A 57671-nucleotide genomic window follows, 5' to 3' on the forward strand; every position below is an offset into this window, starting at 1 on the left:
TGCGCTCGCAGCGCCAGTCGCGGCTGCTCGGCACCACGCTGGTGCGCTTCGGCATTCCCGACGGCCGCCCGGTCGGCGCCGTGCTGGCGCAGCTGGCCGCCGATGGCCGCACCCTGCGGCGCGAGCCAAACCATATCTATTCGCTGCAGCAGGCGGCCGGCATCGTCAACTATGCCTTCGAGCGCATTCAGCTCGACAACAAGCAAGCCAGTGGCGAAAACGTGCGCATCGCCGTCATCGACACCGGCATAGACGACACCAATCCGGCGCTTTCCGGCGTCATTGCTGATCAGTTCGACGCCATGCCCAACGTGCCGGTCGAAAAGCGTGACCACGGTACCTCGGTCGACGGGCTGATCGCCGGCGTCGGCGCGCTCGAAGGCATGGCGCCCGGCGCCAGGATCTATCACGCCCGCGCCTTCGAGGACGGCAGGTCGACCATGGATGTCATCCTGTCGGCGCTCGACTGGGCGGCGGACCAGAATGTCAGCATCATCAATATGAGTTTCGTCGGCCCCAAGAACGATCTGCTCGCCACCGCCTGCCGCAATGCGCGCGGGCTCGGCATCATCCTGGTCGCTGCTGCCGGCAACAACGGGCCGAAAGCGCCCTATGGCTACCCCGCCGCCTATGACGGCGTGATCGCGGTCACCGCCACCGACGCCAAGGACGGGCTGATGCAGCAGGCCAATCGCGGCGCTTATGTCTTCATCTCGGCGCCCGGCGTCGAGATGGTGGCGCCGAGCGGCGCCGGCTCTGACGTCGTCACCGGCACCTCGTTTGCCGCCGCGATCGTGTCCGGCGCTATCGCCAATTTGATCCACGCTTCACCCGAGCGCTCCGCCGACGACATCGAAAAGGCGCTGGCCGTCACCGCCAGGGATCTCGGTCCGAAGGGACGGGACAATGATTTCGGTTATGGGCTGCTGGATACGAAGGCGGCGGCGAACAAGTAAACCGGGCGAATTTCGCGCCACCCAATTCAGAGCGCCGGACCCAGCCGAACAGGGCTGCCATCATGGAAGCGCGACAGCCGGAAGCGGCTGAGGTCGTGCCCGGTCTGGTTTCCCTGGATCATGTCGGCAACGACCCGGCCTATGCCAGGCCCGATACCGAAGCCGTGACCGCTCATTCCCGTCGCGACGAAAAGACCGCCGACGGCCTGCACATGATCCACGATGGGGACGACGTCCGGCATGGCGTCGATCATGCCGCCCCAGCCTGCCTTCAGGCGAACTGTTTCGAGCTGTGGAAAAAGACGTCCGAAATTGCGTTCTATGGAACGCAGACCGGCTCGTTCAGGGGGCGGGTTCAGCACCCGCATTTTTTCGAAAGGACTGACGGAATCCGGCGCCCAATCGCGCGGCGTCGACCAGGCGTCAGGGTAGCCTGACGGGGCGAACGGAAAGTAGCGTGTCCCGAACGGATTGTCCCTGAGGGCGGGAAGGTAATTGGTGGCGTGCCGGAATGCGTCAGGCCCCAGGTAAAGCAAATGGCTGCCGCCCGCGGCGAGCGTATATCCGCCATCCTGCCTGCGCCGGAACGCGATGTGTTCGTCGGCGGCCGCACCTGCATAGACCTCAGGCATGGGCTCCGTTGCGGCTGCGGTTACTCTGACGCTGAGCTGGGGGATGGAGATGCCGTGTCTGCGCAAGAACAGAGATGACCAGGCGCCGCCGGCGACCAGCACGCTGGAGGCCTCGACATACCCCGCCTCGGTCCACACGCCCTTGATCTTGCCGCCTGAGATTTCGAGGGTTCGCGCCGCACAATTCTCGACGATTTTGACGCCTTTTCGCGCGGCGAGCCGGGCAAGTGCGGGCACCGCCAGCCAAGGCTCCGCCCGCATGTCGGAGGGCGTCGTCATCGCGCCCTTGAATTTGCGCGACATGCCTTTGATGAGTGCCGCGGTTTCGTCTGCATCCAGGAGACGGGTGTCGAGCGCATGCGTCGCAGCGATCTTCATGAATGCTTCGAAGCCGGCCATGTCCTTGTCGGTCTTCGCCAGGTAGGTCACACCTGTCTGGGTCAGGCCGATGTCCTCGCCGCATTCCTCAGCCAGTTGCCGCCACAGGCGAATAGCCTCTATGACGATGGGCAACTCGTCGGCGTCGCGTCCCTGCTTTCGGATCCAGCCCCAATTGCGGGACGACTGTTCGGCCGCAATGCGTCCTTTTTCCAGCAGCGTCACCGGGATGTTCCGCTGTGCCAGGAAAAGCGCCGTCGTCACACCGATGATGCCGCCACCGACAATGACCACCTCCGACGTTTTCGGCGGTGGGCCAGGATGCCGGATTGGATCCGTTTCGGAGAACGGGAATATGGGCAAGTGGCGCACCCTGAGGACTGGTTGATGGCTCTGGCTTACTGGTTGCCACCCACTCGAAGCCAAATCAAGGACAGGTCCAGGCAGACCGTTGTCCCAACGAAGTCAATCTATCTGCGGGCAACATCCACATGGGTGAACTTGCCAGCGGAGCAATTGGATTAATCCCTAAACCGGCGCGCCGGCGACCGAGCCTCTCACCACCAGGTCGACAGGCCAGACCTCGCCCCGCGCCCCTTCTTCCAAGCCGGAAATGCGCGCTGCCAGGCGTTCGGCGATGCGGGCGCCGGCGAGGCGGATCGACGAGCGCGTCGTCGACAGCGGCACGGAAAAATTCTCCGGCTTCAGCCATGGAAAGACGTCGTCATGGGCAATCAACGACAGGTCGCCGGGAATGGTCAGGCCAAGGTCGCGCACCGCGCGCACGACGCCGAGCGACATGATCAGGCTGGAGCAGGCGATCGCCGTCGGCCGCTCGCTCTGTTCGAGCAGGCGCCTGGCGGCGCGGTAGCCGTTCTCCTCGGTCATGGTGAGTGAACAGACATGGCGCTCGCCGAGCGTCAGGCCGCTCGCGGCCAGCGCCCTGCGCATGCCGCGCTCGCGGTGGATGGCGAAGGTCTCGCGGTCGTCGCCATTGATCAGCGCCAGCCGGCGGTGGCCGAGCTGAACCAGCAGCCGGGCGGCGTCGTGGAAGCCGCCCTCATTGTCGATGTCGGTGAAGGGGTAGTCGAAATCGAAGCCTTCGCTGCGGCCATGGACGATGAAGGGAATGCCGAGCGTGTTGACCAGCGCCACTCGCCGGTCGGCCGGGCGCGGCGAGGAGATGTAGACGGCGTCGACCTGGCGGTTGGCGACGATGCGGCGATAGGTGGTTTCCTGGTCGTCGGCATCGGCCGGCGACAGCACTAGGTCGAGCTCGTGCGAGCGGGCATAGTCGCCGAGACCCGACAGGAACTCGACGAAATGCGGGTCGATGTCGACGGAGGCGCCCGTCGGCAGCACATACCCGATCATGCCCGTCTTGCCGGTCGCCAGCCGGCGCGCGCTCGGGTTGGGCCGGTAGCCGTGGCGCTTGGCGGCATCCACCACACGCCGGCGGGTTTCCTCGTTGACCTCGGGATAGCCGTTGAGCGCACGGCTTACCGTTGTCTGCGACAGGGCCAGCATATGAGAGAGCTGCTTCAGGTTCACTGGGAGGCCTCCAAGCCTCAAAGCGCTTTTAATTTTGAAGCCACGCGGCGCCACAATGGGCGCGGCCGAGCTGGTCGACCATACGCACTGGTCCGGCCAGTTTGAAGCTTAATACGGTGCTGCACCGCCGTAAAACTGTGCTGCAGTGCACTTTACCAAGTCTTGCGGCCCGCAATTAAATCGATTAGCCCACCGCCCTCTTGACTTCCAGCCGATTCAATGGCGAGATCAAAAAGACCAAAGCGCTTTGGAAGACTCTTCGAAAGGTTGCGGTTCCTTTCTGAACGAGTCACAGTCCTGCAGCGTCGGCGGGCGGAATGGAGGTTCCGCCCGGGTGTATGTGTCCACACTGGGAGGAATACCGATGAAGAAGATGCTTCTGCTTGGCGCAGCGTTTGCCACACTCGCCTTGTCCCTGCCGGCGCAAGCCGAACTGAAGTTCAAGCCCGGGGAAGACAAGCGCTTCAACTGGGCCAATTACGAAGAGCTGAAGAAGGTCGATCTCAAGGGCGAGACGCTGACCATCTTCGGGCCCTGGCGCGGCGAGGACGAAGGCCTCATCCGCACTGTTCTCGAATATTTTCAGGAAGCCACCGGCGCCGAGATCAAATACTCCTCGTCGGAAAATTACGAACAGCAGATCGTCATCGATACCCAGGCCGGCAGCCCGCCCAATATCGCCGTACTGCCGCAGCCGGGCCTGATCCAGGATCTGGCGTCCAAGGGCCTTTTGACGCCGCTGGGCGACGACACCGCCAAATGGATCAAGGACAATTACGGCGCCGGCCAGTCATGGGTCGATCTCGGCACCTTCAAGGACAAGGACGGCAAGCCGGGCTTCTTCGCCTTCCCCTACAAGGCCGACGTGAAATCGCTGGTCTGGTATTCGCCCGACAATTTCGAGGAAGCCGGCTACAAGGTTCCCAAGACCCAGGAAGAGCTCGCCGACCTCGAGAAGAAGATCATCGCCGACGGCGGCACGCCGTGGTGCATCGGCCTCGGCTCAGGCGGCGCTACCGGCTGGCCGGCGACCGACTGGGTCGAAGACATCATGCTGCGCACCCAGACGCCCGACGTGTATGACAAGTGGGTAAAGAACGAGATCCCGTTCAACGATCCGGCGGTGGTCAACGCCATCGACATTTTCGGCAAGATCGCGACCGACGACAAGATGGTCGACGGTGGGGCCAAGGCGGTTGCCGCGACCGACTTCCGCGACAGCCCGAAGGGCCTCTTCTCGGTGCCGCCGAAATGCTACCTGCACCATCAGGCATCGTTCATCCCGACCTTCTTCCCGGAAGGCACAAAGGTTGGACAGGACGCCGACTTCTTCTACTTCCCGCCCTATGCATCCAAGCCCGAGCTGGGCACGCCTGTGCTCGGCGCCGGCACGCTGGCCATGATCACCAAGGATTCGAAGGGTGCACGCGCGTTCATCGAATTTCTGAAAATGCCGCTGGCACATGAAATCTGGATGGCCCAGGGCGGCTTCGTCACGCCGCTCAAGTCGGTCAACAAGGATGCCTATGCCAGCGACGCGCTGAAGAAGCAGGGCGATATCCTTGCCAATGCCTCGACCTTCCGCTTCGACGGTTCGGACCTGATGCCGGGCAAGATCGGCGCCGGCGCCTTCTGGACCGGCATGATCGATCTGGTCGGCGGCAAGTCGGCGCAGGATGTCGCCACCGACATCCAGAAGAGCTGGGACGCTATCAAGTAGTCAGCTGGCAAGCAGTCAGCTGGCAAGCAGTCAGCTGGCAAGTAACCACTGCCAAGTAATCAGCCGCTTTGGCGGCAAATTCAGGACTTCCTCCACAGACTGGATCCGGGCCGCTATGGCCCGGATCCGACCGGCGCCTTACGCCGGACCGATTTGCGTTCGTTCGTTTCAGAATAACTTAAATCGGCGCAGAGCCACATCGCCAGGGCTGTTCAAGGCCCGGCCGATCATGCGCAGGGAAGAGGGACCCATGGCTGCTCAGATCTTATCGGCCATTTTTGTCATCATCATCGGCGTCGGCGGCTGCGTCGCCTATTTCTGGGGCGCCAACAAGCTGGTCGACCTGATATTCCCGTCGCGCGGCGTGGCCGGGGCTGCGGCCATCGACAATCTGCGCCGGCAAGGACTGGTCCGTCCGTGGCTGTTCGTCGGCCCGGCGATGATCATCCTCACCGTCTACCTGATCTATCCGGTGGTGGCGACGCTCTGGCTGTCCTTCCTCGACCGCGGCGGCCAGCATTTTGTCGGCTTCGCCAACTATGAATGGGCGTTCGGCGACCGCGAGTTCCGCAACTCGATCCTGAATAACATCATCTGGCTGGCGGTGGTGCCCGCCGCCTGCACCTTTCTAGGGTTGATAATCGCCGTGCTCACGGACAAGATCTGGTGGGGCACAATCGCCAAGAGCCTGATCTTCCTGCCGCTGGCGATCTCCTTCGTCGGCGCCAGCGTGATCTGGAAATTCATCTACGAATATCGCGGCGAGGGCCAGACGCAGATCGGCCTGCTCAACGCCATCATCCAGTATTTCGGCGGCCAGCCGCAGGTCTGGATATCGCTGCCGTTCTGGAACAATTTCTTCCTGATGATCATCCTGATCTGGATCCAGACCGGCTTTGCCATGGTCATCCTGTCTTCGGCGTTGCGCGGCATCCCCGAAGAGACGCTTGAAGCCGCGGTCATCGACGGCGCCAATCCGTTCCAGATCTTCTGGAAGATCATGGTGCCGCAGATCTGGGGCACCATCGCCGTGGTCTGGACGACGATCACCATCCTGGTGCTGAAAGTGTTCGACATCGTGCTGACCATGACCAACGGCCAATGGAACAGCCAGGTGCTGGCCAATCTGATGTTCGATTGGATGTTCCGCGGCGGCGGCGATTTCGGCCGCGGCGCCACCATCGCCATCATCATCATGATCGCGGTCATCCCGATCATGGTCTGGAACATCCGCCAGGCGAACAAAGAGACGGGAGGACATTGAGATGGCCGTCGCGACCGGAAAGTCCTTTGCCAGCCGCTTCGGCGTCCACATCGCCGTGCTTGTCTTCGTCGCCGTCTGGACCGTGCCGACGCTCGGCATCCTGGTCTCGTCGCTGCGCGACAAGGACCAGATCATCGCCTCGGGCTGGTGGAACTCGTTCTCCAGCTCCAGCCAGACTGAAGCCGGCCGCCTGCCGCCGGCCTCGGCGCAGGTCGAGAAGGACGGCAAGTTCGTGCTTGCCGGCAATATCTTCGGCGACGGTGCTGCGCGCAACATCAGCGCCTTCGGCGTCAAGTCGGCGGCACCGACGCAATATCCGGCCGGCACCACTGCCGATCTCGGCGACGGCGTGACCTTGCAGCTCAATGCCGACGGAACGTTCGTCATGAGTTCGCCCAAGGCTTTCGAAGGCGACCGTGGCCAGCGCGTCTATTACGCCTCGTCGGCGCCACCGAAATTCACCACCGACAATTACAAGACCGTGCTGTTTTCGGAGGGCATCGGCCGCTCGTTCATAAACTCGCTGACCGTCACCATCCCGGCGACGGTCATCCCGATCCTGATCGCCGCCTTCGCCGCCTATGCATTGGCGTGGATGCGTTTTCCCGGCCGCGCCTTGCTGATCGCCACAATCATCGGCCTGCTGGTCGTGCCGCTGCAGATGTCCTTGATCCCGCTTTTGAAGATCTACAACGGCGTCGGCATCTTCTTCGGTGTGCCGTCGAAAACCTATCTCGGCATCTGGCTGGCGCATACCGGCTTCGGCCTGCCCTTCGCCATCTATCTCCTGCGCAGCTATATTGCCGGCCTGCCGCGCGAGATCATGGAATCGGCGCGCATAGATGGCGCCAGCGATTTCGAAATCTTCGTCAAGATCGTGCTGCCGCTGTCCTTCCCGGTGCTGGCGTCCTTTGCAATCTTCCAGTTCCTGTGGGTGTGGAACGATTTGTTGGTGGCAATGGTTTTCCTCGGTACCGAAGGGGACCAGATCGTGCTGACCGCGAAGCTCAACGCGCTGCTCGGCTCGCGCGGCGGCGACTGGGAAATCCTGACGACATCGGCCTTCGTCACCATTATCGTGCCGCTGATCGTGTTCTTCTCGCTGCAGCGCTATTTCGTCCGCGGGCTGCTGGCCGGCTCGGTCAAAGGAGGTTGAGACTTATGCAAGCCGCTTTGAAGGCGACCTCGAAGCCCGATCTCGCCGTCGATCGCGACTGGTGGCGGGGCGCGGTGATCTACCAGATCTATCCGCGCTCCTATCAGGACTCCAATGGCGACGGCATCGGCGACCTCAAGGGCATCATCCGCAGGCTGCCCTACATCGCCTCGCTCGGCGTCGACGCCATCTGGATTTCGCCCTTCTTCAAGTCGCCGATGAAGGATTTCGGCTACGACGTCTCGGACTATTGCGACGTCGACCCGATGTTCGGGACGCTCGCCGATTTCGACGCGCTGGTTGCGGAAGCCCATCACCTCGGCCTCAAGGTGATGATCGACGAGGTGCTGTCGCACACCGCCGACAACCATCCATGGTTCAAGGAGAGCCGCGCCAGCCGTAGCAATCCCAAGGCCGACTGGTATGTCTGGGCCGACGCCAGGCCGGACGGCACGCCGCCCAACAACTGGCTGTCGATCTTCGGCGGCTCGGCCTGGCAGTGGGACACCAGCCGCCAGCAATATTATCTGCATAATTTCCTGTCCGAGCAGCCGGACCTCAACTTCCACAATCTGGAAGTCCAGGACGCGCTGCTCGACGTCACCCGCTTCTGGCTGGAGCGCGGCGTCGACGGCTTCCGCCTCGACACCATCAATTTCTACTTCCACAGCCAGGGGCTGGAGAACAATCCGCCGCTGCCGCCCGAAGAGCGCAACGACCAGACAGCACCTGCGGTCAATCCCTACAACTACCAGGACCATATCTACGACAAGAGCCGGCCGGAAAACCTTGCCTTCCTCGAACGGTTCCGGGCGCTGCTCGACGAATATCCGGCGGCCGCCGCGGTCGGCGAAGTCGGCGATTCGCAGCGTGGGCTGGAAGTGGTCGCCGCCTACACCGCCGGCGGCAAACGCGTCCACATGTGCTATTCCTTCGATTTCCTGGCGCCGGAAAAGATCAGCGCCGCCAAGGTGCGCCAGGTGCTGGAAGCCTTCGGCAAGGTCGCCAGCGACGGCTGGTCGTGCTGGGCCTTTTCCAACCACGACGTGATGCGTCCGGCCTCGCGCTGGGCCGCCGACGAGGCCGACCCGGCCGCCTATCTGAAGGTTATCTCGGCGCTGCTGATGTCGCTGCGCGGTTCGGTCTGCCTCTATCAGGGAGAGGAGCTTGGGCTGGGCGAAGCCGAGTTGCAGTTCGAGGATCTGCAGGACCCCTACGGCATTCGCTTCTGGCCCGAATTCAAGGGCCGCGACGGCTGCCGCACGCCGATGGTGTGGGATGCAACCGCCAGCAATGCCGGCTTTTCGACGGCCAAGCCCTGGCTGCCGGTGCCGGGCAAGCACTTGTCGCAAGCGGTCAATGTTCAGCAGGGCGACGCGGCCTCGCTGCTCGAGCACTACCGGCGCTTTCTCGGTTTCCGCCGCCAGCATCCGGCCCTGGCCAAAGGCGACATCGAGTTCATCGAAAGCGAGGGCGACACCGTCGCCTTCACCCGCCGTGAGGGCAATGAGCAGATCGTCTGCGTCTTCAATCTGGCCAGCAAGCCGGCCGAGGTCGATCTCGGTGGTCAGGAGCTGCTGCCATTGGCCGGGCACGGTTTTTCGGGACAATCCGGCACAGGTTCCATCCGCCTCGGCGGCTACGGCGCCTGGTTCGGGCGCATCGACTGAGTTTTTGACGAAACTGGATTTTTTGAGGAAATCCAGGTTCTCTAGGGAAATCACTGGGAGGAAATTATGGCCGATGTCACGCTGAGACAGGTGAAGAAATCATACGGCAATCTGCACATTCTCCACGGCATCGACCTCGACATAAAGTCGGGCGAGTTCATCGTCTTCGTCGGCCCGTCGGGTTGCGGCAAGTCGACCTTGCTGCGGTCCATCGCCGGGCTTGAGGAGATCACCTCCGGCGAGCTGAAGATCGCCGGCGAGGTGGTGAACGACGTGCCGCCTTCCAAGCGCGGCATCGCCATGGTGTTCCAGTCCTATGCGCTCTATCCGCACATGACCGTCTACGACAACATGGCCTTCTCGATGAAGATCGGCAAGGAAAGCAAGGCCGAGATCGACAAGCGGGTGCGGCAGGCCGCCGAAATCCTGCAGCTGACCAAATATCTCGACCGCCTGCCCAAGGCGATGTCGGGCGGCCAGCGCCAGCGTGTCGCCATCGGTCGCGCCATCGTGCGCAATCCGAAAGTGTTCCTGTTCGACGAGCCGCTGTCGAATCTCGACGCGGCGCTGCGCGTCGCGACCCGCATCGAGATCGCCAAGCTCAAGGAATCGATGCCTGCCACGACCATGATCTACGTCACCCACGATCAGGTCGAAGCGATGACGCTCGCCGACCGCATCGTCGTGCTGAAGGATGGCCATATCGAGCAGGTCGGCACGCCGATGGACCTCTACAAGAGGCCCGGCAATCTGTTCGTTGCCCAGTTCATCGGCTCGCCGGCCATGAACATCCTGCCGGCGACAATCGACAGGACGGGCAACCCGACAATCGTCAGCCATGTCGGCGGCCGCAAGGCAACGGTGCCGATTGCAACGCCGGCGTCAGCAAAGGGTGCGGCAGTCAGCTTCGGCGTGCGGCCGGAGGATCTGTCGGCCGCCACCGGCGCGGAATATCTTTTCGAGGGCGTGGTGGACTATGTCGAGCAACTCGGCGAGGTGCAGCTTGTCTATGTCGATATCGGCCGCGCTGACCTGCCGTTGGTGACCAAGCTGCCCGGCAATGTCGAGGTCAAGCGCGGGGCAAAGCTGCGACTGACCGCGGATGCCGGGGACCTGCACATCTTCGACGCCGATGGGCACTCCTTCTCGCTCAAGCCGGTGGAAGTGAAGGCGGCTTGAGATAGCTGCGTCGTACAGGCATAAAAAAAGAGCGGCGGGCCAGGCCCGCCGCTCTTTTTTAAGCTTCGGCTGTTAGTTGTTGCCGAACCGATCCCTGTCGCTGCTCTGAGGAACGAACTTCTGTTGGTCGTTCGACGAGTTCAGCAGCTTGTAGACCGCCGAGTTGGTGCCGGTCGACGAAGTGCGGGTGGTGTCGACGGCAGCGGCCGGCTGGTTGGCGCCATTGGAGCCATAATTGTCGCTGCCGGCAAAGGCAGCGCTCGAAACAGCCAGAACGGCTGCGGTGGCAAGAATGATCTTCTTCATTTTAGTCTCCTGAATTTTTCTGATGCCGCCAGCTGCAGCGGATAAGCCCGCCACGTGCTGGAAACCGGCTTTTAGCGGCCGAAAAGGTTACGGTCGGCACCGTGGGCAGGCGCCTGCTCGGCTGGAGCCGACTTCTCAACCGAAGCCGTATGGCCACTATCGGTCGACGTAATCGCAGGCTGGTTGGCGCCGTTCGAACCGTAGTTGTCGCTGCCGGCGAAAGCGCTGCCGGAGATGGCCAAAACGGCGGCGGCAGCAAGGATGATCTTTTTCATTTCAATACTCCTGAATTTTTTGGGATCCCGAGAGCGACGGGTTAGCCGCCCTTCTTTGGTCGGGATCAGCGATTGCCGTAGAGGTCGCGGTCGGCGCCCTGAACGACAGGCTGCTTGTCAGCCTGCGCCGGCTTCTGAATGGAAGCCGTATACGAGCTGTCGACCGAGACGGCTGGCTGGTTCGCACCATTGGAACCGTAATTGTCGCTACCGGCGAAGGCGCTGCCGGTGATCGCCAAAACGGCTGCGGCAGTGAGGATGATCTTTTTCATTTTTAGGACTCCAGTTTGTCTGTCCGTCTAGCCGCGTGTCTTGGGAGGAATTCGCGTCGTTCGGACAGCCCCGATGTGGGAAAGCCATAGGCTGGTTTCCAATCACGAAGTTGTTCCGTGTGGACCACGGTCCTGCACCTTGAAATTGTGCCAGGAAGTTCCTCTATGGTCATTTATCGCATTGTTTTCACTTGCTTAAGTCGAACCGAGTGGTTCGCTCCGGTGTCGGTTTCCGGGCCGTCGTTCACACCGTCCTGCACGCATTGTCAACAGAAACGAACCGTTCGGTTCGATTAGAGATTGCTAATAGTAACTTTTCGATACCGTTGAGCCCTTTTTGCCCCCGATCGGAACTGGATCCGCAGCGATTCGAAACGGCGATGATAGCGCCGCAAGACAGGATCTCAGCCCTTCGGTGGTCGGCGGGGCGCATGCCGCGCGTGTCGCGCCGCATGGATATGATGTCGCTTTCATGCCGACGTCGCGATCGCTGCCGTGATTAGATGATCGCATCTCAGGTGCCGCTTCGTGACGACGCAGCGGAGAATTGGGAAGCCGGTCAGAATCCGGCGCTGCCCCCGCAACGGTGGTGGAGTTGAAGTCGCAACGGGAGACCACTGGGCAGCAGCCTGGGAAGGTGTCGCGATGGTCCGCAAGGACAACTCCAGAGCCCGGAAACCAGCCCGAGATGCATAGACTCGACTGATCGCGGTGGGCGGTCAAGAGGTGGATAGCGCATGTCCGGCGCCGCGCCGGCCTGCGTCCGATCCTTCCTCCATCACCACCAAGTTCAGTCCTTAAACCACGAGGACAGAACTATGGATACGCGCAACGACATGCTGAGGCTCCTGAACGGCCGCAAGCAAGGCTTTTCGCTGGAACAGCCCTTCTACACCGACCCGGACTATTTCAAGCTCGACATGGAGCTTATCTGGTATCGCGACTGGCTGTTCATCGGCCATGATTGCGAACTGCCGAAGCCCGGCAGCTATATCACCGTGCAGATCGGCGATTATCCGGTGGTGCTGGTCCGCGACCAGAAGGGCAACATCAACGCCTTTCACAATTCCTGCCGCCATCGCGGCAGCCGTGTCTGCAACACTGAGAAGGGCATGGCGGCAAAGCTTGTCTGCCCCTATCACCAGTGGACCTACGAGCTTGACGGCCGGCTGCTGTTTGCCCGCCAGATGGCCGACGGTTTCGACAAGAGCCAGTTCGGCCTGAAGCCCGTCGCCTGCGAGAGCGTCGGCGGCTACATCTTCATCTGCCTGGCAAAAGAACCTGCCGACTTTGCCCCGATGCGCGCCATGATAGAGCCCTACCTCAAGCCGCACCGGCTGAATGAAGCCAAGGTCGCCTTCGAGAGCACCATCATCGAGAAGGGCAACTGGAAGCTGGTCTGGGAAAACAACCGCGAATGCTATCACTGCGCCGGCAATCATCCAGAGCTGTGCAAGACATTCCCCGAAGCGCCGACGGTGACCGGCGTGCAGGGCGCCGACAGCGATCCGGAGATGCTGGCGCACTGGGCGAAATGCGAGGCGGCGGGCCTGCCGAGCAAGTTCCGCATCGATCCGGCCGGGCAATACCGCGCCACCCGCGCGCCGCTGCTGCGCGATGCCGTCAGCTACACGATGTCCGGAAAGCGCGCGGTGACGAAGAACCTGTCCGACACTGTTGCCGCCGACCGCATCGGCACCTTGATGCACTACCACTATCCGACGACCTGGAACCACATACTGATCGACCATGCGGTCACCTTCCGGGTGCTGCCGATCAGCGCCACCGAAACCGCGGTGACGACCAAGTGGCTGGTGCACAAGGATGCGGTCGAGGGGGTCGACTACAACCTTGAGGAGCTCACCCATGTCTGGACCGAGACCAACGACCAGGACCGCCGCATCGTCGAGGAAAACGCCTTTGGCATCCTGTCTCCGGCCTATGAGCCCGGCCCCTATTCGGAGCTGCACGAGGGCGGCGTGATCCAGTTCGTCGAATGGTACGCGGCCTTCATCGGCCCGCGCCTTGCCGAAGGCGGCCGGCCGGCGCTGCGCAGCGTCGCGTGAGCTGGAGCAGGCGAAGAGGGACCAGAGGATGAATGCGATGACGGATCTTGGGCTCTATCGCCATCTTGACCAGATGGCGCCGTGGAACGATAGGCTGCAGGCGCTGGAAGTGATCGGCGTCAGCGACGAGGCGCCTGACGTCAAGACCTTCACCTTCCGCTCCGACAACCAGACCTGGTTCCGCTACAAGCCGGGCCAGTTCTTGACGCTGGAACTGCCGACACCGGACGGGCCGCTGATGCGCACCTACACGCTGTCGTCATCGCCATCGCGGCCCTTTTCGATCGCGGTGACGATCAAGGCGCAGGCCGGCAGCATCGGCACGCGCTGGATGTTCGACCATCTGGCACCCGGCTCGCATGTCAAGGCCTATGGACCGGCGGGCGACTTCTCGTTGCACAGCCACCCGGCGGCCAAATACCTGTTCATTTCGGCTGGCTCCGGCGTGACGCCGATGATGTCGATGCTGCGCTGGCTGAACGACTGCGCGCCATGGACCGATGTCGGTTTCGTCAACTGCGCGCGGCGTGCCGAAGAGATCATCTTCCGCAAGGAACTCGAACTGCTCGGCGGCCATATGCCCGGCTTGTCGCTCGGCTTCATGATCGAGGAACGTTCCAGCCGCGAAGGCTGGTACGGCCATATGGGCCGCATCGATGCGATCCGGCTGCCCTTGCTGGCTCCGGATTTCCGCGAGCGCGAAATCTTCTGCTGCGGCCCCGATCCGTTCATGCGCGCCGTGCGCGGCATGCTGGATGCCGCCGGCTTCGACATGACGAAATACCATCAGGAGAGCTTTGCCGCGCCTGTGGTGGAGGAAATTCCGGCGCCGTTTGCCTCCCCGGTCGAGGACGGCATCGCTGCACCTGTCGAAGCCGTGACGCCGATCCGCTTCTCGCTTTCGGAGGTCGACGCCGGCTGCGTCGCCGGCCAGACCGTGCTGCAGACCGCGCGCAGCTCGGGCGTGCGGATTCCCGCCGCCTGCGAGTTCGGCCTGTGCGGCACCTGCAAGGTGAAGAAGGTCTCCGGCGAAGTCGAGATGAGCCACAATGGCGGCATCCTCGACCACGAGATCGATGACGGTTTCATCCTTGCCTGCTGCTCGAAACCGTTGTCGGCGCTCGAAATCGAGGCTTGAGCCGGTCGACTTCGCCGCAACGGTCGCCGACGCAGGCGTTGTGTTCGCGGGTCTTTGTCTTGCCAAGCATAGGCCGAGTGATTTAGACGCACTTAGGAAGGGCTGGGCAGACCGTGAAGCCGGCGCATCCCTTCAGGGCGCATGGGACGGGGGACAGAGCGATGCAACAGCGGGTCTACGCGGTCGCAAGCAAGGACATCGTTTTCGAATCATTCGATGGCGAAGCCGTCGTTCTCGATCTTTCGAGCGGCAAGTATTTCGGCTTTTCCGATTCCGGCAGCCGGGTCTGGCAGGCTTTGTCGTCCGGCGTCGCCACTGAAGCACTGGTCGGAGCTGCCGCGGGCGCCGCAAAAACAAGCCTGGCCGACCTCGAAAGCTTCGTTGCCCGACTGCTCGATTTCGGGTTGCTTGCGCCAGCCGAAACACCGGCACAACCGCTTTCGGGCGAGCTGTCGGCTGCGCTTGCTGCCAGCAATGAGCCGCTCAAGGTCGATGTCCATGACGACCTTGCCGATCTCATCATTGTCGACCCGATCCATGAGGTTGAGGAACCTCTCGGCTGGCCGGCGGTGAAACAGGCATAATCGTTTCCCTAAAGCGCGTCGCGTTTGAACGGACTCAGGCGACGCGGTTTAGATCTTTGATTTTATGCATGTCGTCGTCTCAAAACCGGGGCCACCCCGAGCGACATGCATCAGGCGACCCGGCGCAATTCTGGACGCTGAACAACCAACACATGCCTTTGATCACGCTGCAAACCCTGCCGGATTATGCCCGCCATGTGCTGGCGGCCGCGGAAAGCGCCGCCGCCTTCTATCCCGTTACCGCCAGCGTGCGGTTGCCGGGACTGGAGCTGAGTGTCCACCTCGACCATGGCACGCTGGCGGAAGCCATGAGCCATGCCTTCATACCGGCCCCGGAAAATCCGTCTGCATCTGACGGCTGCCGCATTTTCGTCGCCCACCCGGGCATCGATGGCGTCCTCGCCCCGGCCACCTGGAGCCGAGGCGATTACAACCATCATGCCTTTGCCAACCGGCTGGAAGAGGCCGGATTGCGCGGCAGCTACTATCATGACCTCGATTTCTGGCAGTTCCATGATCCGCAACGCCATGTCGGGGCGCAGCTGATGATGGCGGCCGAGGCCTTTCCGCCATGGGAACAGGCGGCGCCGCTGCGCGCCTTCCTGCATTGGGAATATGCGGCGCGCGGCATGCGGCTTACCCATGCCGGCACGCTGGGCATCGATGGCAAGGGCGTGTTGCTGGCGGGCTCCGGGGGAGCCGGAAAATCGGGAACGGTCGTCGCCGGCCTGCTCAATGGGCTCGATAGCGTCGGCGACGACTATGTGCTGATCGACCGGACCGGGGGGGTGACGGCCTATCCGCTGTTTGCCACGCTCAAGCAGGATCCGGAGGGCTTCAGGCGGCTGAAGCTGGAGGAGCGGCTAAAGTCGTACCAACCGCTGAACTGGCAAGGCAAGCATGCCTTTCACATCAACGAGATCGCGCCTCGACCAACTCCTGCAAGTCTGGACATTATTGCTTTGATAGTGCCCCATATCAGGGGAGGTGCGAGAAGCTCGGTCATGCCCATATCGCGCAAGGATGCCATGATCGCCCTGGCGCCGTCAGGAATCGTGCAGATGCCGGGCGAGCGGGAAGCGGGCTTTCGCTTTTTCAGCGAGCTTACCCGCGATCTGCCATGCTACCGGCTGTCGCTGGGGACGGAGCCGCGCGAGATCGCCGGCACGATTGCGGATTTCGTCCTTCGGGGCTCCGCATGAAGTTGAGCGTCATCGTGCCGGTCTGCAATCGGGAGATCTATGTCGTTTCGACGTTGCGGTCCCTGCTCAGGCAACGCGACGATGCCGATCTCGATATCATCGTTGTCGACGATGGCTCGACGGACAGCTCCGTTGAAGCAGTCCGCGCCATCATGCGGGAAGCGTCGTGCATCCGCCTGTTCCAGCAGGCAAACCAGGGCGTGGCCAACGCGCGCAACACAGGGCTGAGGCAGTTGCTGCCGCAAACCGAACTGGTGTCGTTCCTGGATTCGGACGACGTCTCGCCGGCTGGACGATTCAAGGCTGGCCTACCCCTGTTCGCGGCCGACCCTGCGCTCGAGCTGACCTACTCGCTGATGACGCGCGTCGATCTCATGGACGACGAAGCCCTGCAGCCGGCACGGGGCGGCGCAGGTCCCACCGTGCGCGGCGTCAGCCTTAGCGCCGGGATATTCCGCAGGGCACTCATCGACCGTACAGGTGCTTTCGACGAGGAGTTCCGGCAGGGCGAAGACGCCGACTATCTGCTGCGCATTTTCGAAACCAGCCCAAAGCACATTTTTCCCGACACCGTCGCGGTATACTACCGGCGCCACCCCGGCAATTTGACCAAGCAAAGGGATGTGGCGGTGCGCGAATACCTACGTGTAATTCAGAAATCCTTGCGGCGGCGCAAGGCCGATCCGTCGCGGCGCCCGGTCGAGGGGCTTTTCGAGATCAAGCGCCCGGCAGAGTGGTGAAAGAATGAATAGATCACAGCCTGGAATGCGTGCGTGAAGCTGAGCGTGATCATGCCGGTCTACAACCGCGAACGCCATGTCGGCTCGGCGCTGCGCTCGCTGCTGAGGCAGCGCGATGCCGCCGATCTCGACATCATCGTTATCGATGACGGTTCGACCGACAGTTCGGTGGCGGTCGTGCGCTCGCTGATCGCGGAGGCGCCGTGCATTCGCCTTTTCCAGCAGCAGAATGCCGGGGTGACGCGGGCACGCAACGCGGGCTTGCGGCAATTGCTGCCGCAGACCGGGCTGGTATCGTTTCTCGATTCCGACGACATTTCCCCGCCGGGCCGCTTCAAGGCCGATCTGACCTGTTTCGACGCAGACCCCACCCTCGAGCTCACCTATTCGCGCATGACGCTGGTCGACGACATAGATGACGATACGCTGGAGCCGACAGCCGACAGCCACTCGGTGACGGTTCGCGGCATTCACCTGTCGCCCGCTATCTTCGTCCGGCGGTTGGTCGAACGCATCGGCAGCTTCGACGAGGATTTCCACCAGGCCGAGGACACCGACTATCTGCTGCGCACTTTCGAAAGCGGGCCGAAATTCACGATGCCCGACACTGTTGCGCTCTATTACCGGCGCCATCCCGGCAACATGACCAGGCAGGCCGATGTTCCTTTTCGCGAATTCATGCGCGCCGTCTACAAGTCGATGAAACGGCGCGAGGCCGACCGCTCCTTGCACCCTGTCGACGGCATCTTCGATTTCAAGGAACTTGCGAATTGGCGTTTCCTGTGATGGCCAGCTACGGCGTCGTCATTCCGGCCTTCAACGCGACCGCCACCATCGCCGAGACGCTGCGATCGGTCGCGGCCCAGACGGTCCAGCCCGACGCCATAATCGTCGTCGATGACGGCTCGACCGACGATACGGTCGCGGTGGTCAATGCGCTGGGCATGCCGGTGCAGGTGTTGCGCCAGGACAATGCCGGACCAGGCAGCGCCACCACCAGGGGCATCGCCGCGCTGGCGACGCCCTTCGTCGCCACGCTCGATGCGGACGATCTGTGGCTGCCGACCAAGATCGAAAGGCAGCTGGAGCATTTCGAGCGGTTTCCCGCGACGGCAGGAGTCTTTGCCCACTGGCGGACGTTTCGCGATGACAAGCCCGATGTGCAACAGGACGTGGCCGTGGCGGGCTGGTCGCGCACGACGATGATGATCCGCCGGGAGGTAGCCGAGGCCGTCGGTCCGATCATCGACCCGCAAGGCGGTCGCGGCGACATGGTCGACTGGATCGCCCGTGTCCGCGAGGCGGGCTTTGCGCTTGCCATGCTCGACGATGTCCTGACCTTGCGCCGCATCCGGCCCGACAGCATGTCCTATGGACGCGACCCCGTGCGCGATCGCGGTTATCTCGAAGTCGTAAGGCTGGCCATGCAAAGGCGAGCAGCGAAAAAGGCGAGCGCCGACTGATGGCCAATGCCATGCGCCGTATCGGCCGTCGGTTTCCGGACTATGGTTGGTCATGGCCAACTGGCGGACTCGACCAGCTGCTGAAGGCCGCATTGCTGCCCGATGAAGAAGCGGCAGGGCGTTACGCGGCGCGCTGGCTCGACGAGAACGACATCGACCATGTTGCCTTCCGAGAGCATCGGCTGCTGGCCGCGATCTCCGATAGGTTCGGCCGCAAGCTCGCTGGGCATCCGGCCTATCCACGTCTTGTCGGCCTGCAAAAGATGCTGTGGACCAAATCGCGACTGGCTGCGCGCGAGGCCGAGCCGGCGCTACAGGCCATGATCGACGCCGGCTGCGCGGTGATGCTTATCAAAGGCGCCAGCCGCATCGCCGTCAACGCCTCGGCGCAGCGCGGCCGGGTGGCGCATGACATCGACATGCTGGTGCGCCCGCAGGACATGATTGCCGCCTTCGATGTGCTTAGCGAACGCAACTGGCAGATCGCCACCGGCGTCAGCCCGCAATATCTGCGCACCAGGCTGGCGTCCTTGCGTTCGATGAATTTCTTCAAGGGCAGTTTCGGCGACATCGACCTGCACCAGCTCGCTTATGACGGGTCGCAGCAAAGCGCGGAAGATGATCTGGCGATCTGGCAGCGGGCGCTGTCAGCCGATTTCAATGGAGTCCGCGTGCTTGTTCCCTCTCCGGCCGACCGCATGGCGCTTGCCATCGCACATGGCGGCCTCGATGCCCACGCCCACAGCGACTGGCTGGTCGACTGTGCGGTCGCCATCGAGAGTGGCGCAGTCGACTGGGGCGTGTTCGCCGACATCGTCGCCAAGCGGGGCCTCGCCGTCGCCGCGGCGGTGGCGCTCTCCTATCTCTGCCTGGAGATCGGCATTGCGGTGCCGGAGGCCGAACTTGCAAAGACGATTGAGTTGGCCGACCGCGCCGGCCTGTCGCGCTGGTCCTCGCTGCTGCAGGCCAAGCCGCGCACCGATTTCGGCGGCCTGGTTTGGCTGTCGCGCGGCTTTGCCAAGCAGTTGCGCCTCAAACGCAAGAAGGGCCGACTGCAGCATCCGACGCCTGCTGCCGTCTGGCGCGGCAGGCCGACATTGCGCAAGGCAAGAGCGACACCGGAACCGTTCGCGCTTTCTCAGGCCCTGCCCCGTCCGGACAGGACTGGAGCGATGATGCTGGACGTCACCGTCAGGATCGTCGTTCCGCCAGTCCGCCGCCGCATCGAGATGGAAATCAATGCCGGCGGCGGTCACGTCGCCCGCTTGCGTTCCATGGTGATCAGCCGCGCCGGCGGCGGACGTGTGCTGCGCTTTCGCGGCAAGGTAACGGTGGACGACACCGGCCGGCCTCTGGTGATCGAGGCACGGCCATCGCGCCAGTTCCGCAACTGGGACAATGAGGCCGAAGTCGCCGCCTATGGCGCGCTGCCGTTCCAATTGCTGTCGGCAAGGTTTTCACCCGCCTGAGAGCGGTTCGCTGTCTCCATGAAACGGTGAACCACTGTGGCCCTCTCAGACGCCATAGCGCTCGGTGCGGATGATTTCCGCTGGTATGCCGGCGTCGATCAGCGCCCGGGCAGCCGCCGAGACGAAGGTGTTCGACCCGCAGACGAAGGCGAGCGCCGGCGGCCGCGGCAGCCGCGTGAGCGCCTGCATGACCATTGCCGTGTCGATGCGCCTCGAATAGTCGGACGGGCGCCGTGCCGCCTCGCGCGTCAGCGTAAGCACCAGCTCGAACCCGTCGCGGCGGTCACCGAGACCGATCAGCTCGTCGCGGAAGATCACCTCGTCCCAGACCCGCACCGAAAACATCAGCGCCACCGGCACCGCCGATTTGCGCAAGGTCCGGTGACGCACCATCGCCATCAGCGGCACGACGCCGGAGCCGCCGCCGACCAGAAGCAGCGGCCCGCCATCCCCATCGGACCAGACGAAATGGCCGCCGAGCGGCCCGCGCAGTTCGATCTCGTCACCGACCGCGGCGATGTCGTGGAAGAAGGGCGAGACTTCACCGTCGTCGAGCTTCTCGATCGCCAGCTCGATCGTGGCGCCGCTCTCCGGCGCCGAGGCGATGGAATAGGAGCGGCGCGCTTGGTAGCCGTCAGGCGCAGTCAGCCTGACATCGACATGCTGTCCGGCGCGATAGGCGAATGGCCGTGATAGCGCGAAGAAGAAACTGGTGACGCGTGGCGTCCGCTTTTCGATCCGGGTGATTTTCGCCGTCTGCCAGGGAGATTGCGGCGCTTCGCTCATGGATCGCCGCTATAGCGCTGCTCGCGCCACGGGTCGCCATAGATGTGATAGCCGCGCAATTCCCAGAAGCCCGGCTCGTCGCGCTCGGTGAACTGCAGCCCGTTCAGCCATTTGGCCGATTTCCAGAAATAGAGATGCGGCACCAGGAGCCGCGCCGGGCCGCCATGGTCGGCAGTGATCGGCTTGCCTTCATAAAGGAGCGCCACCATCGCCTTCCCCGCGGTGAGATCCTTGGCCGGCACGTTGGTGGTGTAGCCGTCATAGCCATGCGCCAGCAGGAAGCCGGTCGGCGCTTCGATACCGGCATCGGCAAGGATGTCGTCGACCAGCACGCCTTGCCAGGCGGTATCGAACTTGGTCCAGGCGGTAACGCAATGGATGTCGCGCGTCATCTTGGTCAAGGGCAGCGCGTTGAACTCGGCCCAGTTCCACTTCTTGATCGGGCGTGGCCCGTGCTTGAGCGTGAACGACCAGTCCTCGGTGCGCACGCGCGGCGTCGGCCCCGCCGACAGCACCGGAAAGCCCTGTTCGAGATACTGACCGGGCGGAATGCGCGCATCGGTCTCCGTCGGAGGCTTTCGACCGGAGGAAAAACCGCGAGTGACCATTTGACTGTCCGTTTTTAGCAGGCCATTGCCGGCCTGCCGTAATGTTCTCGAAGATGTCGCGGCGGGCAACAGGAATTTCGGCGGCCGTGCGGCAGGCCTGTCGGTGGTCCGGCGAGCCTGCCATGATGTCTCAACCGGCGGCGAAGGATACGGCGACGAAGATTTGCGCGTCGCCGCGATCGATCAAAAGCAGCACCGACTTCCGGCCCGATCTGCCGGCCTCGGCGATCGCCTGGTTGGCTTGCCGCGCATTCCGCACCGGCGACTGGTCGACGGCGACGATGACGTCGCCCGGCTGCAGGCCCGCATTGGCGGCTGCCTTGTCCGGATTGACGCGCTCGACCACGGCGCCACGCTGGTTCCGATCACAATGTCGTCAGCGGCCTTCGGTGCGCCTGAGATAGGTTGTGGCGATCTCGCGCATCCGGTTGCCGTCGAAGCTCGGCCCATGGCCGCCATGGCCGAGACGGACAGGCAGATCGAGGAGCCGCTGCATGGTACGGCGATAATCAGGCCGGCAGGAATCCGGCAAGTCGTCGATCAGCATGGAATCGTAGATGGCGTCGCCGGCAAAGAACAACCCGTCCGTCTCTTCGAACAAAGCGATCGAATCCGGCGAATGTCCGGGCAGATGCAGGACGCGGAACTGCCGGTCGCCGAGGTCGACGATGTCGCCCTCGTCCAGCGTGCGCGTCAGCGGCGCCGGCGGGATCTTGTAGTCGGCCGCCGTCCAGCCCGGCGCCGGCAATTTCGAAACGGCGCCGTCGAGATTGTTGAACATGTAGGCGTAGGTCACCTGATCGTTCATGGTCTCGAAATGCTCGGCACTGTGCCGCGGCCCGGCGCGCAGCGGAAACTCGTGCAGCGAGCCGACATGGTCGAGATGGATGTGGGTGGCGACAACGATGAGCGGCTTGCCCTCGGGCGTGTCGATCTCAGGCGCCAGCGGGCAGATGCCCATGCCGGTGTCGACCAGCAGGTCGGCGTCGCGTCCCCTGAAATGCCAGATGTTGGCGCGCACGAAATCATGCACGAACGGCTCGGTCAGCATCGTCGTGCGGTCGTCGATGATCGTCTTGCCGAACCAGTCGCCGACAACGCGCTCGCCACCAAAACGGGTGCCGCCAAAACGGCCGCCCATCAGACGAAGGGCTTTCCCACCTTGTATTTTTCCGGCACCAGCCGCTTCAGGTAAGCCATGCCCGCTTCCGACAGCTGGTTGACATCGGGCTTCATGAAATCGTCGGGCATATGGCGCGTCTTGCCGGCGACGTTCTTCAGCGGCACCTTCTTCAGCACGGTTTTCGTGCCGTCATATTGCAGCGCCACCGAGCCACCGCCTTCGCTGGCAACGGCAACCGCGAAGGCGCCGGCGTCGAAAGCCTCCTGCGCGTCGACGGCGCTGATCGCGCCGACATAGCCGCGCGGCATGTAGCCAAGCGCATCGACGCGGGCGCGCTTGCCCGGCAGGCCTTCGGCGAGCGCACGTTCCAGAGCTGACGGCAGGTCGCTGCCCGACAATTTGACGTTGCCATGCGCGTCGCGCTCGAGCTTGTCCGGCGGCACCAGGCTTTCGACCAGCGCCTTGCCGTCGGCGGTGCTGACTCCTTCGGAGACGGCAACGATGCAACGCTTGTGGCGGTCGAGCGTGGCGCGCACGTCGTCGATGAAACCGGCGGCGGAGAACGGCCGTTCCGGCACGTAGACCAGATGCGGGCCGCTGTCGGGATCGAGCTGCCAGGCTGCAGCCGCCGCGGTGAGGAAGCCGGCATGCCGACCCATCACGATGCCGACATAGATGCCGGGCAATGCGCGGAAATCGAGATCGACGGACAGGAAGGCGCCGGCGACGAATTCGGCCGCCGAGATGAAGCCCGGCGTGTGGTCGTTTTCCTCGAGGTCGTTGTCGATGGTTTTTGGCGCATGGACGAAAGCAATGCTGCCGCCGGCGGCGTCGGTCAGAATCTGCTGCGTGCCCGACGTGTCGTTGCCACCGATGTAGATGAAAGCGTCGGCGCCGGCCTTCTTCAACCCGTTGAGGATGACTTCGCAATAGGCAGCGTCGGGCTTGTCGCGTGTCGAGCCGAGCGCGGCACTCGGCGTGCCGGCGATCAGCCGCAGCCGGTCCTCGGGGATGGCGGAGAGGTCGACATAGTTGCCGTCACGAATGCCGCGCACGCCGTGGAGCGAGCCCAGCACCTTGGCGCCGGGATGGCGCTTGCGGACTTCCAGCGTGGCCCCGACAACCGTCTGGTTGATGACGGCGGTCGGGCCGCCGCCCTGTGCGATGACAAACGTTCCAGCCATGCTCGATTTCTCCCGGCGCTGTGGTTTTCAAGGCACCTTGGCCTAGCTTGCCGCATCGCGCAACGGGAGTTTCCAGCGGCGCCAAACCGCCGCACAGGATCAGACGACCACGACCGGGTTCTTCTTGGAAACGCGGCTGTAGAGGTCGATGATATCCTGGTTGATCAGGCGCACGCAGCCCGACGACATCGCCTGGCCGATGCTCGCCCATTCCGGCGAACCGTGTATGCGGTAGCCGGTGTCCTTGCCGTCCTGGTAGATGTAGAGGGCGCGTGCGCCGAGCGGGTTGGTGAGGCCACCGGGCTGGCCGTTTTGCCATTTCACCAGTTCCGGCTTGCGCTGGATCATCTCCGGCGGCGGCGTCCAGGTCGGCCATTCCTTGCCGTACTGGATGTTAGCGCGGCCGGACCAGCGGAAGCCGTCCTTGCCGATGCCGACGCCGTAGCGGATGGCGTCGCCGCCCTCCTGCACCAGATAGAGCTTTCGCTCCTGCAGATGGACGACAATCGTGCCGGGCGCCTCGCCGGTCTCGTTGACGACGATCTGGCGGCGGAACTCCGGCTTGACCTTCTGATAGGGCACCGCCGGCACTTCGAAGCCGCCATCGTTGAGCGAAGCGTACATGACATCGGGGCCGGTGACGTTCTTGTCGACGCTGATCGCCGGACGGATCGGCCGCACCGAGCCGGTGACCGTGTCATCCAGCTGGAATTGCGGCAGCTCGAGCGTCGAAGTGCTGCAGCCGGCCATGCCGAGCAGCGTCATGGCGCCGGCCCCTGACAGGACGAAGCGGCGGGAATAGAGATGTTCGGTCTCGTTTGCGTCGCCATTTGCTGGCGGCGTCACATTCTGCGGCAACTCACGCATGCACCCAAACCCTACGCTGTCGGCGGGAAACACGGTCCGGCCGGATAGCAGGCAGTTTCGCCAAACATGGTTGAAAAAGGGTGAAGGCCCAACGACCGGTCTTAAGCCTGTGCCGCCAATAGCCGCAGCGATCTGGCGAAATGGTCCGCCGTGCATTTTTGGGAGAGGGCTCTTTACATTCCTCCGCACACGAGGATTTATCCTTTTCTTTGCGCTCAAGGAGACAAAGATGTCGTTCGAAAACTGGGCCGCCTTCGCCTCTGCCTCCGCCGTGCTGCTCATCATTCCGGGCCCGACCATTCTTCTGGTCGTGTCCTATGCGCTGGGCCAGGGCTGGCGCACTGCCTTGCCGATGGCCGTCGGCGTGGCGCTGGGCGACTTCACCGCCATGACCCTGTCGATGCTGGGCATCGGCGCGCTGCTGGCCGCGTCGGCGACCGTGTTCACCATTCTGAAGCTGATCGGCGCCTGCTATCTGATCTATCTCGGGGTAAAACTGTTTCGCGCCGGCGGCGCGCTCAAAGCCGAACCACGCACAGATGCCGTCTCGGCCGCCAAGATGATGGCGCACGCCTGGCTGGTCACCGCACTCAACCCGAAGAGCATCACCTTCTTCGTCGCCTTCCTGCCGCAGTTCCTCAACCGGGAAGCCGATTTCTGGGCACAGATGCTGATCTTCGAAGCGACCTTCCTGGCGCTCGCCTTCGCCAATGCCTTCGGCTACGCGCTGATTGCGGCGCGCGCCCGCAACGTCGTACGCAACCCCAAGGCGATCCGCATCTTCAACCGCACCGGCGGCACGCTGCTGGTCGGCGCCGGGATCGCCACGGTGGCGATGCGCTCGGGCAATTAGGAACTGCGGAGCATCAGGGCCGATATGGCAGTAAGAGATCCATTCGGCCTAATGTTTTCGGGCGCGACCGAGGCCGGGTTTTCACCCTACAGCCAGGCCGTTCATGAATTGCAATGCTTCGTCGGCGACCCGGTCGGCTCCGTTGACCGCGCCATATCGGCGGATCCCGGTTTCGTCATGGCGCATGTCTTCAAGGGGTATCTGTTCGGCCTCGCCACCGAACGCGAGGCAATGGCGGTCACCCAGGCATGCCATGCTGCGGCACTGCCGCTTGCCGCGACGCCGCGCGAACAGGCGCATGTGGCGGCCCTTGGCCACCTTGCCGAGGGACGCTGGCATGACGCCGCGCGCCTGCTCGAAGATATCGCCATCGACAACCCGCTCGACGTGGTGGCGTTGCAGGTCGGCCACCAGATCGACTTCTTCACCGGCAATGCCCGCATGCTGCGCGACCGTATCGGCCGCGCGCTACCGTCCTGGCAGAGCGGCATGCCAGGTTATCACGCCATTCTCGGTATGCAGGCCTTCGGTCTCGAGGAGATGGGCGACTATATCAGAGCCGAAAGTTTTGGCCGACAGGCGATCGAGATCGAGCCGCGAGACGGCTGGGCGCAGCACGCGGTCGCCCATGTCATGGAGATGCAGAGCCGGCAACGGGACGGCATCGCCTGGATGCGCGCCAATCCCGAGGCGTGGACCAAAGAGAGCTTCCTGCAGGTGCATAATTGGTGGCATCTGGCGCTGTTCCACTACGATCTCGGCGAGACCGACGAGGTGCTCAAACTCTATGACGGGCCGATCTATGGCGAGCGTTCGACGCTGGCGCTGAACATGGTCGATGCATCCGCGATCCTGTGGCGGCTTTATCTCGGCGGTGTCGATGTCGGCGACCGCTGGGCAGCGCTCGCTGCCAACTGGGCGCCGAAGGCTGGAGCCGGCAACTACGCCTTCAACGATGCGCATGCGATGATGGCATTCGTCGGCGCCGGGCTCGAAGCGCCGGCCAAGATCTTGCTCGAAGCCCAGCACGAGGCGATGCGCGGCAGCGACGACAACGCCGCCTTTACCCGGGATGTCGGCCAGCCACTGACGGAAGGCATCAAGGCATTCGGCGAGGGCAATTACAGCGAAGCGGTGCGCCTGATTCGACCGATCCGCGCCATTGCCCATCGCTTTGGCGGCAGCCACGCCCAGCGCGATGTGATTGATCTCACGTTGATCGAGGCGGCGTTGCGCGCCGGCGACACAGCGCTTGCCCGGGCGTTGACGGCCGAACGCGCACTGGCCCGGCCGGACAGTCCGCTGTCGGCGCTGTTTTCGCAACGCGCCGCCAATTTGTCAGAGAATTGACCCGCGGCGGATCTTGTTTTAAAAACTGGCAAGCCAGATTTTTTCGAGACCCGAAAAAATTAATGGCAATGGGAGGAATGCATGTATCTCGGCCTCGATCTCGGCACGTCGGGCGTCAAGGCGCTGTTGATCGATGCCGGGCAGAAGATCATCGGCTCCGGCCATGCTTCGCTTGACGTATCGCGGCCGCATCCCGGCTGGTCCGAACAAAACCCCGCCGACTGGATCCGCGCCTGCGAGACCGCCATTGCCAAGCTGAAAGCCTCGCACCCGAAAGAGCTTGCCGCGGTCAAGGGCATCGGCCTTTCCGGCCATATGCATGGCGCCACCTTGCTCGATGCCGGCGACCAGGTGCTGCGCCCCTGCATCCTGTGGAACGATACGCGCAGTCACGCCGAGGCCGCCGCGCTCGATGCCGACCCGCGCTTTCGCCAACTCACCGGGAATATCGTCTTCCCCGGCTTCACGGCGCCGAAACTCGCCTGGGTGAAGAACAATGAGCCTGCCGTCTTCGCCAAAGTGGGGAAGGTGCTTTTGCCGAAGGATTTCCTGCGGTTGTGGCTGACCGGCGAGCATATCTCAGAAATGTCCGACTCGGCCGGCACCTCCTGGCTCGATGTCGGCAAACGGCGCTGGTCCCCCGAATTGCTTGCGGCGACATCGCTCGACGAAAGGCATATGCCGTCGCTGGTCGAAGGCACGGAGAAGGCCGGCGCCTTGCGCGCCGAACTGGCCGCCAGCTGGGGCATAGCATCGGGCACCCCGGTTGCCGGCGGCGCCGGCGACAATGCTGCTTCGGCCTGCGGCATGGGCACGGTCGGCGCCGGCCATGCCTTCGTGTCGCTTGGCACATCCGGCGTGCTGTTTGCCGCCAACGCTTCCTACCTGCCCAATCCGGCAAGTGCGGTCCACACCTTCTGCCATGCCCTGCCCAACACCTGGCACCAGATGGGGGTCATCCTGTCTGCGACCGATTCGCTGAACTGGCTGTCGGAGATTTCGGGCAAGAAGGCCGGCGAATTGACCGCCGAACTTGGCGATGTGCTGAAAGCGCCGAGCGGGGTGTCGTTCCTGCCCTATCTCTCGGGCGAGCGCACGCCGCATAATGATTCCGCCATTCGTGGGTCCTTCACCGGACTGGCGCATGAGTCGAGCCGCGCGGTGCTGACGCAGGCCGTGCTCGAAGGCGTCGCCTTCGCATTCCGCGACAGTCTCGAAGCCTTGAAGACCGCCGGCACGGATTTGACGCGGGTGACGGCAATCGGCGGCGGCTCGCGCTCGCGCTACTGGCTGAAGGCGATCGCTACGGCGCTGCAGGTGCCCGTGGACATTCCGGCCGACGGCGATTTCGGTGCTGCCTTTGGCGCGGCGAGGCTTGGTCTGATCGCGGCGACAGGGGCTGATCCGCTGGCGGTGTGCACGGCGCCGAGGACGGATGCGACGATCGAGCCGGATGCTGCGCTTGGCGGGGCGTATGCCGATGCGTACCAGCGCTACCGGGCGCTATACCCGGCGATCAAAGGCGTGACCGCGTGAGTCGGCGCGAGGCACCCCCCTCTGCCCTGCCGGGCATCTCCCCCGCAAGGGGGGAGATCGGCAGCGTCGGCGGGTATGCCAGTCTTGTAAGGTGGGTGATTAGCGAAGGCGTGGATGCCAGCCAATCTCCCCCCTTGCGGGGGAGATGCCCGGCAGGGCAGAGGGGGGTGTCTCGCGCCACCCTTGATCGATCACTGCGCCGGCACCTTGTCCAGAAACCCGGTGACGCTCTTCAGGCGCCCATTTTCGATAACACCGATATCGGTGCCTTCGATAACCGACGGCACGCCTTCCGGCCCAAGATTCCACGAGAAGCGGATGCGGTCGCCAAACCCGTCCGGCGTACCCTTCAGCGAGAACCGGAAGCCGGCGAAGCGCTGCTGTACGCCGTCGATCAGCCCAGCAACGCCGGCGTGGCCGTCGCCCTGCATGAGCGGATCGCGGTAGCTGACGTCTTCGGTGAAGGTGGCCTTGAGCAGTTCGGCACGGCGATCCGCATCGGCCTCGTTCCAGGCGGTGATGTAGTTCTGGGCGATCGTATTGAGGTCGGTCATGGTCTGTCTCCTTCGTTGAGTGGCTTTGACACCAGGCTTTTCACCCCAAGCGAGAGCGAAACCAATTACGCCTGAGGTAATCAGGGTGAACTATTCGAGAGAGGACAGAAATCATGAGCAGCGGATTTTTCGGCGACATCAAAGCGATCAAGTATGAGGGGCCGGATTCGACCAATCCGCTGGCCTACCGCTTCTACAATCCCGACGAGGTGGTGGCCGGCAAACGGCTGGAAGACCATCTGCGCTTCGCCGTCGCCTACTGGCATTCTTTCGCCTGGCCGGGCGGCGATCCCTTTGGCGGCCAGACCTTCGCCCGGCCCTGGTTTCCCAAGGCTGGCGGCGTCGACACGATGGAACTGGCCAAGCTGAAAGCCGACGTCGCCTTCGAGATGTTCTCGCTGCTCGGCGCGCCCTATTTCTGCTTCCACGACGCCGACGTGCGGCCGGAAGGCAAGGATTTCTCCGAAAGTGCCGCGCGGCTCGACGAGATCGCCGACTATTTTGCCGCCAAGATGAAGAAGACCGGCGTCAAACTGCTCTGGGGCACGGCCAACCTGTTCTCCAACCGCCGCTTCATGTCGGGCGCCGCCACCAATCCCGATCCGGATGTCTTCGCCTATGCGGCGGCGACGGTGAAAAGCTGCATCGACGTCACGAAGCGGCTGAAGGGCGAGAATTATGTACTGTGGGGCGGGCGCGAGGGCTATGAAACGCTGCTCAACACCGATCTTGCCCGCGAGCAGGAGCAGGCTGGGCGCTTCCTCAGTCTCGTCGTCGACTACAAGCACAAGATTGGCTTCAAAGGCACGATCCTGATCGAGCCGAAGCCGCAGGAGCCGACCAAGCATCAGTACGACTACGACGTTGCCACGGTCTACGGCTTCCTCAAGCGCTTCGGGCTGGAGAAGGAAGTGAAGCTGAACATCGAGCAGGGCCACGCGATTCTTGCCGGCCATTCCTTCGAGCACGAGCTGGCGCTGGCCAATGCGCTCGGCGTCTTCGGCTCGATCGACATGAACCGCAACGACTACCAGTCGGGCTGGGACACCGACCAGTTCCCCAACAATGTGCCCGAGATGGCGCTGGCCTATTACCAGGTGTTGCAGGCCGGCGGCTTCAAGACCGGCGGCACCAATTTCGACGCCAAGCTGCGCCGCCAGTCGCTCGACCCGCAGGACCTGCTGATCGGCCATATCGGCGGCATGGATTCCTGCGCACGAGGCCTCAAGGCAGCCGCCAAGATGGTCGAGGACAAGGCGCTGTCGGGTCCGCTGGCCGAGCGCTATGCCGGTTGGAACACGGCCGAGGGCAAGGCGATGCTGTCGGGCAAGCGCTCGCTGGAAGACATCGCCGAGCGCGTGGTGAAGAAGAAGATCGAGCCGCAGCCACGCTCCGGCCGCCAGGAGTTGCTGGAAAACATCGTCAACCGCTACGTCTGAGGGCGGAAAGCCGATTGGTTATGCCCAAGGGTGGCTGGATAACATTCCGGCCGCCCCGGAATGGGGTTTGCGCAAGACCCTATCCGACGACAAGGGTTTGCCCTTTGGCGCCCCTCAATGACCTCGCTCTTGCCTTCAAACTGCCGTCACGTATCTCGTATAAGGATGCGGTTGTGGCGGGTGAAAAGGAAGGAGGCGAACCGATATGCAGCATGAACGCGAAATCGACGCCCTGCTCTCATCCGGCGAGACCGGATCGATCATCGACCGGCTGATGGCGCTGCCGCGGCCGACCGACAGCGTGAAAAACGAATGGGATCGTGCTGTCAGCAGCCGATTTGAAGTCCGTCTGGCGAGGCAGATGCGCTCGCAGATGGACGCCGGCAGCGATCGACAGAACGCAGCCTGATCTCCCTTTGTCTGTGCATGTCGTAATCCCAAAACCGCGACACACTTTTGGGCGACATGCATCAACCTCGGCGCAGCCTGACCGGGGCTTCGCCGAACGCTCTTGAAAACGCTCTGGAAAATGCCGCGGCGGACGAGAACCCCGTCCGCCCGGCAATATCCGCCATGGCGATCCGCGTGTCGACCACCAGCCGCCGCGCCGCGCCCAGCCGCAGCCTGAGATAGTATGCGCCCGGCGTCTCGCCGATCGACTTGCGAAAAATGCTCTCCAATGTCCGCGCCGTCACCCCGGCGCGTTTTGCCACCGCGTCGATGGTCAGCGGCTGGTCGACATGCGATTCCATCAGCCGGATAGCCTGCGCCAGACGCGGGTCGTAGCCGTCGAGCCGGCCGAGCGAGACCAGCGGCTGCGCGTCGGTCGCGGCGCGCGCCTGGTCGTAGATGAAGACGCTGGCGACATCGAGCGCAACGGCCATGCCGAGCCGGGTGCGGATCAGATGCAGCATCAGGTCGAAGGTCGGCGACGCCCCGCCCGAGGTGAACACCGGTCCGTCGATGACGTAGCGGTCCGGACGCACGTCGACGCCGGGAAAGGCGGAGGAAAAATCCTCCATGTCTTCCCAATGGGTGGTGGCGCTGCGGCCTTCGAGGAGGCCGGCGCGCGCCACCAGCCATGTGCCGGCCTCGACGCCGCCGCAGGCGCGAGCCGCGCGGGCCGCTCGCCGTAATCCGGAAAGCAGAGCCGATGTCGCGTAATTCTGGGTGCCGAAGCCGGCGACGACGACAAGCACGTCGGTCGGCTCGGCCGCATCGAAGCGGCCCCTGACCGCCACCGGCAGGCCGCATGTGGTGACCGGCGCCTCGCCGGTGACCGAGACCAGTTTGAAATCGAACAGCGTCTCGCCGGAAATGCGATTGGCGGCGCGCAGCGGGTCGACGGCCGACGCCACGCACATGATGGACGAGCCTGAAAACACCAGCAGCGTCACCTTGAGCGGCGATCGCTCGGCGCGAAAGATGGTCGGTTTTTCGCTTTTGATCATGAGAGCTTCGTAGATCGCAAAACAGTTTCCGGCAAGTCGGGCATTGTTGGGTCTGTTTCTATGGGAGGAGATGTCCATGCCGCTCGCGATGAACCGTGAGGTTTTCATTACCTGTGCCGTGACCGGGTCCGGCGGCTCGCAGGACCGCTCCCCGCATGTGCCACGCTCGCCCAAGCAGATCGCCGATTCGGCGATCGATGCGGCCAAGGCCGGTGCCGCCATCGTCCACTGCCATGTCCGCGACCCCGAGACCGGCAAGCCGCGCCGCGATATCCATCTCTACCGCGAAGTGACGGACCGCATCCGCGCGGCAGAAGTCGATGTGATCCTGAACCTGACCGCCGGGATGGGCGGCGACATGGTGTTCGGCTCACCGGAAGCGCCGCTGCCGCTCAATGAAAAAGGCACCGACATGGGCGGCGCCACCAACCGCATGGAACATGTGCGCCAGTGCCTGCCGGAAATCTGCACGCTGGATTGCGGCACCATGAACTTCGCCGAGGCCGATTATGTCATGACCAACACGCCCGGCATGCTGCGCGCAATGGGCGGCATGATGACGGCGCTCGGCGTCAAGCCGGAGATCGAAGCCTTCGATACCGGCCACCTCTGGTTCGCCAAGCAGCTGGTCGAAGAAAAGGTCTTGAATCCCGACGCGCTGGTGCAGCTCTGCATGGGTGTGCCGTGGGGGGCGCCGGACGACCTCAACACCTTCATGGCCATGGTTAACAACGTGCCGTCGACCTGGAACTGGTCGGCCTTCGCCATCGGCCGCGACCAGATGGCCTATGCAGCCGCTGCAGTGCTCGCCGGCGGCAATGTCCGCGTCGGTCTCGAAGACAATCTCTGGCTCGACAAGGGCGTGCTGGCCACCAATGCGCAGCTGGTCGAGCGCGCCGCCAGCATCGTCACCAATCTCGGCGCCAGGATTTTGGGGCCGGAGGAAGTGCGCAGGAAGCTCAACCTGACCAAACGGGCGCCGATCGCAGCGGCTGCTTAAGACGGGAGCGGATCATGGCTACCGTCAAATTCACTGCGATGAAGGATGGCGACAGGCAAGACTATGAGTTCCTGACCGCCCATGAGATCGACTATGCCGCCAGGACCGGCGAGCGGCTGCTCGACGCACTGGTGCAAGTCGACGAAGGCCTGTCGGGCTACAAGATCACCAGGCTCGGCCATTCGCTGCAGGCGGCGACGCGGGCCTGGCGTGACGGCGCCGACACCGACTGGATCGCCTGCGCGCTGCTGCACGACATCGGCGACATCTACGCTCCCTACAATCACGACGAATACGCCGCCTCGATCCTGAAACCTTTCGTGCGCGAGCAATGCACCTGGGTGGTGGAAAAGCATGGCGACTTCCAGCGGCTCTATTACGCGCATCATCTCGGCGGCAACCGCCATGCTCGCGACCGCTTCGCCGGCCATGCCTATTTCGTCGATTGCGACCAGTTTTGCGAACGCTGGGACCAGTCGAGCTTCGACCCGGACTACGACACGCTGCCGATCGAATTCTTCCGGCCCTTCGTGCTCGAAGTCTTCGCCCGCAAGGCCTACGACCCCTCCGTGATCCGCTCCGGCGAGCGCGTGCCTCTCATCGACCCCGAAACCGCCAAGACAAGAACCGGAGCCTGACCATGAGCATCATCAACAAGGCAGCCGCCATTGGCGGCGGTGTCATTGGCGCCGGCTGGGTGGCGCGGCTGCTGCTCAACGGCATCGACGTGTCGATCTTCGATCCGGACCCGGAAGCGTCACGCAAGGTCTCGGAAGTGATGAAGGGCGCGCGCCGCGCCTACAGGCAGATGGTTCCCGGCGGCCTGCCCAGGGAAGGCAGACTGACCTTTGCCAAGACCATCGCCGAGGCGGTGGCCGATGCCGATTTCATCCAGGAGAGCGTGCCGGAGCGGCTCGACCTGAAACACCGCGTGCTGGCCGAGATCGATCTCTACGCGCCGGCCAACGCAATCGTCGGCTCGTCAACCTCGGGTATCAAGCCGACCGACATGCAGGTGGCGATGAAGAAGCATCCGGAGCGGCTGGTTGTCGGACATCCCTTCAACCCGGTCTACCTGCTGCCGCTGGTCGAGATCGTCGGCGGCGAGCAGACGTTCCCCGAAGCGATCGAGGTTGCCAAGGAAATCTATGCCTCGATCGGCATGAAGCCGGTGGTGATCCGCAAGGAGATAGAGGCCTTTGTCGGCGACCGCCTGCTCGAAGCGGCCTGGCGCGAGGCGCTGTGGCTGATCAAGGACGGTATCTGCACGGTCGAGGAACTCGACGACATCATGCGCTATGGCTTCGGCCTGCGCTGGGCGCAGATGGGCATGTTCCAGGTCTACCGCGTCGCCGGCGGCGAGGCCGGCATGCGCCACTTTATGGCGCAGTTCGGGCCGTGCCTGAAATGGCCGTGGACCAAGCTGATGGACGTGCCGGAGTTCAACGACGAGCTGGTCGATCTGATCGCCACCCAGTCGGACGACCAGGCGCATGGCCTGTCGATCCGTGAGCTGGAAAGGATCCGCGACGACAATCTGGTCGCGATCATGGATGCTCTGTCTAAACAGAACAAAGGCAAGGGCTGGGGCGCCGGCGCCTTGCAAAAGGACTATACCAGGCAGTTGGCCAAGCTGGCGGCGAAGAAGCCGGCCGCATCCAGGGCCGCCGAGAAGTCCAAGGCATCCAAGCCGGTGAAGAAGGCGGAAAAGCCGAAGAAAAAGAAGAAAGGCTGAGGCCATGGATTTCGGTCTTTCGGAGGAACAGAAGCTCATCGTCGAGACCACGCGCGCTTTCGTCGAGAACGAGCTTTACCCGCATGAACGTGAGGTCGAGCGCACCGGCGTGCTGCGCCGCGAGTTGATCGAAGAGATCAAGGTCAAGGCGATCGAAGCCGGGCTCTATGCCGCCAACATGCCGGCCGATGTCGGTGGCGCCGGCCTCGATACGGTGACCTGGCTGCTCTACGAGAAGGAACTCGGCCGCGCCAACTATGCGCTGCACTGGACCTGCGTCGCGCGCCCCTCCAACATCCTGCTCGCCGGCACGCCGGAGCAGCGCGAAAAATACCTGTTCCCGTGTATTCGTGGCGAGAAGTGGGACTGCCTGGCGATGACCGAGCCCGGCGCCGGCTCCGATTTGCGCGGCATGAAGGCGTCAGCCGTGCAGGACGGCGACGACTGGGTGCTCAACGGCACCAAGCATTTCATCTCCCACGCCGATCTGGCCGATTTCGCAATTAGTTTCATGGCTTCGGGCGAGGAAGAAACGCCGCGCGGCAAGCGCAAGAAGATCACCGCCTTCTTCGTCGACAAGGGCACCAGGGGGTTCACCGTGCGCGACGGCTACCGCAACGTCTCGCATCGCGGCTACACCAACGCCATCCTCGAATTCGACGATTGCCGCCTGCCGGCAAGCCAGGTGCTGGGTGAGGTCCACAAGGGCTTCGACGTCGCCAATTCCTGGCTCGGCGCCACGCGCCTGCAGGTCGGCGCCACCTGTCTCGGCCGCGCCGAGCGGGCACTCGGCCACGCCATCGAATACTCGGCGCAACGCCAGCAGTTCGGCCAGCAGATCGGCAAGTTCCAGGGCGTGTCGTTCAAGCTCGCCGACATGGCGACGGAATTGAAGGCGGCGGACCTGATGGTGTTCGAAGCCGGCTGGAAGTACGATCAGGGCACCGTCACCGATCAGGACATGGCCATGGCGAAGCTGAAGGCTACCGAAATGCTCGCCTTCGTTGCCGACGAAGCAATCCAGATCCATGGCGGCATGGGGCTGATGGACGACCTGCCGCTGGAGCGCATCTGGCGCGACGCCCGTGTCGAGCGCATCTGGGAAGGGACGTCGGAAATCCAGCGCCACATCATTTCGCGGGCGCTGCTGCGCCCGTTCGGGGCTTAAAAAGAAGAGACGGGGAATATGCATAAGCTTGAACGCCTCTTGCGCCCAAAATCCATCGCGGTGTTCGGCGGGGCCCAGGCCGCTGCCGTCGTCGCCCAATCGATCAAGATGGGCTTTGCCGGCGAAATCTGGCCGGTGCATCCGAACAAGGACGAGGTCGCCGGCCGCAAGGCCTATCGCTCGGTCGCCGACCTTCCCGACGCGCCGGACGCTGCCTTTGTCGGCGTCAACCGGCATCTCACCATCGAGGTAATCAAGGCGCTGGCTGAGCGCGGCGCCGGCGGCGCCGTCTGTTTTGCCGCGGGCTTTCTTGAGACCGAGGCCTATGACGATGACGGCGAGCGGCTGCAGGCCGAACTGGTGGCCGCGGCCGGCCAGATGCCGATCATCGGGCCGAACTGCTACGGCCTGATCAACTATGCCGATGGCGCGCTGCTATGGCCCGACCAGCATGGCGGCATCAGGCTGCCCGAAGGCGCCAAGGGCGTCGCCATCATCACCCAGTCCTCCAACATCGCCATCAACATGACGATGCAGAAGCGCGGCCTGCCGATCGCCTTCCTGATGACCGCCGGCAACCAGGCGCAGACCGGCCTCTCCGAAATGGCGCTCGGCCTGATCGAGGATGAGCGCGTCACCTCGCTCGGCCTGCACATCGAAGCCTTCGATTCCGTAGCCGGCTTCGAGAAGCTGGCGGCGCGGGCGCGCGAACTGAAGAAGCCGATCATCGCCATGAAGGTCGGCCGGTCCGAACAGGCCAGGCAGGCGACCGTCTCGCACACAGCTTCGCTCGCCGGTTCGGATGCCGCTTCGGGCGCTTTCCTGCGGCGGCTCGGCATTGCGCGCGTCGATTCCATCCCCGCCTTTATCGAGGCGCTGAAGCTTCTGCACGTCACAGGACCACTGCCCGGCTATAGACTGTCATCGATGAGTTGCTCGGGCGGCGAAGCCTCTGTCATGGCCGACAGCGCCGAAGGCCGCTGGGTCAATTTCCCGGAGCTCACCAGGAAGCACCGCGCCCATGTCAAATCGACGCTCGGGCCGCTGGTCGCGGTCGCCAACCCGTTGGACTATCACACCTTCATCTGGAACAACGAACCGGCGATGACCGCCACCTTCACCGCCATGGTGTCGGGCGGTTTCGACCTCAACATGCTGGTGCTCGACTTTCCACGCCCCGACCGCTGCTCGGTCACCGACTGGTGGGCGACGCTGCGCGCCTTCGAATCGGCGCTGAAGACCAACAAGGCGCATGGCGCGATCGTATCGTCGCTGCCGGAGAACCTGCCGGAGGAATACACCGCCGAGCTGATGGCGCGCGGCATGGTGCCGTTGTTCGGTATTTCCGAGGCCATGGATGCCGCAGGTGCGGCGGCCTTCATCGGCTGGGCCTGGGCCGAGCCGCAGGCGCAGCCGATCGACACGTCGGCTGCAGGTGCTGCCGGCGGTGACCATGTCACCCCTGACGAGGCCGAAGCCAAGGCGCGGCTGATCAAGGCCGGCTTGCCGGTGCCGAAGGCAGAACGTGCCGCTAACGCTGTCGAGGCCGTCATCTCATCCATGGCGCTCGGCTTCCCGGTGGCGCTGAAGGCGCTCGGAGTTACCCACAAATCGGAAGTCGGCGCGGTCAGGCTGAACCTCAAGGACGCCGAATCCGTGAGCACGGCGGCGCATGATCTGCTGCCGCTCGGCACCGGCCTCTATGTCGAGCGCATGGTGCGCGACGGCGTTGCCGAGTTGATCGTCGGCTTCACCCGCGACCCGATGTTCGGCGCCGTCATGACGCTGGGCACCGGAGGCGTGCTGGTCGAGCTGTTGCGCGACAGCATCACGCTGATGCTGCCGGCGACGCGCGACGACATCGAGGCGGCCCTGCGTGGCCTTAAACTGTTTCCGCTGCTGGACGGCTATCGTGGCCGGCCCAAGGCCGATGTCGGGGCTGCCATCGACGCCATCGCGGGCATTGCCGGCTTCGTGCAGACGAATGCCGGAGAGATCGAGGAACTCGACATCAACCCGCTGATCGTCTGCGCCGAGGGCAAGGGCGCCTGGATCGCCGACGCGCTGCTGGTGCTGGGAGAGAAGAAGAATGTCTGACGTCATTTCCACCCGCCGCGAGGGCACCATCATCGAGGTCACGCTCGACCGGCCCAAGGCCAACGCCATCGACCTCAAGACCTCGCGGCTGATGGGCGAGACCTTCAAGGCGTTCCGCGACGATCCCGGATTGCGCGTCGCCATCGTCAAGACCGCCGGCGACAAGTTCTTCTGCGCCGGCTGGGATTTGAAGGCAGCCGCCGGTGGCGACGCGGTCGACGGCGACTATGGCGTCGGCGGTTTTGCCGGCCTGCAGGAGCTGCGCGACATGAACAAGCCGATCATTGCCTGCGTCAACGGCATGGCGGTGGGCGGCGGCTTCGAGCTAGCGCTGTCCTGCGACCTCATTTTCGCCTCCGACCATTCCTCCTTCGCCCTGCCCGAAATCCGCGCCGGCACGCTGGCTGATGCCGCGACGATCAAGCTGCCCAAGCGCATTCCCTATCATGTCGCCATGGACCTTCTGCTCACCGGCCGCTGGATGGATGTGGCGGAAGCGCATCGCTGGGGGCTGGTCAACGAAGTGCTGCCCAAGGACAAGCTCGAGGAGCGCGTCTGGGAGATCGCAAGGCTGCTCGCCAGCGGCCCGCCGCTGGTGTTCGCCGCGATCAAGGAGACGGCGCGGGTGGCGGAGGCGCTGACCTTCCAGGACGCGATGAACCGCGTGACGCGCCGGCAATTGGCGACGGTCGATGCGCTGTATGGCTCGGAGGACAATATGGAAGGGTTTCGTGCGTTCGCAGAAAAGCGCGACCCGGTGTGGAAGGGGAAGTAGCCTCTTTACCCTCCCCTCGATGGGGAGGGTCGGACCGAAGGTCCGGGGTGGGGTGATGCGCCACCANGCGCCACCACCCCCACCCGCCGCTTCGCGGCGACCTCCCCCATCAAGGGGGAGGTAAAGGAGCTGCATGACCGACTACAAAACCCTCATCGATGCCGAGACCTGGGCCTTCATCGAGCGGACCAATTCCTATTACCCGCCCGATACGATCGACTACACCATCGCCCAGCAGCGTGCGATTTATGACCGGATGTGCCGCGAGTTCTTTGCCGGCTATCCCAATGGTGTGACGGCGGAAACGACTTTCATTGCCAACCGATCACACGACATCCCGATCCGCATCTATCGCAGCGCTACCCCGAACACGGCGGCGATGGTGCTCTACATCCATGGCGGGGGTTTCATCCTCGGCGGCCTAGACAGCCATGACGATGTCTGCGCCGAGCTCTGCGCCCGCACCGGTTACGAGGTGGGTTCCATCGATTACCGGCTGGCGCCGGAGCATTTGCACCCGGCCGCTTTCGACGATGCTTTACGTGCCTTCGAATGGGCAGCCAAAACCTACGACCGCCCTATTCTGCTGTGCGGCGACAGCGCCGGCGGCAATCTCTGCGCGGCTGTTGCTCACGCAAGGCGTGGCCATGCCAAAAAGCCGATCGGCCAGGTGCTGATCTATCCGGGCCTCGGCGGCGACCGTTCGAAGGGCTCGTATGTCACGCACGCCGAAGCACCGATGTTGACCATGCGCGATCTCGAATTCTACAAGCACATCCGCACCGGCGGCGCTGACGGTACTGGTGACATCACCTTGTCGCCGCTCGCCGACACCGATTTCACCAAACTGCCGCCAACCGTGCTGATCACCGCGCAATGCGACCCGCTGTCGTCCGACGGCGAGGCCTACCGCGACCGCATCCTTACCGCAGGCGGACACGCCAGCTGGTCCGAGGAGCCGGGGCTGGTGCATGGCTATCTCCGGGCCAGGCACACGGTCGGCCGGGCCCGCGCCTCCTTCAGCCGCATTGTCGAGGCGGTTTCCGTGCTGGGCAAGGGCGACTGGATCTGGTGATCCGGCTCAACCGCGGACAAAGGCGATCAGCGCCTCGGCCATGCGATCGTTGAACTCCCGGCGAAAGCGGTTTTTCTTCAGCCATTCCGGATTTGAGCCGACGGTCTTGTTGGCATCGACGACAATACCTTTGCCGTCGACGATGAAATAGTCGATGGCGCCGAAATCCAGATTGAGCCTTTGCCGCACCGCCAGCACCTCCGGCGGGACGGCGCCGCCCACCTCATTGCTCAGGATTTTTGAGCCGGCGCACAACACATCGTCGTAGACCTGCCGCATGTTGACCTCGGCACCGAGCAGGAACATGTAGCGGTGCTTGACGATGGGCAGGTCGAGCGTATCGAAAGCGAACTTTTCCACCATCAGGCGATTGTTGCGCCATACATCCCGCGGAACCTCGCCGATCGTCTGGTAGACCTTATAGGGCGGGCACAGGCGGTCCTTGTAGCCGGGTTCGAAGAGCTTGCGGATGGCATGCGCGCTCCTGGTCAGGCCGTTGCGATGCTGCCACCAGCGCTGCTCTGGTCGGCCCCTGGAGTTGAGGACCGTCTTGACGACAACCGGCCCCTCGTGGCTGTCGCCTGCCTCCAGCTTCAGTGTCGAATAAAGGTGCCGGTGGATGGACAGCGCGCGGCCATTGATGGTGCGGTCGTAGAGGTGGCCGAGCCCGCGGTACGTTGGCGGCACGACTGTCAGGTCGACATGCAGAAAGGCCACCGGCGCCCGATCTCGGCCGGCTGGCCGGTCGAGCAGGCGCACTTTCAATCCAGCCTGTTCCAGGTAAGGCAGCAACTGCGCGATGCTATAGCTCCGCACCAGTCGGAAATTGCGCAGGCTCTCTACATAGACATCGAGATCGGCGGCAGACACCGAACGCTATTCCTTGATATCGACGCCCGAGAAATCATGGTGATCAAAGGGGTCCATAACATAGCCCGTCACCTGTTCGCGCATCGGCATCGAGACCACGGAGTGGGCGATAGCGACCCACGGCATCTGCTCCCTGAAGATCGTTTGCGCCTGCGAATAGAGTTTTGCGCGGGCAGCGGGATCGACGATCCCGGCTGCCTGCTTGAGCAGATCGTCGAAGGCCGGAAAACACCAGTTGGCACGATTGGTGGTGCCGACGCCGGCACAGCCAAGCGGCACCGACAGGAAGTTGTCGGGGTCGCCATTGTCGCCGGTGAAGCCGAACAGCATGGCGCCGTCGCGGTCGCGTGACTTCGAGCGCGCAAGGTATTCTGTCCACTCATACGTCACGACTTCCACGTTGACACCGATCTTTGCCAGGTCGGACTGGATCATTTCGGCCATACGCTGCGCATTCGGGTTGTAGGGACGCTGCACCGGCATCGCCCAGATCTTCATGTGCAGGTCTTTTACGCCGGCATCGGCGAGCCCCTGCCTGGCGGCAGCGGGGTCGAAGACATGATTGGGGCTCGTCTTGTCATAGGCCCAGGAGGTCGGCGGCAGCGGATTGCGTGCGACTTCACCGGTGCCGCGGAACACGACGTCGACCAGCGCCTGCGTGTCGATGGCAATGGCGATCGCCTTCCTCACCCTTGGATCGTCGAAGGGCTTCTGCAAGGTGTTGAAGGCGAGGTATCCCGTATTGAGGCCCTCCTGCCGCATGACCTTGATTCCGGGCGTCGCCTTGATCGCCTCCAGGTCGGCCGGATTTGGATAGGGCATGAGATCGCATTCGCCGGCGCGCAGCTTTTCCATGCGAATGCTGGCATCGGTGGCAATGGCGAAGACGAGATCGTCGATCTTCGGCTTGCCGCGCCAGTAGTCCGGATTGGCCTTGTAGCGGATGACTGCATCCTGCTGGTAGTCGACAAGCTGGAACGGACCCGTCCCGACCGGCTTCAGCGCCAAGTCGAGAAGCCGCTTCTCTGCGACGAGCTTGTCGGCATATTCCTTGGAAACGACCGAAGCGAAATCCATCGCCAGGTCGGCAAGCATCGGCGAATGCGGCGCCTTCAGCGTCATCACCACAGTATGGTCGTCAAGCTTGCGCCAACCGGCGACAAGATCCGGCATGCCGATGCCGTCGAAGTAAATGTACTGGCGTTTGGCGTAATTGTTGAACGGGTTCTGCGCGTTGGCCTGCCGGTCGAAGGTGAACAGCACGTCATCGGCATTGAAGTCGCGACTAGGCGTAAAGCCCTCGACGTTGTGGAATTTCACGCCCTGCCGCAGGTGGAATGTGTAGGTGAGGCCATCGTCGGAAATCTCCCAGCTTTCGGCAAGGCCGGGGCGCACCTTGGTGGTGCCGGGCTCGAACTCGACCATGCGGTTGTAGAGAGCGGTGGCCGAGGCGTCGCGGGATCCGGAGGCGAGTGCGGGATCGAACGTATCGGGGCTAACCTCGGTGCAGTAGACCAAGGTCTTGGCTACGGATTGATGGACCGGCAACGCACATGGAAAAAGCGCCGCCAGCAAGAGAACGAAGTGCCTGCGTGTCATGATCCCCCCAGGGTTGGGAAGACGCTAGCAGAAGCCGGCACTGACGGTAAGTAAGCCGGCCGGTCTTTCGCGCGCCAAGACTGTTTTCCACCTTGAGTTGACACAAGGAATTGGCCGCGCCTCTGTGAAATGGCGGACAGACCCGGCCGCCGTTTTGCATGAACCTTTCCGCTTCAGCCTGCGACTGACGACCAGGCGCCGCATGGTGCGGGCCGGAAAGGATGCCCCCATGACCAGGACCCCAGAGGCTCCACGGTCTCCGGGACCAACGCAAGCTCAGCGCGACCACCGCCTTCGGGATGGAGTCGATGCGCTGGGCTTTCGGCTGATTCCGTTGACCCTGCGCAGGAGCAGGCGTATCGTGAAGATGAGGAAAGCAGACAATTCGATCAGGGACGAACGTGCCGGAACGCCGCGCCTTGCCCTGTTTCGCGCGGCCGGACCGGATGTTCCTCCCGAAAACTTCGGGGGGAGTTTTATGTCCTGCGATCGCGGCGCGTCCATGTCGTCTCCAAGCGGCGGTTTGCGCCGTTCGCTCCATCTGGCCGGCGGTTTGCTTGCCCTGGCGCTGAGCGCCACGCTCTGGTTGGACACAGCCGCCCAAGCGCAGGAAACCCAGATCATCTATCCCGGCTCGATGGCGGTCACCGGATTTTCCGGCACCGTCATTCCCAATTTCGACTCTGCCGATTCCGAAAGGGGGGGGCTGCCGCCCGGCGTCGACCCGGTCGACGAAACCTTCATCGACACGACGCGCGCCACCTTGCGCGTCTTCGACGTTTCGGCGCTCGGCGGACCGGCTTCCGGCCAGCTCGTCTACACGCCGCCGCCTTTCGAGGTGACGGCCGAACAGATCGGCCAGGTGTTCGCCATTACCTATGATGACGGTGTGCGCGACGGCGTTCCCACGGGCGTCCCCAACCTCTATGCCGGCGCGACCTCGCTGCACGGCATCCGTATCGTCACCCCGGACGAAGATGCCGACGGTCGGCCCGAGCGACAGCGCCGCGGAACCGCAGGCGCCGTCTTCATGGACGGCCAGTTCGGCACCGAAAGCGGTGGCGGTCCGGGCACGATCTGGAAGATCGACGGCATCACCGGCGCGGTCTCCAAATTCGCCGACATTGACACCAACAGCGGTTCCGGCATCGGCGACATCAGCTTCGACAGCAATCACCGCGAGTTCTTCGCCAGCGACCTCGACACGGGCTTCATCCACCGCCTCGACGCCAACGGCACGCTGATCGACACATTCGATCACGGCGTTGCCGGGCGGCCGGCGCATGGGCTGGCTCCCGTCGCCGATGACGGTGCGGTGATGGACATACAGGGTGCTGCCTTCGACTCGGAAGACCCCGACACATGGGGCTACACGCAGGACGAACGCCGCGTCTGGTCCGTCGCCTATCATGGCGGCCGGCTCTATTATTCGGTCGGCGAAAAGGCCGAGATCTGGTCGGTTGGCATTGCCCGCGATGGCAGCTTTGCCGGTGATCCGCGCTGGGAGCTGACGGTCAAGGCCGACAAGGACTACGCCGTCACCGACATCGCCTTCGACAACCAGGGCTTCATGTATCTGGCGCAGGGCGGCCCGGTCGAGAATCGCTACGATTACAGCCAGTTCGCCGATTCCGGCAAGGGCGAGGTCATCCGCTACTGGCGCGAAAACCCGGACGATCCGGCGACGGAATCGGTCTGGGTGGAAGAGCCGCAGGAATATGCAGTCGGCTTCCCGCAAGGCAACCGGCAGTCGGCCGGTGGGCTCGACCTGCAATATGGCTATGACGCCGACGGCAATCTCGACACCGGCGTGTGCACCGACACGCTGGTCAACACCGGCGACAAGCTGCGCGACAACCCGACACTTGCCGACCAGCTCGCCGCCGGCGGGCCGCTTGCCGTGCACGGCGTGCAGATCACGCCGACGCCGTTGGTCAAGCCGGCCAACGTGCCGCCTTTCGGCTCGTGGTTCGTCGACTTCGACGGCTATTTCGAAGACCCAGAAGTGGAAGGCCATGTCGGCGACGTCGAGGTCTGGCACCCCTGCGACGGCCGTGCCGGCTATTATGAAGAGATCCCAGGCGGTTATCTGCCGCCGTTCTATCCGCCGGGCTTCCCACCGCCCGGCGATCTGCCTCCGTGCATCGATGTCGAGGATGTTCAGTTCTACTGCACGCCTCGCGGCCTCCAGGCCGACCTCTATCTCCATGACCATGCCGGCTTTGGCGGCGATTCGATCAAGGTCCAGTCCATGACACCAGGCGTCGGGGTGACATCACCCCAGTCGCATGCTCCCGGTAAGCCTTACACGGTCGACATCACCGGCCATTCTCCGGGCGACAGAGTCGATGTTGGACTTTGCTTCTACAGGCAGTCCGACAAGGACAAGGGTGGCTACTACCCTTGCTGCAAGATGACTTTGCCGCTCAGAACCCCAGCCGTCAGCTGCGAACGTTGAGGAGGGGAAGATGAAAAATCTCGCACTTTCCCCGACCGCGAACAGCAGTCAATCCAACGTCATGGAGACCATCATGAAACCCCTGTCATATGCCAGGCGCGGCGCGCGCTGGCTGATGGCGGCCGGTATCGCGGTCGCCATGTTCACCCCTGTGGCAAGCCACGCCGAAGATGCAGTCCCGATCACTCCGGAACTGCGGCTCGACCTCGACAATTCAAAAATCGTCAATCCGAGGCCGGAACGGATCGTGCCGTTCTTCACCAAAACAGGCACACAGAGGAGCTGCGACTACGTCGTCTACTCCCTGAGCTTTGGCCTGCGCGGCGACTCGCAAGGCTTTGCCGACCCAAGCTTTTCGGCCAGGCTGAAGAAACTCCAACTCGACTTCAAGGATCAGCTTCCGCACGGTCTTGCGATCGTCAACGTCAACGTGTCCGGCGACGGCACGGATGCGTCTGGCGGACCGCTGCCGGGTGCGACAATCAGCACCTCGGCTAATCCGAACGATACGGCAAGGGTTTCCGATTTCCGGATTTCCACCACCGATCTCGACGGCGCTGGGGCTGGCAATGAACGCGTCATCAATTTCAAGATCACCGCCAAGATCGACCATGCGGCGTTTCCTTCGCCGACAATCGTCGACAACCAGGGCATGATCAAGGTGACGCCGGGCGTCGGCACGGGGGCCATCATCCCGTCGCAGGATCCGGGCAAGCCCGACGACGGCGACTACAAGACCGGGGCCAAGACCTCGATCAAGATCGACCTCACCAACTGTGACAAGCGGCCTCCGCCTCCCGACCGGGAATGTTTCAAGGTGGAGCGCGGCACGGTCGATTGCGTGCAAGGCGGCGGCGCGTTCATCTACCACATGCCTGTCGGCCCGGAGATGGGCGGCAAATGGGTGCAGGTATCGACGACGACCCCAGGCATCACCATCATCCCCGACACGCAATTGGTGCCGGCGGGCGGCGGTGTGCTGAACTGGAAGATCGTCGGTGCATCGCCCGGCGACGTCATCCACCTCATCGTCACCGGCATCGAGACCTATGCCGGCCCGAAGGAGGGTTGGGGACTATGCTGCACGCAGACCATCGACATCGTCATCCCGCGTGACTTGAGATGTCCCCCCAAGGACAAGGAACCGGACCTCAAGGTCGAGAAACGCGCCGACGTGACGCGTTGCACGATGGGCGGCGGCTGCGACTTCACCATCAAGGTCACCAATGTCGGCGACGGGCCGTATCACGGCAAGATCGTGCTCGACGAGGTGACGCTGCCGGCCGGCTCGACTCTGGATTCAGGGCCCAACCCGCCCTGGGTATGCATGCCCGGCGTGACCCCGATGACGTGCACCTATCCGGTGACCACGCTCAATCCGGGGGCCTCCATCAACCTCAAGCTCGGCTTCAAGCCGGCGGGTGGTTGGCAAGGCAGCGCGTTGCGCAACTGCGCCACCTATAATTACGGCGCCAGCGGCAAGCCGCTGTTCGGCAGCCAGCAGAACGATCGCGGCTGTGCCTCGATCCCGATCTGCCGGCGTGGCGACCGCGACCGCGATTGCCGGCCCCCAGTCGACAAGAAGGTCGACTTGATCCTGAAGAAGCGTGCCCGCATCCCGGTCTGCACGCCCGACGGCATCTGCTACTTCGTGATCGACATCATCAACAATGGCAGCGTCCCCTATAATGGGCCGTTGACGGTTGTCGACAATTACCCGGGCGGCGCGCCGGCCTCTTCGACCTTCGGCCCGTCTCCGCCCTGGACATGCGGACCGAACGGTCCCGGCCAGTTCCGCTGCGACAATGCCGGCATCGTGCTGATGCCGGGCGCATCGACGCCGATCGTCGTCAGGGCGGTCATGCCGGCCGGCTACCAGTCGGATTCGGTCGAGAACTGCGCGGCGCTGAAGCCCGTCTCCGGTGAGGTCGACCTCACCAACAACAAGGCCTGCGCCAAGGAACGCTTCCGTCATCCCAATGGCGGCAAGCCGACCCTACGCATCACCAAGGTCTGCAATGGCTCGCTCGCCGGTGCGGCGGTGGTTTCCTGCCGCATCACCGTCATCAGCCTTGGCACCTCTGCCCCCACCGGTCCGGTGCGGGTCAACGATGCTGCCACGCTGATATCGGGTGGCGCGCCGGTCCAGATCCAGACCGTCACACCCGACGGTGCGGAATGGGCCTGCGGAGCGGTTCCGGCCAATGCGCTGTCATGCCAGATACCCGGCGCCGCGATGACGCCCGGAACCTCCAGGCACTTCGACGTGACGGTCTTGGCCAATGGCGCGTTCGAGAACTGCGCACGCGGCTCATACGGCCCGGCCCCTGGAGACGACGTCGTCTACCCGATCGGCCAGGCCTGCGCCAAGGGCGGCGGCACGTCCACCATTAGCGTCAAGAAGACCGGCGATGCCGAGTGCCAGCCGGGGCAACCCTGCTCGTTCGAGATCACCATCACCAATGATGGCCAGACCGCCTTCTCCGGTCCGGTCCGCATCGGCGATGCGATCGGGGTGGACGGCCTGGGGCGGCTGCAAGGCGTCGCGATCACCTCGATCGAACCGCCCTTTGGCTGCTCGCCCGAACCGACGACCTTGCCGTTGACCTGCATTGCCAACCTGACGCTCGGCGCCGGGGAAAGCCATGTGCACAAGGTCACCGTGGTCCTTCCCGACGCTCCCCTGGTCAATCTGCGGGGCAACGTCAGCGGCCAGAACTGCGTCGGCGTCTTGTCTCCCGACACCAGGGTGCAAGGCGGCGGCGACGTACTGCCCGGCGACCTGACCAACGTCCAGGGCGATCGCGGCAAGGCCTATGCCTGCCATCCGTTCACCATCAAGCGCGAGGTGAAGAAGGAATGCTCGCCAGGCTTCGTCATGAACGATGCCGGCCGGTGCGTGTGTCCGGAAGGCACGACGTTCCGCAACGGCCAGTGCTCGCCCGACGGCGGCGTCATCATCCAGCCGAAGGATCCGAGGCCCTGCGTGCTGCTCAAGGGCCAGATCCGCACCGAGGATGGACGCTGTGTCTGCCCGCGCGGAACCGAGCTTGAGAACGGCGCTTGCGTCAAGACCGACAAGCCTGGCTGCACCATCCCCGGTTCGGTCCCGACGTCGGACGGCAATGGCTGCTACTGCCCGGAAGGTACGCATCTCGACCGACAGGCAAATGCCTGCGTGCGCGACAAGCAGAAGCCTCAGGAGTGCGGCATACGCGGCCAGGTTCATGACGCCGATGGCGATTGTGTCTGCCCGCGTGGGACAGAGGTGCGCAATGGAGCCTGCCGGCCGATCCGGCCAAAGCCTGAACAATGCTCGATCCGTGGTCAGATCCAAAACGCCAATGGCGATTGCGTCTGCCCGGACGGCACAGAAGTCAGGGGCAAGGTCTGCCGGCCGATCCGGCCGAAGCCCGAGCAGTGCTCGATCCGCGGCCAGGTCCACGACGCCAACGGCAATTGTGTCTGCCCGCGGGGTACCGAGGTGCAAGGCAATGCCTGCCGGCAGAAGAAGCCTGTGCTGGAACAGTGCGACATACGCGGCCAGGTGCACAACAAGCGCGGCGAGTGTGTTTGCCCGCGCGGCACCCAGGTGATCGACGGCGCATGCCGCAAGCCGAGGCCGCAGGTGGGAGACTGCGCCCCGGGCTCGCAGATGGTCGGCGGCCAGTGCGTGCCGATCATCAGGCGGCGCTGCCCCGAAGGCACCGTTGGTCGGTTCCCGAACTGCAGAGCCATCCGGCAGCAGCCGTCGCTCGATCCGACCCTGTTGCTCAATCCAGGTGTCCTTCAGCAGTTCATACCGAAGCGCACGCCGCAGACGCAGGTACAGCCGCAAAGGGATCCGGCGGCCAACTTCAAGCCATAGGATCTGGATACGAGTCAAAATTCAGAGCCCCGTCGGAGCGATCCGGCGGGGTTTTCCTTGGGCGCGCTGCGGCGATCGGGCGGCCAGGTATTCGCCGAACCCGCTGCCGGGCGCAGCAAATACCGACTTTCCCTTTTCGGGATCATGGTCTAGAGCAGTTCATCGTTTCGTGGAAACGCCGAACCGCTCTATCTCTTTGTTTTCACGCAATTCCGGACGGAAAGCCGTTCCCACTTTTCCTGGAATTGCTCTAGCAGTCGTCAAGGCCGCGCCCGCAAACAGGGCGCCCAAAGGGGCCGCATCATGAGCAGGAAGACCCTGATCGCGCCATCGGTGCTGGCGTCGGATTTCTCGAAGCTCGGCGACGAGGTCGAGGCGGTGGCGGCGGCCGGCGCCGACTGGATTCATCTCGACGTGATGGACGGGCATTTCGTGCCCAACATCACCTTCGGCCCGCCGGTGATCAAGGCCATCCGCAACCGCACCAAGGCCTTTTTCGACTGCCATTTGATGATTGCGCCGGCCGATCCTTATCTGGCCGCCTTTGCCGATGCCGGCTGCGACGGCATGACCGTGCATGCCGAGGCCGGACCGCATCTCGACCGCTCGCTTCAGACCATCAAGGATCTCGGCAAGAAGGCTGGCGTATCGCTCAATCCGGCGACGCCGGAAAGTGCGATCGAATATGTGCTCGACCGGCTTGACCTGATCCTGATCATGACCGTCAATCCGGGCTTTGGCGGCCAGGCCTTCATCCCGGCCATGGTCGACAAGGTCAAGCGGGTGAAAGCGCTGATCGGCAACCGGCCGATTCGCATTGAGATCGACGGCGGCGTGTCGCCGGAAACCGCCCCCCTGGTCACATCAGCCGGCGCCGATGTGCTGGTGGCAGGCGCCGCCATCTTCAAGGGCGGCAGCGTCGAAGCCTACCGGGCCAATATAGAAGCCATCCGAACCGCGGCCGACCGGGCTGCCGGCTGACATCAGTTCCAGGGCAAGTTCCCGGCTGGTCGGTTCTCCTCGGCCTGATCTCCCTGCCTGATCCTTCGATCTCCCAAAAAGCCGTCAACGGGTGGCAGCCGCAAGGGCATCGCGGCAAGCGACAGGATCGCGGCATCCGGCACTAGTTTTGGCCCATAAATCTAGTGGATAACTGCCGAAGGGATCTGCATGCGGGGAGAGGTCAATCCGGCGGCATGACGCGCGTTAAGAAAAAATTATCCGTATTCGGGATCTCGAAGCTGTTTCTCGAGGGCACCTGCCATGCTGGCAGACAAACTTTCTTCAGAAGAACAAGTTTTTCACGATTTTAGTTACTTCCGGCGGATAAGATGCGGTCAACCTTCCTCTTTAAGTCGAATATCGTGATCTTTCGCTTGAGGGGCGGATGCCTTAGGAGTTACAGTAAATTTACAGGGGAAATCGTTTGCTTCGCGAACGGGCTAGCGGAGCATGGGAGAGCTACAGGAGTCATATTGACCTACGGATCTGCCGATGTGAGCGAAGGCGCGGGACCCAAGAGCACACTCGCTAGTACGGTCTATCAACAGCTTCGCGACGATCTCCTGCGCGGCGTGTTTGAAAGTGAAAGCAAGCTTCGTGTCGAATGGGTGGTTTCCCGTTACGGCGCCGGCGCCTCACCGGTTCGCGAGGCCCTCAACCGACTTGCTTCGGAAGGCCTGCTCGGCCGCCACGACCAGCGCGGTTTCTTCATCATGCCGGTCAGTGCCCCGGAACTCGAGGAATTGACGCGCACCCGCTGCTGGCTGGAAGAGCGGGCGCTGCGTGAATCCATTGCCAACCGCACCGGCGAATGGGAAGAGCAGCTCGTGCTGGCCTTGCATCGCCTGGCGCGTGCCCCGCGCCGCTTGCCGGAGGATCCGTCCTCGAACAATCCGGAATGGGAAAAGCTGCACCGCGCCTTCCATCGGGCACTGATCGCAGGCTGCCGCTCGCATTGGCTGACCGGCTTTTGCGACCAGCTTTCGGATCAGGCCTCCCGTTACCGGCTGATCTCCCAGGACGGCAGCGAGCGCGACGAAATCAGTGAACATCGGCTGATTGCGGAGCGCACGGTGGATGGCGATGCCGACGGCGCCGTTGAAGCCCTCCTCAACCACTACCGTCTGACGGCAGCCATGTGCATGGAGCGCTTCAACGACAGCGGCGATCCACGCGTGAGCGCCACCAAGGCGCTGCGCAGCCGCAGATAGAAGCGCTTCCGGTCCGCTATCCAAAATCCGCCCGCTATCCAAAATCGCCCGTTATCCAAGTCCGCTTGCCTTCATCTGATCGGCGGCAAACCCGATTTCACGTTTTTGCCGGACGGAGGCGAAATCGTTTCCTTTGTTCCAAGGCCATCCGGCTCTAAATCAAAGGGATAGAGCATGATGTCCTCCGAAAACCGCTTCACACTTTTCGGCATCATCTCTAGGGAATGCGCATGACCAATCACCTGTTCGACGCGTTCCGCAGCCGGATTTCAGCCTCCGAGCGCATCCTGATGGCGACCGATGACGGACGCGCGATCGCCTATGGCGACATGCTGGCGCAATCGGCACAGCTGGCACATGCGCTGAGGCATTTCGGCGTCGAGCCGGGCGACCGCGTTGCCGTGCAGGTCGAAAAAAGCCCTGAATGCATTTTCCTTTACCTCGCCTGCCTGCGCGCCGGCGCGGTCTTCCTGCCGCTCAACACCGCCTACACGCTGGCCGAACTCGGCTATTTCTTCGGTGATGCCGAGCCGCGGCTGGTCGTCTGCGACCCGGCCCGCGCCGGCGCTATCGCGCCGTTGGCGCACGCGTCGGGTGCTGCCACCTTCACGCTTGGCAGCAATGGTGAGGGCTCGCTGACCGAACTGGCGGCACAACAGCCCACGGATTTCGACGCCGTGGCGCGCGGGCCGAACGATCTGGCCGCAATCCTTTACACATCGGGCACCACCGGACGCTCCAAGGGCGCCATGCTCAGCCACGAAAACCTGGCCTCCAATGCGCGCGTGCTGGTCGAGCAATGGCGTTTCACCGGGGATGACGTGCTGATCCATGCCCTGCCGATCTTCCACACGCACGGCCTGTTCGTCGCCACCAACGTCACCCTGATGGCCGGCGCCTCGATGCTGTTCGAGCAGAAATTCGACGCCGGCCGCATCGTCTCGCTCTTGCCCCGCGCGACAGTGCTGATGGGGGTGCCGACCTTCTATACCAGGCTCCTGCAGCAGGACGGGCTGGATGCCCAGGCGGCGAAGAACATCCGCCTGTTCGTTTCCGGCTCGGCGCCGCTGCTCGCCGAAACGCACAACGCCTGGCGCGAGCGCACCGGCCACGCCATTCTCGAGCGCTACGGCATGACCGAGACCAACATGAACACGTCGAACCCCTATGAGGGCGAGCGTCGGGCCGGCACGGTCGGCTTCCCGCTGCCCGGCGTTTCGCTGCGCATCGCCGACCCTGACAGCGGCGATGCGCTTGGCCAGGGTGAAGTCGGCATGATCGAGGTCAAAGGTCCGAATGTCTTTTCCGGCTATTGGCGCATGCCGGAAAAAACCAAGGCGGAGTTTCGCAAGGACGGCTTCTTCATCACCGGCGACCTCGGCATCATCGACGCGGACGGCTACGTCCACATCGTCGGCCGCGGCAAGGATCTCATTATCTCCGGCGGCTACAACATCTATCCCAAGGAGATCGAGAGCGAGATCGACGCCGTTGCCGGCGTCTTGGAAAGTGCCGTCATCGGAATTGCCCATCCCGATTTCGGCGAAGGCGTCACCGCTGTCGTGGTGCGGGCGCCGGCATCGCAGATCACCGGGGCCGAGATCGTTGGCGCCATTGCCGGCCAGCTGGCCAAATACAAGCACCCGAAGCAGGTGATCTTCGTCGATGAGCTGCCGCGCAACACGATGGGCAAGGTGCAGAAGAACCTGCTGCGCGAGACCTACAAGGGTCTCTACGGCTAATCCATAGCCGGCTAATGTCTTTGCCCAAGCGCTTCGCCTGGACATCTGTTCGCGGTTCGGCAGTGGCGCCTTTTACCTGCGCGGCTTTTTCACCCGAGTGCTGGAACCCCACAAAGCGCGGTTCAGCAGGCTGCGTTTGCGCTTGCGCGGGATGAGGTCGACGTCGCTGACGAGCTTGGCGCCGCCCTCGCGCCGCTCCAGGGTGATCTTGCGGCTGTGGAAGGCTTCGAGCTCCGCACGATGCGCCACGCTGATGATGGTGACGTCAGGCAGTTCGCGGATCACCGTCAACATCATCGTGTCCTGGCTCTTCTCGTCGAGCGCCGAAGTCGCTTCATCCAGCACCACGATATCGGGGCGATGCAGCAGCAGGCGCGCGAAGGCGAGGCGTTGCTTTTCGCCGCCCGACAGCGTCTGGTCCCATGGCGCCTCTTCCTTGATCCTGCCGGTGAGATAGCCAAGCCCCACCTTGTCGAGGGCAGCCTTGATTTGCTTGATGGTCCACTTGTCCGCCGCCGCGGGATAGGCGACCGCGCGGCGAAGCGTTCCGGAAGGGATGTAGGGGCGTTGCGGCAGCATGAACAGGCGCCTGTCGGTGTGGAAATTGACGCTGCCGCCGCCCCATGGCCACAGGCCCGCGACGGCCCGCACCAGCGTCGACTTGCCTGAACCGGATTCGCCTGAAACCAGCACCCGCTCGCCCGGCTCGATCACGACCTCGGTTTCCTTGACCACGGAGGTGCCGTCGTCGAGTGTCACGGAAAGATTGTCGAGGCTGAGGATGGCGCCGTCTTCGGCTTCGCCTCGGTTGATGCGTCCGAGCGCATCGCTCTGCTCGGCGCGCTCGAGCCCGTCTAGCGACATCATCAGCGAGGCAATGCGCCGCGCGGAGGCGTTCCAGTCGGCAAGGCGCGGATAGTTGTCGACCAGCCAGCCGAACGCGCCTTGCACGATGCCAAAGGCAGACGCCGCCTGCATCACCTCGCCAAGCGTCATCGAGCCTTCGAGGAATTTTGGCGCGCACAAAAGGATCGGCACGACCGGCGCAAACAGGCTCGATCCCTGCGACACCGCCGCCGTGCGCATGTGCTGTCCGGTCAGCAGAGCCCATTGCCTCAGCACGTGGCCGAAATTTCTGTCGATTCCGCTGCGCTCCTCGTCCTCGCCTCCCAGCAAGGCGATGCTCTCGCCGTTTTCGCGCACGCGCGTCAGCGTGTAGCGCAGTTCGGCCTCCGCCTGGTTCTTCCGCTCGGAGAGCTGGACGAAATCGCGGCCGATGACCACCATCGAGGTCGAGGTGATGGCGGCATAGATGATCGCGGTGATGACCAGAAAGCCGGGAATGGTGATGCTCTCACGGCCGATCGGCAGGGTGAGCGCGCCGCCGATGGTCCACAGCACGACGATAAAGGTCGAGGCCGACAGGAACGCGTTGAGGACGCCGGCGGTGAAATCGACCGGCGACTCGGTGGCGATGCGCAGATCCTCGGTCATGCGGGCCTCGGGGTTCTGGTGGTCGCCGCCCACGAGGTTCAGCTGGTAGTAGCGGCCGTTTGCCAGCCAGCGCGCGACGACCCCGGTGGTCAGCCAGGAACGCCAGCGGCGCTGGATCGTCATGCGCAGGTAGACCTGCGCGACGACAAGGCTGCCGCTGCAGATCACCAGCGGCACGAATACGGCGCTGAGGAGATAGACCGTGCGGGCGTTGCGCTGCTCGAGGGCATCGAACATCGAGCGGTTCCAGACGTTGATGCCATACTGGAAACCGATGTTGATGCAGATCAGCAGCAGCACTCCGATCGTCAAAGGCCAGGCGAGCTTGTCGCCATGCCTCCCCCAATAGCCGCGCCCGCTGATCCAGAAACGCCGCAGCAGATATTTCTTGCGCGCCTGCTCGGCCTGCTCCGGCGTCAGCTTGGGATCGGGTTCGACGGCATCCGGCGGCGGCGCAGCCTCGCCAACGGGCTCGGACGCGGCTTCGGCGGCCGATGCTTTTTTCTCGCGCGGCGTGCCCTCGCGCGGTCCATCTCCGCGCGTTTGCCGTGACGGCTTTTCCCGACGCGACTTCGTGGCATCGCGCGCTTCGATGCCGTCGGCCGGTTTCGATTTGGGTTTTGCCTCGGACATATGCCCCGACAACGACCTCCATATCAAAAGGTTTCATGGTATGCGCCTGCCCGACGTTTCAGGAAACGCCCGTCATTGCTGATATAAAAGCCCAACGACATGTTCTGCGATGGCGAGGCTGGCGGTAAGGCCAGGGCTCTCGATGCCNCTCGATGCCGAACAGATTCACGATCTGACCGCCCCCGTGGTCAGCCGGTCCCCGGATGACGAAGTCGGCGGCCGGCTGGCCTGGACCGGACAGTTTCGGCCTGACGCCGGCATATGCCGGTTGCAGGGCGCCGTCCGCCAGGCCGGACCAGTAGCGCCTGATTTCGTCGTAGAAGGCATCGCCTCGTGCGGGATCGACGGTATAGTCGACGCGATCGATCCATTCGACATCCGGGCCAAAGCGCGCGCTCCCCGACATGTCGAGGGTCAGATGCACGCCGAGGCCGCCATGGACTGGCACCGGATAGATCAGCCGCGAAAAGGGCGAGCGACCGGAAAGCGCGAAATAATTGCCGCGCGCCAGCCACAGCGGCGGAACACGGTCTTGCGGGAGGCCTTCGATGCGGCCGGCGAGCGCCTGCGCGTCGAGGCCGGCGGCGTTGATGAAGGCGCCGGTCTTCAAGGTGAAACCCTCGCCATCGGCGTCGCGCGTGTCGATCCGGATGCCGTCGGCTTCGATGCTCGCGCCTGAGACAACGGTGAGCAAGGCGAAAGATGCGCCGGCCGCTTCCGCGTCTCCACGCAATGACAGCATCAGCGCCTGGCTGTCGACGATGCCGGTCGACGGCGACAGCAGCGCGCCGGCGCAGCTCAGCGCCGGTTCCAGGCTTTCGGCCTCTGCGCGCGTCAAAAGCTTGAGGTCACCGACTCCGCATTGCGCCGCGTTGATCTGGATCGCCTGCAGTTTGTCCAACTGGTCGGGTTCGACGGCAACGATCAGTTTGCCGGTGCGATGATGGGCGACGTCGTGCTCGCGGCAATAGGCATAGAGACGCTCGCGGCCGTTGACGCAGAGACGGGCCTTCAGGCTGCCCGGCGTATAATGAAGCCCGGCATGGATGACTTCCGAATTGCGCGAACTGGTGCCCGTGCCGATGGCTGCGGCCTTCTCGACCACCAGCACCTCGCGGCCCGACAGCGCCAGCGCGCGGGCAATGGCGAGGCCGACAACACCGGCTCCGGCGACAACGCAGTCGACATCATGCATGGGTGGACTTTAGCGCGGACTGTCCGCGCCTGCAAAAACCTTGTCGCCGCCGATCCAGACGCCGTTGACGTCGAGGGCGTCCGACAGAGCGACGATATCGGCAGCCGTGCCATTGGCGAAGCGGCCGAGCCGGTGGGCCTGGCCGACCGCCTGCGCCGGATAGAGCGAGGCCATGCGCAACGCTTCCGACAGGTCCAGCCCGACGATCCTGTGCATGTAGCGGACGGCCGAGATCATATCGAGATCGGCGCCGGCCAGCGTGCCGTCGGCCAGCCTCAGGCTGCCATCCTTGCGATAGATGATGCGGCCGTTAAGGGTGAACGACGTCATGTCGGTGCCGATCGTCGCCATGGCGTCGGTGACCAGCACGATCCTGCCCGGCCCCTGCTTGGCGCGCAGCGCGATTGCCATGGTGGCGGGATCGACATGGATGCCGTCGGCGATGATCCCGGCCGACAGACTGCCTATGTCGATGGCCGCACCCGCCAGCCCCGGCTCACGGTTGCCGATCTGGCTCATGGCGTTGAACAGATGTGTGACCACGCTGGCGCCGGCATCGGCAAAGGCTCTGGCCGTGGCGTAGCCGGTGTCGGAATGGCCGAGGCTGACAATCACACCGGCCTTGGCCAAGGCCGCAACGCGGGCAGGCTCGACGGATTCAGGCGCTATCGTCGTCAGCAGCACCGGCAGGTTTTTGCGTGCCGCGACCAGCGCCGCTTCATCCGCATCCGTCATCGGCCGGATCAGCGCCGGTTCATGCGCGCCCTTGCGAGCGACGGAGAGATGCGGCCCTTCGAGATGCAGGCCGAGAAATCCCGGCAGTTTTTGCCGTGCCGCCCCGGTGCCGGCGGCAATGGCCGCGGCGGTGATGTCAGGCGTATCTGTGATCAGCGTCGGCAGCAGTGCGGTCGTGCCGAACGGCGCATGCGCCCGGCAGATTGTTGCCAGCGAGGCGACATCGGGATGGTCGTTGAGCATGACGCCGCCGCCGCCATTGACCTGCAGGTCGACAAAACCCGGCACCAGCATGCCGCCCCCGGCGTCGATGCGGGCAACGCCCGACGGAATGGCGCCGACGGGATGAATGCCTTCGACCACATCGCCGTGCACGACAAGGGCGGCGTTGTCATGCCAGCCGTCGCCATCGAAAATTCGGGCGCCAGTCAGGGCAAAACGGTCGCTCATACGGTTTCCGTCACCTTGCGCAGATTGCGCGGTACATCCGGATCGAGGCCGCGATGGCGGGCGAAGGCTTCGACGAAGCCGTAGAAGGAGACGATCAGCGTCAGCGGGTCAGTCAAGGGATGACCGGTGGCGACATGCGGCAGCCGCGCCGCGCTCTTGGCTTTGTCCGAGGTTACAAAAACTGCTGCACCCTTGCCGGCAAGGTTGTCGGCAGCCTCTGCCACGGACGGCTCGGAGGCATCGCGGGCGGCGAGCGCCAGCACCGGGAAGCCTGGCCCGACCAGGGCCAGCGGGCCGTGCATGACTTCGGCGGCGCTATAGGCCTCTGCATGCATGCCGCAGGTCTCCTTGAATTTCAGCGCCGCCTCGTTGGCCATCGCCGCCGACGGGCCACGTCCCAGGATGAACAGCGATTGCGGCGTCTCCAATGCGCCGGCCAGCGCCATCCAGTCGCAGGCGATCGCCTTGCTGAAATGCTCGGGCAGGCGGGCAAGGGCGGCCAGCAGTCTGTCGTCGCCGGTGCAATGCGCCATCAGCGCCAGGCCGGCGACCGCCGAATTGACGAATGTCTTGGTCGCCGCGACGCTGCGCTCGGGGCCGGCCAGAATGTCGATGGCAAAATCCGAAGCCCGCGCCAGCGGCGAATCGGCGGTGTTGGTGATGGCGACGGTGAGCGCACCGCCGGCTCGTGCCGTCTCGGCCATGGCGACGATATCAGGGCTTTTGCCGGATTGCGAGATGGCGAGGCAAGCCGAACCGGCGAGCTTGAGCTTGGCGCCGTAGATCGAGGCG

Annotated in this window: 48 protein-coding genes, 2 pseudogenes and 1 riboswitch (1 of these 51 running past the window's edge); of the genes and pseudogenes, 31 read left to right on the forward strand and 19 right to left on the reverse strand. The window is 63.6% G+C overall.

Features of this window, described 5'->3' with window-relative positions; translation table 11 throughout:
* On the forward strand, positions 1-956 hold a 956-nt coding region (locus X730_RS150235), incomplete at its 5' end, for a S8 family serine peptidase (RefSeq protein ID WP_031196992.1).
* Positions 957-982: 26 nt separating this feature from the next.
* On the opposite strand, the gene X730_RS150230 is transcribed toward X730_RS150235, so the two are convergent.
* Together X730_RS150230 and X730_RS150225 are read right to left on the reverse strand one after the other, a co-directional pair.
* A complete protein-coding gene (locus X730_RS150230; RefSeq protein ID WP_023696898.1) occupies positions 983-2329 on the reverse strand; it encodes an FAD-binding oxidoreductase in 1347 nt (448 codons plus the stop codon).
* Positions 2330-2494: 165 nt separating this feature from the next.
* On the reverse strand, positions 2495-3517 hold the full coding sequence (locus tag X730_RS150225; protein ID WP_023684299.1) for a substrate-binding domain-containing protein: 1023 nt from the start codon (positions 3515-3517) through the stop codon (positions 2495-2497).
* Positions 3518-3881: 364 nt separating this feature from the next.
* Between X730_RS150225 and X730_RS150220 the strand changes: the two genes are divergently transcribed.
* The 5 genes from X730_RS150220 (at position 3882) to ugpC (ending at position 10506) form a co-directional block, all read left to right on the forward strand.
* Positions 3882-5237, forward strand: a complete 1356-nt coding sequence (locus X730_RS150220; RefSeq protein WP_023690253.1) for an ABC transporter substrate-binding protein — start codon at positions 3882-3884, stop codon at positions 5235-5237.
* Positions 5238-5487: 250 nt separating this feature from the next.
* Positions 5488-6501: a sugar ABC transporter permease gene (locus X730_RS150215; protein WP_023668891.1), complete on the forward strand. Its 1014-nt coding sequence runs from the start codon at positions 5488-5490 to the stop codon at positions 6499-6501.
* A gap of 1 nt (position 6502) precedes the next feature.
* Positions 6503-7657, forward strand: a complete 1155-nt coding sequence (locus X730_RS150210; RefSeq protein ID WP_023668890.1) for a carbohydrate ABC transporter permease — start codon at positions 6503-6505, stop codon at positions 7655-7657.
* Positions 7658-7662: 5 nt separating this feature from the next.
* On the forward strand, positions 7663-9327 hold the full coding sequence (locus X730_RS150205; protein ID WP_031196994.1) for an alpha-glucosidase family protein: 1665 nt from the start codon (positions 7663-7665) through the stop codon (positions 9325-9327).
* Positions 9328-9393: 66 nt separating this feature from the next.
* Positions 9394-10506: a sn-glycerol-3-phosphate ABC transporter ATP-binding protein UgpC gene (gene ugpC / locus X730_RS150200; protein ID WP_023826451.1), complete on the forward strand. Its 1113-nt coding sequence runs from the start codon at positions 9394-9396 to the stop codon at positions 10504-10506.
* Between the two features lie 72 nt (positions 10507-10578).
* On the opposite strand, the gene X730_RS150195 is transcribed toward ugpC, so the two are convergent.
* From X730_RS150195 to X730_RS150185, 3 genes are all read right to left on the reverse strand, one after another.
* Positions 10579-10812: a DUF680 domain-containing protein gene (locus X730_RS150195; RefSeq protein ID WP_023826452.1), complete on the reverse strand. Its 234-nt coding sequence runs from the start codon at positions 10810-10812 to the stop codon at positions 10579-10581.
* A gap of 71 nt (positions 10813-10883) precedes the next feature.
* On the reverse strand, positions 10884-11087 hold the full coding sequence (locus X730_RS150190) for a DUF680 domain-containing protein (protein WP_023668886.1): 204 nt from the start codon (positions 11085-11087) through the stop codon (positions 10884-10886).
* Positions 11088-11152: 65 nt separating this feature from the next.
* A complete protein-coding gene (locus tag X730_RS150185) occupies positions 11153-11359 on the reverse strand; it encodes a DUF680 domain-containing protein (protein WP_023826453.1) in 207 nt (68 codons plus the stop codon).
* A gap of 499 nt (positions 11360-11858) precedes the next feature.
* A riboswitch (cobalamin riboswitch) is annotated at positions 11859-12061 on the forward strand.
* Between the two features lie 116 nt (positions 12062-12177).
* Here X730_RS150185 and X730_RS150180 point away from each other — a divergent pair.
* The 8 genes from X730_RS150180 to X730_RS150145 all read left to right on the forward strand — a co-directional run bounded on the left by X730_RS150180 (position 12178) and on the right by X730_RS150145 (position 20021).
* Positions 12178-13425 carry an aromatic ring-hydroxylating dioxygenase subunit alpha gene (locus X730_RS150180; protein ID WP_023668884.1) on the forward strand — a complete coding sequence of 416 codons (1248 nt, stop codon included), beginning with the start codon at positions 12178-12180 and terminating at the stop codon, positions 13423-13425.
* Between the two features lie 37 nt (positions 13426-13462).
* Positions 13463-14563, forward strand: coding sequence for a hybrid-cluster NAD(P)-dependent oxidoreductase (locus X730_RS150175; protein WP_023826454.1), 1101 nt, complete (start codon positions 13463-13465; stop codon positions 14561-14563).
* Positions 14564-14724: 161 nt separating this feature from the next.
* Complete coding sequence (locus X730_RS150170) at positions 14725-15147, forward strand: PqqD family protein (RefSeq protein WP_023826455.1); 423 nt, start codon at positions 14725-14727, stop codon at positions 15145-15147.
* Between the two features lie 152 nt (positions 15148-15299).
* Positions 15300-16349 (forward strand): hypothetical protein, encoded by a 1050-nt coding sequence (locus X730_RS150165; protein WP_023826456.1) that lies wholly within the window; start codon positions 15300-15302, stop codon positions 16347-16349.
* A complete protein-coding gene (locus X730_RS150160) occupies positions 16346-17089 on the forward strand; it encodes a glycosyltransferase family A protein (protein WP_023745157.1) in 744 nt (247 codons plus the stop codon). The genes X730_RS150165 and X730_RS150160 overlap by 4 nt, the downstream gene beginning before the upstream one ends.
* A gap of 33 nt (positions 17090-17122) precedes the next feature.
* Complete coding sequence (locus X730_RS150155; RefSeq protein ID WP_023755574.1) at positions 17123-17875, forward strand: glycosyltransferase; 753 nt, start codon at positions 17123-17125, stop codon at positions 17873-17875.
* Positions 17860-18552: a glycosyltransferase family A protein gene (locus X730_RS150150; RefSeq protein WP_245261368.1), complete on the forward strand. Its 693-nt coding sequence runs from the start codon at positions 17860-17862 to the stop codon at positions 18550-18552. The genes X730_RS150155 and X730_RS150150 overlap by 16 nt, the downstream gene beginning before the upstream one ends.
* Entirely contained in the window at positions 18552-20021 is a 1470-nt protein-coding gene (locus X730_RS150145; RefSeq protein ID WP_023826457.1) for a nucleotidyltransferase family protein, read from the forward strand. The genes X730_RS150150 and X730_RS150145 overlap by 1 nt, the downstream gene beginning before the upstream one ends.
* Positions 20022-20066: 45 nt before the next feature.
* On the opposite strand, the gene X730_RS150140 is transcribed toward X730_RS150145, so the two are convergent.
* The 6 genes and pseudogenes from X730_RS150140 to X730_RS150115 form a co-directional block, all read right to left on the reverse strand.
* Positions 20067-20807, reverse strand: coding sequence for an FAD-binding oxidoreductase (locus X730_RS150140; RefSeq protein ID WP_023752436.1), 741 nt, complete (start codon positions 20805-20807; stop codon positions 20067-20069).
* On the reverse strand, positions 20804-21415 hold the full coding sequence (locus X730_RS150135) for a sulfite oxidase-like oxidoreductase (RefSeq protein WP_023684287.1): 612 nt from the start codon (positions 21413-21415) through the stop codon (positions 20804-20806). The genes X730_RS150140 and X730_RS150135 overlap by 4 nt, the downstream gene beginning before the upstream one ends.
* A 130-nt stretch (positions 21416-21545) precedes the next feature.
* Positions 21546-21776: pseudogene (locus X730_RS150130) on the reverse strand (PDZ domain-containing protein); the annotation flags it as partial.
* A gap of 15 nt (positions 21777-21791) precedes the next feature.
* A complete protein-coding gene (locus X730_RS150125) occupies positions 21792-22556 on the reverse strand; it encodes an MBL fold metallo-hydrolase (RefSeq protein WP_050588119.1) in 765 nt (254 codons plus the stop codon).
* Complete coding sequence (locus tag X730_RS150120) at positions 22556-23722, reverse strand: diphosphate--fructose-6-phosphate 1-phosphotransferase (RefSeq protein WP_023826458.1); 1167 nt, start codon at positions 23720-23722, stop codon at positions 22556-22558. Before X730_RS150120 ends, X730_RS150125 begins: the two co-directional genes overlap by 1 nt.
* A 99-nt stretch (positions 23723-23821) precedes the next feature.
* Positions 23822-24589 (reverse strand): L,D-transpeptidase, encoded by a 768-nt coding sequence (locus X730_RS150115; protein WP_023668871.1) that lies wholly within the window; start codon positions 24587-24589, stop codon positions 23822-23824.
* Between the two features lie 229 nt (positions 24590-24818).
* Here X730_RS150115 and X730_RS150110 point away from each other — a divergent pair, with 229 nt between their 5' ends.
* The 3 genes from X730_RS150110 to xylB all read left to right on the forward strand — a co-directional run bounded on the left by X730_RS150110 (position 24819) and on the right by xylB (position 28328).
* Positions 24819-25442, forward strand: coding sequence for a LysE family translocator (locus X730_RS150110; protein ID WP_023826459.1), 624 nt, complete (start codon positions 24819-24821; stop codon positions 25440-25442).
* A 24-nt stretch (positions 25443-25466) separates the two neighbouring features.
* Positions 25467-26792 carry a tetratricopeptide repeat protein gene (locus X730_RS150105; protein WP_023826460.1) on the forward strand — a complete coding sequence of 442 codons (1326 nt, stop codon included), beginning with the start codon at positions 25467-25469 and terminating at the stop codon, positions 26790-26792.
* Positions 26793-26873: 81 nt separating this feature from the next.
* Complete coding sequence (xylB, locus tag X730_RS150100; RefSeq protein WP_023826461.1) at positions 26874-28328, forward strand: xylulokinase; 1455 nt, start codon at positions 26874-26876, stop codon at positions 28326-28328.
* Between the two features lie 191 nt (positions 28329-28519).
* Here xylB and X730_RS150095 read toward each other — a convergent pair whose 3' ends face one another.
* Positions 28520-28882, reverse strand: a complete 363-nt coding sequence (locus X730_RS150095; protein WP_023689938.1) for a nuclear transport factor 2 family protein — start codon at positions 28880-28882, stop codon at positions 28520-28522.
* Positions 28883-28995: 113 nt separating this feature from the next.
* Between X730_RS150095 and xylA the strand changes: the two genes are divergently transcribed.
* Both xylA and X730_RS150085 read left to right on the forward strand, forming a co-directional pair.
* The gene (gene xylA / locus X730_RS150090; RefSeq protein WP_023826462.1) at positions 28996-30321 is read left to right on the forward strand and encodes a xylose isomerase; all 1326 of its coding nucleotides are present in this window, start codon (positions 28996-28998) and stop codon (positions 30319-30321) included.
* 205 nt (positions 30322-30526) lie between these two features.
* On the forward strand, positions 30527-30730 hold the full coding sequence (locus X730_RS150085; protein ID WP_023668865.1) for a hypothetical protein: 204 nt from the start codon (positions 30527-30529) through the stop codon (positions 30728-30730).
* Between the two features lie 61 nt (positions 30731-30791).
* On the opposite strand, the gene X730_RS150080 is transcribed toward X730_RS150085, so the two are convergent.
* Positions 30792-31772 (reverse strand): GlxA family transcriptional regulator, encoded by a 981-nt coding sequence (locus X730_RS150080; protein ID WP_023736239.1) that lies wholly within the window; start codon positions 31770-31772, stop codon positions 30792-30794.
* A gap of 76 nt (positions 31773-31848) precedes the next feature.
* Here X730_RS150080 and X730_RS150075 point away from each other — a divergent pair, with 76 nt between their 5' ends.
* From X730_RS150075 to X730_RS150045, 7 genes are all read left to right on the forward strand, one after another.
* Entirely contained in the window at positions 31849-32772 is a 924-nt protein-coding gene (locus X730_RS150075; protein ID WP_023826463.1) for a 3-keto-5-aminohexanoate cleavage protein, read from the forward strand.
* A 14-nt stretch (positions 32773-32786) separates the two neighbouring features.
* Positions 32787-33410 (forward strand): HD domain-containing protein, encoded by a 624-nt coding sequence (locus tag X730_RS150070; RefSeq protein WP_023826464.1) that lies wholly within the window; start codon positions 32787-32789, stop codon positions 33408-33410.
* A gap of 2 nt (positions 33411-33412) precedes the next feature.
* Complete coding sequence (locus X730_RS150065; protein ID WP_023826465.1) at positions 33413-34507, forward strand: carnitine 3-dehydrogenase; 1095 nt, start codon at positions 33413-33415, stop codon at positions 34505-34507.
* A gap of 4 nt (positions 34508-34511) precedes the next feature.
* On the forward strand, positions 34512-35675 hold the full coding sequence (locus X730_RS150060; RefSeq protein WP_023689942.1) for an acyl-CoA dehydrogenase: 1164 nt from the start codon (positions 34512-34514) through the stop codon (positions 35673-35675).
* Positions 35676-35693: 18 nt separating this feature from the next.
* The gene (locus X730_RS150055) at positions 35694-37772 is read left to right on the forward strand and encodes an acetate--CoA ligase family protein (RefSeq protein ID WP_023826466.1); all 2079 of its coding nucleotides are present in this window, start codon (positions 35694-35696) and stop codon (positions 37770-37772) included.
* A complete protein-coding gene (locus X730_RS150050; protein ID WP_023668858.1) occupies positions 37765-38547 on the forward strand; it encodes a carnitinyl-CoA dehydratase in 783 nt (260 codons plus the stop codon). Before X730_RS150055 ends, X730_RS150050 begins: the two co-directional genes overlap by 8 nt.
* A gap of 133 nt (positions 38548-38680) precedes the next feature.
* Entirely contained in the window at positions 38681-39622 is a 942-nt protein-coding gene (locus X730_RS150045) for an alpha/beta hydrolase (protein ID WP_023689944.1), read from the forward strand.
* A gap of 6 nt (positions 39623-39628) precedes the next feature.
* Here X730_RS150045 and X730_RS150040 read toward each other — a convergent pair whose 3' ends face one another.
* Positions 39629-40492, reverse strand: coding sequence for a hypothetical protein (locus X730_RS150040; protein ID WP_023689945.1), 864 nt, complete (start codon positions 40490-40492; stop codon positions 39629-39631).
* 6 nt (positions 40493-40498) lie between these two features.
* Positions 40499-42091 carry an ABC transporter substrate-binding protein gene (locus X730_RS150035; protein ID WP_023826467.1) on the reverse strand — a complete coding sequence of 531 codons (1593 nt, stop codon included), beginning with the start codon at positions 42089-42091 and terminating at the stop codon, positions 40499-40501.
* 202 nt (positions 42092-42293) lie between these two features.
* On the opposite strand from X730_RS150035, the gene X730_RS150030 reads away from it, so the two are divergent.
* The 5 genes from X730_RS150030 to X730_RS0133850 all read left to right on the forward strand — a co-directional run bounded on the left by X730_RS150030 (position 42294) and on the right by X730_RS0133850 (position 52372).
* Positions 42294-44549, forward strand: coding sequence for a hypothetical protein (locus tag X730_RS150030; RefSeq protein ID WP_031196998.1), 2256 nt, complete (start codon positions 42294-42296; stop codon positions 44547-44549).
* 10 nt (positions 44550-44559) lie between these two features.
* Positions 44560-48417 carry a hypothetical protein gene (locus X730_RS150025; RefSeq protein ID WP_023826469.1) on the forward strand — a complete coding sequence of 1286 codons (3858 nt, stop codon included), beginning with the start codon at positions 44560-44562 and terminating at the stop codon, positions 48415-48417.
* Positions 48418-48720: 303 nt separating this feature from the next.
* On the forward strand, positions 48721-49398 hold the full coding sequence (gene rpe, locus X730_RS150020; RefSeq protein ID WP_023746599.1) for a ribulose-phosphate 3-epimerase: 678 nt from the start codon (positions 48721-48723) through the stop codon (positions 49396-49398).
* A gap of 494 nt (positions 49399-49892) precedes the next feature.
* The gene (locus X730_RS150015; RefSeq protein WP_023694237.1) at positions 49893-50630 is read left to right on the forward strand and encodes a GntR family transcriptional regulator; all 738 of its coding nucleotides are present in this window, start codon (positions 49893-49895) and stop codon (positions 50628-50630) included.
* Positions 50631-50860: 230 nt separating this feature from the next.
* Complete coding sequence (locus tag X730_RS0133850; protein ID WP_031196999.1) at positions 50861-52372, forward strand: malonyl-CoA synthase; 1512 nt, start codon at positions 50861-50863, stop codon at positions 52370-52372.
* 72 nt (positions 52373-52444) lie between these two features.
* Here X730_RS0133850 and X730_RS150010 read toward each other — a convergent pair whose 3' ends face one another.
* From X730_RS150010 to X730_RS150000, 4 genes and pseudogenes are all read right to left on the reverse strand, one after another.
* Positions 52445-54499, reverse strand: coding sequence for an ABC transporter ATP-binding protein/permease (locus X730_RS150010; protein ID WP_023816378.1), 2055 nt, complete (start codon positions 54497-54499; stop codon positions 52445-52447).
* Positions 54500-54571: 72 nt separating this feature from the next.
* Positions 54572-55694, reverse strand: a pseudogene (locus tag X730_RS01000000164485) (NAD(P)/FAD-dependent oxidoreductase).
* A gap of 9 nt (positions 55695-55703) precedes the next feature.
* Positions 55704-56879, reverse strand: a complete 1176-nt coding sequence (gene nagA / locus X730_RS150005; RefSeq protein WP_023826470.1) for an N-acetylglucosamine-6-phosphate deacetylase — start codon at positions 56877-56879, stop codon at positions 55704-55706.
* Positions 56876-57671, reverse strand: the 3' portion of a protein-coding gene (locus X730_RS150000; protein WP_023684262.1) for an SIS domain-containing protein. The gene runs 236 nt beyond the window's last position; 796 of the gene's 1032 nt are visible here — the last part of the coding sequence; its start codon lies off the right edge, out of view; the stop codon is at positions 56876-56878. The genes nagA and X730_RS150000 overlap by 4 nt, the downstream gene beginning before the upstream one ends.

This window comes from Mesorhizobium sp. L103C131B0 (genome assembly GCF_000502275.1).
GTDB lineage: Bacteria > Pseudomonadota > Alphaproteobacteria > Rhizobiales > Rhizobiaceae > Mesorhizobium.

Bases quoted from the DNA above. Each gene is read 5' to 3' on its own strand.
- X730_RS150220 (WP_023690253.1), top strand. From the start codon at position 3,882: ATGAAGAAGATGCTTCTGCTTGGCGCAGCGTTTGCCACACTCGCCTTG.
- X730_RS150215 (WP_023668891.1), top strand. From the start codon at position 5,488: ATGGCTGCTCAGATCTTATCGGCCATTTTTGTCATCATCATCGGCGTC.
- X730_RS150210 (WP_023668890.1), top strand. From the start codon at position 6,503: ATGGCCGTCGCGACCGGAAAGTCCTTTGCCAGCCGCTTCGGCGTCCAC.
- X730_RS150205 (WP_031196994.1), top strand. From the start codon at position 7,663: ATGCAAGCCGCTTTGAAGGCGACCTCGAAGCCCGATCTCGCCGTCGAT.
- ugpC (WP_023826451.1), top strand. From the start codon at position 9,394: ATGGCCGATGTCACGCTGAGACAGGTGAAGAAATCATACGGCAATCTG.
- X730_RS150195 (WP_023826452.1), bottom strand. From the start codon at position 10,812: ATGAAGAAGATCATTCTTGCCACCGCAGCCGTTCTGGCTGTTTCGAGC.
- X730_RS150190 (WP_023668886.1), bottom strand. From the start codon at position 11,087: ATGAAAAAGATCATCCTTGCTGCCGCCGCCGTTTTGGCCATCTCCGGC.
- X730_RS150185 (WP_023826453.1), bottom strand. From the start codon at position 11,359: ATGAAAAAGATCATCCTCACTGCCGCAGCCGTTTTGGCGATCACCGGC.
- X730_RS150180 (WP_023668884.1), top strand. From the start codon at position 12,178: ATGGATACGCGCAACGACATGCTGAGGCTCCTGAACGGCCGCAAGCAA.
- X730_RS150175 (WP_023826454.1), top strand. From the start codon at position 13,463: ATGACGGATCTTGGGCTCTATCGCCATCTTGACCAGATGGCGCCGTGG.
- X730_RS150170 (WP_023826455.1), top strand. From the start codon at position 14,725: ATGCAACAGCGGGTCTACGCGGTCGCAAGCAAGGACATCGTTTTCGAA.
- X730_RS150165 (WP_023826456.1), top strand. From the start codon at position 15,300: ATGCCTTTGATCACGCTGCAAACCCTGCCGGATTATGCCCGCCATGTG.
- X730_RS150160 (WP_023745157.1), top strand. From the start codon at position 16,346: ATGAAGTTGAGCGTCATCGTGCCGGTCTGCAATCGGGAGATCTATGTC.
- X730_RS150145 (WP_023826457.1), top strand. From the start codon at position 18,552: ATGGCCAATGCCATGCGCCGTATCGGCCGTCGGTTTCCGGACTATGGT.
- X730_RS150140 (WP_023752436.1), bottom strand. From the start codon at position 20,807: ATGAGCGAAGCGCCGCAATCTCCCTGGCAGACGGCGAAAATCACCCGG.
- X730_RS150135 (WP_023684287.1), bottom strand. From the start codon at position 21,415: ATGGTCACTCGCGGTTTTTCCTCCGGTCGAAAGCCTCCGACGGAGACC.
- X730_RS150125 (WP_050588119.1), bottom strand. From the start codon at position 22,556: ATGGGCGGCCGTTTTGGCGGCACCCGTTTTGGTGGCGAGCGCGTTGTC.
- X730_RS150120 (WP_023826458.1), bottom strand. From the start codon at position 23,722: ATGGCTGGAACGTTTGTCATCGCACAGGGCGGCGGCCCGACCGCCGTC.
- X730_RS150115 (WP_023668871.1), bottom strand. From the start codon at position 24,589: ATGCGTGAGTTGCCGCAGAATGTGACGCCGCCAGCAAATGGCGACGCA.
- X730_RS150110 (WP_023826459.1), top strand. From the start codon at position 24,819: ATGTCGTTCGAAAACTGGGCCGCCTTCGCCTCTGCCTCCGCCGTGCTG.
- X730_RS150105 (WP_023826460.1), top strand. From the start codon at position 25,467: ATGGCAGTAAGAGATCCATTCGGCCTAATGTTTTCGGGCGCGACCGAG.
- xylB (WP_023826461.1), top strand. From the start codon at position 26,874: ATGTATCTCGGCCTCGATCTCGGCACGTCGGGCGTCAAGGCGCTGTTG.
- X730_RS150095 (WP_023689938.1), bottom strand. From the start codon at position 28,882: ATGACCGACCTCAATACGATCGCCCAGAACTACATCACCGCCTGGAAC.
- xylA (WP_023826462.1), top strand. From the start codon at position 28,996: ATGAGCAGCGGATTTTTCGGCGACATCAAAGCGATCAAGTATGAGGGG.
- X730_RS150085 (WP_023668865.1), top strand. From the start codon at position 30,527: ATGCAGCATGAACGCGAAATCGACGCCCTGCTCTCATCCGGCGAGACC.
- X730_RS150080 (WP_023736239.1), bottom strand. From the start codon at position 31,772: ATGATCAAAAGCGAAAAACCGACCATCTTTCGCGCCGAGCGATCGCCG.
- X730_RS150075 (WP_023826463.1), top strand. From the start codon at position 31,849: ATGCCGCTCGCGATGAACCGTGAGGTTTTCATTACCTGTGCCGTGACC.
- X730_RS150070 (WP_023826464.1), top strand. From the start codon at position 32,787: ATGGCTACCGTCAAATTCACTGCGATGAAGGATGGCGACAGGCAAGAC.
- X730_RS150065 (WP_023826465.1), top strand. From the start codon at position 33,413: ATGAGCATCATCAACAAGGCAGCCGCCATTGGCGGCGGTGTCATTGGC.
- X730_RS150060 (WP_023689942.1), top strand. From the start codon at position 34,512: ATGGATTTCGGTCTTTCGGAGGAACAGAAGCTCATCGTCGAGACCACG.
- X730_RS150055 (WP_023826466.1), top strand. From the start codon at position 35,694: ATGCATAAGCTTGAACGCCTCTTGCGCCCAAAATCCATCGCGGTGTTC.
- X730_RS150050 (WP_023668858.1), top strand. From the start codon at position 37,765: ATGTCTGACGTCATTTCCACCCGCCGCGAGGGCACCATCATCGAGGTC.
- X730_RS150045 (WP_023689944.1), top strand. From the start codon at position 38,681: ATGACCGACTACAAAACCCTCATCGATGCCGAGACCTGGGCCTTCATC.
- X730_RS150035 (WP_023826467.1), bottom strand. From the start codon at position 42,091: ATGACACGCAGGCACTTCGTTCTCTTGCTGGCGGCGCTTTTTCCATGT.
- X730_RS150030 (WP_031196998.1), top strand. From the start codon at position 42,294: ATGGTGCGGGCCGGAAAGGATGCCCCCATGACCAGGACCCCAGAGGCT.
- X730_RS150025 (WP_023826469.1), top strand. From the start codon at position 44,560: ATGAAAAATCTCGCACTTTCCCCGACCGCGAACAGCAGTCAATCCAAC.
- rpe (WP_023746599.1), top strand. From the start codon at position 48,721: ATGAGCAGGAAGACCCTGATCGCGCCATCGGTGCTGGCGTCGGATTTC.
- X730_RS0133850 (WP_031196999.1), top strand. From the start codon at position 50,861: ATGACCAATCACCTGTTCGACGCGTTCCGCAGCCGGATTTCAGCCTCC.
- X730_RS150010 (WP_023816378.1), bottom strand. From the start codon at position 54,499: ATGTCCGAGGCAAAACCCAAATCGAAACCGGCCGACGGCATCGAAGCG.
- nagA (WP_023826470.1), bottom strand. From the start codon at position 56,879: ATGAGCGACCGTTTTGCCCTGACTGGCGCCCGAATTTTCGATGGCGAC.